This window comes from Martinezella calliandrae, from assembly GCF_030272695.1.
GTDB classification, from domain to species: Bacteria; Pseudomonadota; Alphaproteobacteria; order Rhizobiales; family Rhizobiaceae; genus Rhizobium; species Rhizobium calliandrae.
This window is the reverse complement of the sequence record NZ_JARFYN010000020.1, coordinates 56,402-100,278: the sequence shown is the minus strand read 5'-3', so window position 1 is coordinate 100,278 and position 43,877 is coordinate 56,402. Positions and strand designations below refer to the sequence as shown.

43 protein-coding genes, 1 tRNA gene and 3 pseudogenes (1 of these 47 cut by a window edge) are annotated in these 43,877 nt (G+C 58.9%); 23 read left to right on the top strand and 24 right to left on the bottom strand.

Annotated features, from left to right (window positions below; genetic code table 11):
• Positions 1–239 (top strand): hypothetical protein (locus PY650_RS17280; RefSeq protein ID WP_285880640.1); only part of this gene is annotated, 239 nt, incomplete at its 5' end.
• On the opposite strand, the gene PY650_RS17275 is transcribed toward PY650_RS17280, so the two are convergent.
• Genes PY650_RS17275 through metG form a run of 4 tightly spaced genes read right to left on the bottom strand, consistent with a single transcriptional unit; the run spans position 220 to position 3,890 of the window.
• A complete protein-coding gene (locus PY650_RS17275; protein WP_285880639.1) occupies positions 220–711 on the bottom strand; it encodes a YbaK/EbsC family protein in 492 nt (163 codons plus the stop codon). The two genes, PY650_RS17280 and PY650_RS17275, sit on opposite strands and share 20 nt — an antisense overlap.
• Positions 708–1,535 carry an MBL fold metallo-hydrolase gene (locus PY650_RS17270; RefSeq protein WP_285880638.1) on the bottom strand — a complete coding sequence of 276 codons (828 nt, stop codon included), beginning with the start codon at positions 1,533–1,535 and terminating at the stop codon, positions 708–710. Before PY650_RS17270 ends, PY650_RS17275 begins: the two co-directional genes overlap by 4 nt.
• A 4-nt stretch (positions 1,536–1,539) precedes the next feature.
• Complete coding sequence (locus PY650_RS17265) at positions 1,540–2,322, bottom strand: TatD family hydrolase (RefSeq protein ID WP_285880637.1); 783 nt, start codon at positions 2,320–2,322, stop codon at positions 1,540–1,542.
• A 14-nt stretch (positions 2,323–2,336) separates the two neighbouring features.
• Positions 2,337–3,890, bottom strand: coding sequence for a methionine--tRNA ligase (gene metG, locus PY650_RS17260; RefSeq protein WP_285880636.1), 1,554 nt, complete (start codon positions 3,888–3,890; stop codon positions 2,337–2,339).
• Between the two features lie 247 nt (positions 3,891–4,137).
• Between metG and PY650_RS17255 the strand changes: the two genes are divergently transcribed.
• Entirely contained in the window at positions 4,138–4,938 is an 801-nt protein-coding gene (locus tag PY650_RS17255; protein ID WP_285880650.1) for a sulfite exporter TauE/SafE family protein, read from the top strand.
• Here PY650_RS17255 and PY650_RS17250 read toward each other — a convergent pair.
• The 5 genes from PY650_RS17250 to PY650_RS17230 all read right to left on the bottom strand — a co-directional run bounded on the left by PY650_RS17250 (position 4,935) and on the right by PY650_RS17230 (position 10,091).
• Positions 4,935–5,972, bottom strand: a complete 1,038-nt coding sequence (locus PY650_RS17250) for a DNA polymerase III subunit delta' (RefSeq protein ID WP_285880635.1) — start codon at positions 5,970–5,972, stop codon at positions 4,935–4,937. The two genes, PY650_RS17255 and PY650_RS17250, sit on opposite strands and share 4 nt — an antisense overlap.
• Complete coding sequence (gene tmk, locus PY650_RS17245; protein ID WP_285880634.1) at positions 5,969–6,652, bottom strand: dTMP kinase; 684 nt, start codon at positions 6,650–6,652, stop codon at positions 5,969–5,971. The genes PY650_RS17250 and tmk overlap by 4 nt, the downstream gene beginning before the upstream one ends.
• Positions 6,653–6,804: 152 nt before the next feature.
• Positions 6,805–8,016: a D-alanyl-D-alanine carboxypeptidase family protein gene (locus tag PY650_RS17240; protein WP_285880633.1), complete on the bottom strand. Its 1,212-nt coding sequence runs from the start codon at positions 8,014–8,016 to the stop codon at positions 6,805–6,807.
• 71 nt (positions 8,017–8,087) lie between these two features.
• The gene (locus PY650_RS17235) at positions 8,088–9,266 is read right to left on the bottom strand and encodes a septal ring lytic transglycosylase RlpA family protein (RefSeq protein WP_285880631.1); all 1,179 of its coding nucleotides are present in this window, start codon (positions 9,264–9,266) and stop codon (positions 8,088–8,090) included.
• Positions 9,267–9,875: 609 nt separating this feature from the next.
• Entirely contained in the window at positions 9,876–10,091 is a 216-nt protein-coding gene (locus PY650_RS17230; protein WP_285880630.1) for a tautomerase family protein, read from the bottom strand.
• Between the two features lie 336 nt (positions 10,092–10,427).
• On the opposite strand from PY650_RS17230, the gene PY650_RS17225 reads away from it, so the two are divergent.
• Positions 10,428–10,667 carry a DUF982 domain-containing protein gene (locus tag PY650_RS17225; RefSeq protein WP_285880629.1) on the top strand — a complete coding sequence of 80 codons (240 nt, stop codon included), beginning with the start codon at positions 10,428–10,430 and terminating at the stop codon, positions 10,665–10,667.
• Between the two features lie 173 nt (positions 10,668–10,840).
• Here PY650_RS17225 and PY650_RS17220 read toward each other — a convergent pair whose 3' ends face one another.
• From PY650_RS17220 to PY650_RS17200, 5 genes and pseudogenes are all read right to left on the bottom strand, one after another.
• Positions 10,841–11,953, bottom strand: a complete 1,113-nt coding sequence (locus PY650_RS17220) for a calcium:cation antiporter (RefSeq protein WP_285880628.1) — start codon at positions 11,951–11,953, stop codon at positions 10,841–10,843.
• 117 nt (positions 11,954–12,070) lie between these two features.
• Complete coding sequence (locus PY650_RS17215; protein ID WP_285880627.1) at positions 12,071–12,487, bottom strand: HIT family protein; 417 nt, start codon at positions 12,485–12,487, stop codon at positions 12,071–12,073.
• A 61-nt stretch (positions 12,488–12,548) separates the two neighbouring features.
• A pseudogene (locus tag PY650_RS17210) lies at positions 12,549–12,785 on the bottom strand (kinase); the annotation flags it as partial.
• A 40-nt stretch (positions 12,786–12,825) separates the two neighbouring features.
• Positions 12,826–12,915, bottom strand: a tRNA-Ser gene (locus tag PY650_RS17205).
• Between the two features lie 73 nt (positions 12,916–12,988).
• Positions 12,989–13,264: a tyrosine-type recombinase/integrase gene (locus tag PY650_RS17200; protein WP_285880649.1), complete on the bottom strand. Its 276-nt coding sequence runs from the start codon at positions 13,262–13,264 to the stop codon at positions 12,989–12,991.
• Positions 13,265–13,573: 309 nt separating this feature from the next.
• On the opposite strand from PY650_RS17200, the gene PY650_RS17195 reads away from it, so the two are divergent.
• From PY650_RS17195 to PY650_RS17180, 4 genes are all read left to right on the top strand, one after another.
• Positions 13,574–13,801 (top strand): hypothetical protein, encoded by a 228-nt coding sequence (locus tag PY650_RS17195; protein ID WP_285880625.1) that lies wholly within the window; start codon positions 13,574–13,576, stop codon positions 13,799–13,801.
• Between the two features lie 22 nt (positions 13,802–13,823).
• Positions 13,824–14,090: a hypothetical protein gene (locus PY650_RS17190; RefSeq protein ID WP_285880624.1), complete on the top strand. Its 267-nt coding sequence runs from the start codon at positions 13,824–13,826 to the stop codon at positions 14,088–14,090.
• A 124-nt stretch (positions 14,091–14,214) separates the two neighbouring features.
• Positions 14,215–14,460, top strand: a complete 246-nt coding sequence (locus tag PY650_RS17185) for a BrnT family toxin (RefSeq protein ID WP_285880623.1) — start codon at positions 14,215–14,217, stop codon at positions 14,458–14,460.
• Positions 14,460–14,780 (top strand): BrnA antitoxin family protein, encoded by a 321-nt coding sequence (locus tag PY650_RS17180; RefSeq protein ID WP_285880648.1) that lies wholly within the window; start codon positions 14,460–14,462, stop codon positions 14,778–14,780. Before PY650_RS17185 ends, PY650_RS17180 begins: the two co-directional genes overlap by 1 nt.
• A 226-nt stretch (positions 14,781–15,006) precedes the next feature.
• Here PY650_RS17180 and PY650_RS17175 read toward each other — a convergent pair whose 3' ends face one another.
• Positions 15,007–15,261, bottom strand: coding sequence for a hypothetical protein (locus PY650_RS17175; RefSeq protein WP_285880622.1), 255 nt, complete (start codon positions 15,259–15,261; stop codon positions 15,007–15,009).
• A gap of 158 nt (positions 15,262–15,419) precedes the next feature.
• On the opposite strand from PY650_RS17175, the gene PY650_RS17170 reads away from it, so the two are divergent.
• Complete coding sequence (locus tag PY650_RS17170) at positions 15,420–16,016, top strand: DNA-3-methyladenine glycosylase (protein ID WP_285880621.1); 597 nt, start codon at positions 15,420–15,422, stop codon at positions 16,014–16,016.
• Between the two features lie 124 nt (positions 16,017–16,140).
• Here PY650_RS17170 and PY650_RS17165 read toward each other — a convergent pair whose 3' ends face one another.
• The 5 genes from PY650_RS17165 to PY650_RS17145 all read right to left on the bottom strand — a co-directional run bounded on the left by PY650_RS17165 (position 16,141) and on the right by PY650_RS17145 (position 22,645).
• On the bottom strand, positions 16,141–17,685 hold the full coding sequence (locus PY650_RS17165; RefSeq protein WP_285880620.1) for a DHA2 family efflux MFS transporter permease subunit: 1,545 nt from the start codon (positions 17,683–17,685) through the stop codon (positions 16,141–16,143).
• Positions 17,678–18,907 (bottom strand): HlyD family secretion protein, encoded by a 1,230-nt coding sequence (locus PY650_RS17160; protein ID WP_285880618.1) that lies wholly within the window; start codon positions 18,905–18,907, stop codon positions 17,678–17,680. Before PY650_RS17160 ends, PY650_RS17165 begins: the two co-directional genes overlap by 8 nt.
• Positions 18,900–19,364 carry a MarR family winged helix-turn-helix transcriptional regulator gene (locus PY650_RS17155; protein WP_285880617.1) on the bottom strand — a complete coding sequence of 155 codons (465 nt, stop codon included), beginning with the start codon at positions 19,362–19,364 and terminating at the stop codon, positions 18,900–18,902. Before PY650_RS17155 ends, PY650_RS17160 begins: the two co-directional genes overlap by 8 nt.
• Positions 19,365–19,628: 264 nt before the next feature.
• A complete protein-coding gene (locus PY650_RS17150) occupies positions 19,629–21,251 on the bottom strand; it encodes a glycosyltransferase (RefSeq protein WP_285880616.1) in 1,623 nt (540 codons plus the stop codon).
• A gap of 599 nt (positions 21,252–21,850) precedes the next feature.
• A complete protein-coding gene (locus PY650_RS17145) occupies positions 21,851–22,645 on the bottom strand; it encodes a helix-turn-helix transcriptional regulator (RefSeq protein WP_285880615.1) in 795 nt (264 codons plus the stop codon).
• Between the two features lie 1,052 nt (positions 22,646–23,697).
• Between PY650_RS17145 and PY650_RS17140 the strand changes: the two genes are divergently transcribed.
• The 5 genes from PY650_RS17140 (at position 23,698) to PY650_RS17120 (ending at position 31,068) form a co-directional block, all read left to right on the top strand.
• Positions 23,698–24,612: a fibrinogen-binding protein gene (locus PY650_RS17140; RefSeq protein WP_285880614.1), complete on the top strand. Its 915-nt coding sequence runs from the start codon at positions 23,698–23,700 to the stop codon at positions 24,610–24,612.
• Positions 24,613–24,764: 152 nt separating this feature from the next.
• Positions 24,765–26,798 carry an autotransporter outer membrane beta-barrel domain-containing protein gene (locus PY650_RS17135; protein ID WP_285880613.1) on the top strand — a complete coding sequence of 678 codons (2,034 nt, stop codon included), beginning with the start codon at positions 24,765–24,767 and terminating at the stop codon, positions 26,796–26,798.
• A 24-nt stretch (positions 26,799–26,822) separates the two neighbouring features.
• Entirely contained in the window at positions 26,823–29,168 is a 2,346-nt protein-coding gene (locus PY650_RS17130) for a type I secretion system permease/ATPase (protein ID WP_432761543.1), read from the top strand.
• Positions 29,169–29,173: 5 nt separating this feature from the next.
• Positions 29,174–30,535: an HlyD family type I secretion periplasmic adaptor subunit gene (locus PY650_RS17125; RefSeq protein WP_285880612.1), complete on the top strand. Its 1,362-nt coding sequence runs from the start codon at positions 29,174–29,176 to the stop codon at positions 30,533–30,535.
• Between the two features lie 41 nt (positions 30,536–30,576).
• Positions 30,577–31,068, top strand: coding sequence for a hypothetical protein (locus PY650_RS17120; RefSeq protein ID WP_285880611.1), 492 nt, complete (start codon positions 30,577–30,579; stop codon positions 31,066–31,068).
• Between the two features lie 16 nt (positions 31,069–31,084).
• On the opposite strand, the gene PY650_RS17115 is transcribed toward PY650_RS17120, so the two are convergent.
• Positions 31,085–31,366 (bottom strand): hypothetical protein, encoded by a 282-nt coding sequence (locus PY650_RS17115; RefSeq protein ID WP_285880610.1) that lies wholly within the window; start codon positions 31,364–31,366, stop codon positions 31,085–31,087.
• 180 nt (positions 31,367–31,546) lie between these two features.
• On the opposite strand from PY650_RS17115, the gene PY650_RS17110 reads away from it, so the two are divergent.
• From PY650_RS17110 to PY650_RS17090, 5 genes are read left to right on the top strand one after another with little or no spacing between them, the layout of a single operon-like run.
• Positions 31,547–33,439 (top strand): peptidylprolyl isomerase, encoded by a 1,893-nt coding sequence (locus tag PY650_RS17110; protein ID WP_285880609.1) that lies wholly within the window; start codon positions 31,547–31,549, stop codon positions 33,437–33,439.
• 25 nt (positions 33,440–33,464) lie between these two features.
• The gene (trpD, locus tag PY650_RS17105) at positions 33,465–34,481 is read left to right on the top strand and encodes an anthranilate phosphoribosyltransferase (protein ID WP_285880608.1); all 1,017 of its coding nucleotides are present in this window, start codon (positions 33,465–33,467) and stop codon (positions 34,479–34,481) included.
• Positions 34,482–34,493: 12 nt separating this feature from the next.
• A complete protein-coding gene (gene trpC, locus PY650_RS17100) occupies positions 34,494–35,309 on the top strand; it encodes an indole-3-glycerol phosphate synthase TrpC (RefSeq protein ID WP_285880607.1) in 816 nt (271 codons plus the stop codon).
• Between the two features lies 1 nt (position 35,310).
• The gene (gene moaC / locus PY650_RS17095; protein WP_285880606.1) at positions 35,311–35,805 is read left to right on the top strand and encodes a cyclic pyranopterin monophosphate synthase MoaC; all 495 of its coding nucleotides are present in this window, start codon (positions 35,311–35,313) and stop codon (positions 35,803–35,805) included.
• Positions 35,806–35,810: 5 nt separating this feature from the next.
• On the top strand, positions 35,811–37,037 hold the full coding sequence (locus PY650_RS17090) for a molybdopterin molybdotransferase MoeA (protein WP_285880605.1): 1,227 nt from the start codon (positions 35,811–35,813) through the stop codon (positions 37,035–37,037).
• A 71-nt stretch (positions 37,038–37,108) separates the two neighbouring features.
• Here PY650_RS17090 and gnd read toward each other — a convergent pair whose 3' ends face one another.
• Positions 37,109–38,134, bottom strand: coding sequence for a phosphogluconate dehydrogenase (NAD(+)-dependent, decarboxylating) (gnd, locus tag PY650_RS17085; RefSeq protein ID WP_285880604.1), 1,026 nt, complete (start codon positions 38,132–38,134; stop codon positions 37,109–37,111).
• A gap of 604 nt (positions 38,135–38,738) precedes the next feature.
• Between gnd and PY650_RS17080 the strand changes: the two genes are divergently transcribed.
• From PY650_RS17080 to PY650_RS17070, 3 genes and pseudogenes are all read left to right on the top strand, one after another.
• Complete coding sequence (locus tag PY650_RS17080) at positions 38,739–39,029, top strand: hypothetical protein (RefSeq protein WP_285880603.1); 291 nt, start codon at positions 38,739–38,741, stop codon at positions 39,027–39,029.
• Positions 39,030–39,053: 24 nt separating this feature from the next.
• A complete protein-coding gene (gene tehA / locus PY650_RS17075; RefSeq protein WP_285880602.1) occupies positions 39,054–40,049 on the top strand; it encodes a dicarboxylate transporter/tellurite-resistance protein TehA in 996 nt (331 codons plus the stop codon).
• A gap of 41 nt (positions 40,050–40,090) precedes the next feature.
• A pseudogene (locus PY650_RS17070) lies at positions 40,091–40,461 on the top strand (VOC family protein).
• A 42-nt stretch (positions 40,462–40,503) separates the two neighbouring features.
• On the opposite strand, the gene PY650_RS17065 reads toward PY650_RS17070, so the two are convergent.
• Positions 40,504–41,640: a citrate synthase gene (locus PY650_RS17065; protein WP_285880600.1), complete on the bottom strand. Its 1,137-nt coding sequence runs from the start codon at positions 41,638–41,640 to the stop codon at positions 40,504–40,506.
• A gap of 84 nt (positions 41,641–41,724) precedes the next feature.
• Here PY650_RS17065 and PY650_RS17060 point away from each other — a divergent pair, with 84 nt between their 5' ends.
• Entirely contained in the window at positions 41,725–42,813 is a 1,089-nt protein-coding gene (locus tag PY650_RS17060; protein ID WP_285880598.1) for a citrate synthase/methylcitrate synthase, read from the top strand.
• A gap of 27 nt (positions 42,814–42,840) precedes the next feature.
• Here the strand turns inward: PY650_RS17060 and PY650_RS17055 are convergent, their stop codons facing one another.
• Complete coding sequence (locus PY650_RS17055; protein WP_285880597.1) at positions 42,841–43,716, bottom strand: LysR family transcriptional regulator; 876 nt, start codon at positions 43,714–43,716, stop codon at positions 42,841–42,843.
• 99 nt (positions 43,717–43,815) lie between these two features.
• Here PY650_RS17055 and PY650_RS17050 point away from each other — a divergent pair.
• Positions 43,816–43,877, top strand: a pseudogene (locus tag PY650_RS17050) (LysE family translocator); it runs 539 nt beyond the window's last position.

Genomic DNA, 43,877 nt, shown 5'->3' with positions numbered 1-43,877 from the left:
GTTCGTCAAAACTCAAATGCGAAAAGGTACGGCTCAAACCATGGCTCCCGAAAAGCAGGCAGCTTAGCGCCTTTGTTGCAGTTCGAGATAGAATGTACCGCGGCTACACACATATGTCAGATAAGATAGATTATGGAACTATCGGCAATATGGAAGCTGCTGCGTTTAGCCTCGCAATGCCCTTGCCTTGCTTCGCCTTTTCCAACCGCTTCGGATACCTCAGCTCGGCTTTACGCTAATAATCTTTGCTCCGATCTTGTCCGCCAAGATCTTCGGATCGCAGGCGAAGATACTATCCGGCCGTCCCGCAGCACACCAGACCCGCTCGTAGCTCAATAGGCTTTCGTCGATGAAAACCGGCAAATTGACGCGATGGCCAATCGGGCCGACGCCGCCGATGGCGAAGCCGGTTTCGTCGCGGACCCGATCGATGTCGGCGCGCTTCAAGAGCAGTCCGTAAGTTGTTGCGATATATGCCGTATCGGCATTGTGGGCGCCGGAAACGAGCAGCAAGGTCAGGCTGTGTGTCTCCGGATTGACAAAGACCAGCGATTTGACGATCTGGCCGACGGCGCAGCCAGCGGCATTGGCGGCTTCCTCAGCCGTGCGGGTCGATTGCTCCATGCGCTTGATGGCGATGTCTAGGCCGAGATCGCGAGCGGCCTGTTCGACGCGCTCCAGGCTTGAAAGCTTCTTGCTGTCCTCGCTCATAGATCATCATCCTCCACATCGAGTTCGATCCGCATCTGATCGTAGGCGGGTTCGACATTGTCGGGCGTTTCTGCAAGCACGGTCGCATAATCGAGCGGAGTGTGCATATGCGTCAAGATCGCGTTCCGTGGCTGCAGCCGCTCGATCCAGGCGAGTGATTGTTCCAGCGAGAGATGGCTTGGATGCGGCCGGTATTGCAAGGCGTCGATGATCAGGACATCGAGGTTTTGAACTCGCTCGACAGATTCTGCCGGGAAGTCGCTGATATCGCTGCAATAAGCGAGCGCGCCTATGCGAAAGCCGAGAGAGTGGATGTCACCATGTTGCTGCTTGTGTGGCCAAAAGCTGATCGGACCGCCCGGCCCTTCGACCACGAAACTTTTATCCAGGTTTTCGATGATGATCGGCCGGACAATCGGCGGATAGTTGCTGCCCGGCGGCGTTTCCAGACAATAGCCGAAGCCCTCGCGGATGCGATCCATGGTTGGCTGGTCGGCATAGATCGGAATGCGCTCATGCGAATTGTGGAAGAAACCGCGCAGATCGTCGATGCCGTGAATATGGTCGGCATGCGCGTGCGTGTAGAGCACGGCGTCGATCGAGCCAACGCCGGCGGTAATCATCTGCTCGCGAAAATCCGGGCCGGTGTCGACGACAACTGTAGTAATGCCGCCATCCGGCGCGATCTGCTCGATCAGGAACGCCGAGCGCGTACGCCGGTTTTTCGGGTTCTTGGGATCGCAGGCACCCCAATCGCCGGTAATGCGCGGCACGCCCGGCGACGACGAGCAGCCCAAGATGGTGAAGCGCCGCCGGTGGGTCACGCCGTCAGACCCTTGTCATCCGGGAGAAGCAGCGGAACGCATTCTCGGTGGTGATCGCAGCGATCTCGTCCGTGCTGACGCCGATTGTATCCGCCAGCACCTCGGCGGTATTTACGACGTAGGACGGCTCGTTGCGCTTGCCGCGCCACCGCTTCGGCGCGAGATATGGCGCATCGGTCTCGACCAGCAGCCGGTCATGCGGGACAGTCTTGGCGATCTCGCGCAGCTCTTCGGATTTCGGGAAGGTCAGGATGCCAGAGAAGGAGACATAGCCGCCGAGCTCGACGCCGGTGCGGGCGAGGGCTGGGCCTGAGGAGAAGCAATGCAGGATGAAGGGAAAGGCCCCCTTCCCCGTTTCCTCGGTCAGGATCGCGGCCATATCCTCGTCAGCACTGCGGCTGTGGATGACCAGCGGCAGCTGCGTCTGGCGCGCGGCCGCAATGTGGCGCAGGAAGCCGGTCTTCTGATCTTCCGGCTTCACGGTATCGTAGAAATAATCCAGCCCCGCCTCACCGATCGCGACGATCTTCTCGTGCTGCTTGGCGAGCCGCACCAGATCTTCGGTCTGAATATCCAATTCCTCGTCGGCATTGTTCGGATGCGTGCCGACCGAACAGAAGACGGATGGATATTGCTCGGTGATCGCCAGCAGCCCGTCGAGCTTGCGCACGCGGGTCGAGATGGTGACCATCTGCTTGACGCCGACCTCGTGGGCGCGCGCAACGATCGCGTCCCGTTCTTCCGCGAAGTCGGCAAAATCCAGGTGGCAATGCGTGTCAATCAACATGGCAGCGAAGCCTCTTATTCGACTACCGGCGCCACATAGCGCGGGAAGACCGGCTTGGGCGCTTCCAAGGGCGTTCCGGGAACAAGCCGTCCGGCCTCGCCGAGTGCCGCGAAATCGCGCTTATCGGCGGGAATGGCGATCAGATCCAGCAGTTTGGCCGAAGAACCCGGCATGAAGGGTTGCAGGAGAATGCCGATCTGACGGACGACATCGGCGGTCACGTAGAGCACGGTTGCCATACGCGCCGGATCGGTTTTCTTCAGAGCCCAGGGCTCCTGGCTGGCGAAATAGCGGTCGCTTTCGGAGACGACGGCGATGATCGAAGCGAGCGCGCGGTGGATGAGCTGCTTGCCCATGTCCTCGCGCGTGGACGCAAGCAGAGCATCGGCTTGCGCCAAAAGCGCGTTATCCTCGTCGGTCAGCTCTCCGCGTTCCGGTATTTTGCCGTCGCAATTCTTGACGATCATCGATAGCGAACGGCTGGCGAGGTTACCGATGCCATTGGCAAGATCGGAGTTGATGCGCGTGCCGATCGCCTCTTCGCTATAGCTGCCGTCCTGGCCGAAGGAGACTTCGCGCAGGAAGAAATAGCGCACCTGATCGAGGCCGAAATGGTTCACCAGATTGACAGGATCGACGACATTGCCGAGCGATTTCGACATCTTCTCGCCCTTGTTGAGCAGGAAGCCATGGGCGTAGACGCGCTTCGGCAGCGGTAGCTTGGCCGACATCAGGAAGGCCGGCCAGTAGACGGCGTGGAAGCGGATAATGTCCTTGCCGATGATGTGCACGTCGGCCGGCCAGTATTTCGCCCGCGGATTGTTCCGGTCTTCGATGTAGCCGGTCGCGGTGATGTAGTTCGTCAGCGCATCGACCCAGACATACATGACATGCGCCGGATCGTTCGGCACCTTGATGCCCCAGTCGAACGTCGTACGCGAGATCGACAGATCCTTGAGGCCGGATTTGACGAAAGAGATCACCTCGTTGCGGCGCTCGGCGGGACCGATGAAATCGGGGTTCTCCTCATAGTGCTTCAGCAATCGGTCCTGGTATTGCGAGAGCTTGAAGAAATAGCTTTCTTCCTGCACCCATTCGACCGGCGTGCCCTGAGGCCCGTATCGGACGCCATCGGCGCGAAGCTCCGTTTCATTTTCCTGGTAGTAGGCCTCGTCGCGCACCGAATACCAGCCGGCGTAAGAATCCTTGTAGATGTCGCCGGCGTCAGCCATCAGGTTCCAGATGTTCTGCGAGGTCTCATGGTGACGGGCCTGCGTCGTACGGATGAAATCGTCGTTGGAGGCGTTGAGCAGCTTGCCCATGGCCTGGAACTCATCGGAATTGCGGTCGGCGAGCTGCTGTGCCGTCAGGCCTTCGGCGCGCGCCGTCTGCTGCATCTTCTGGCCATGTTCGTCCGTACCCGTCAGGAAGAAGACGTCGAGCCCGTCCAACCGCTGGAAACGCGCCATGGCGTCGGTGGCAATCAGCTCATAGGCATGGCCGATATGCGGCTTGCCGTTGGGATAGGCGATCGCGGTGGTGATGTAGAACGGGGTCTTATCGGTCATATCAGGCAATGGTCCGCTTTACGGTTTTCGTCATTGTTATTCTTGCACCAGCTCGCTTTAGCGCATGTTTGCTGGGAGCGAAACACCAATTCGCGCTCGCAGCATTGCGCGCTCCGTAGACGTCCTCGCTTGACTCGGTCCAACCTCAGCTTTACCCCTTCAGGAAACCAAAGCGCAGGACAGGGGCCGCCGTGAATACGATTTCCAATTTTCATAACCTGTCCAACGGCTTGAAGGGGCCGTGGCTTTGAGTTTTCCGGCTTCGTTCCAACCCCTATATTCCCTTTCCGGTTTCTTCGTCGGCATGCTGGTGGGTATTACCGGTGTCGGCGGCGGTTCGTTGATGACGCCCCTACTGGTCTTGCTGTTCGGCGTTCATCCGGCCACTGCCGTCGGCACCGATCTCCTCTATGCGGCGATCACCAAGACGGCCGGCACTGCGGTGCACGGCATGCACGGACGGGTAAACTGGAAAGTGGTGGGCCTGCTTGCCTCGGGCAGCGTACCGTCCGCCCTCCTCATGTTGTGGATCATGGCCGGCGTCAATCGTGAGAGCCCGGCCGTCGCCCAAGCGATCACTCTGACTCTCGGCTGCCTTCTATTTCTAACGTCGCTGATGTTGATTTTTCGCGGCCAGATTTTGGAAGCTATTCGGAAATGGCGAGGCGAGCGCGGGACGCTGAAGCCCCGCACCATCTCACTACTGACATTCCTCCTCGGCCTAACGCTCGGTACGCTCGTCACCCTAACGTCCGTCGGCGCCGGCGCACTTGGCGTCACCGTGCTGCTCGTGCTTTATCCGCGTCTCGATGTGCGGGAGATCGTCGGTTCGGATATCGTGCATGCGGTGCCGCTGACATTGATCGGCGGCATGGGCTACTGGTTTATCGGCGAGATCAACTGGGCGATGCTGTTTGCACTGCTGCTCGGCTCGATTCCCGGCATCGTCGCGGGCAGCCTTCTTGCGCCGCGCCTGCACGAGCGGTTGATCCGGATCATCTTGGCTGTCACGCTGATGATCGTTGCCTGGAAATTGCTCTTTCCTTAAACGGAAAGCTGCTGCTTCAGATCGCCGAGAATAGTGATGATCGTCTGCTTGCGGTCGAGATTGTAGGCCTGAGATATGCTGAGCCGCTCGGTGACATCACCGTAGAGGCGGGCGAGCCTTTCGGCCATGCTAAGGTGCCCCTCCAGCGCAGCCGCCCTCGCCCGGGCCATGATGTCGTCGCCGATATGGGACACGAAGAAGCCGAAGATCGTATCGCTTTCTTTGGCCGACAGCGCGTCGGCAAGCCGATGCATTGCCCGGCGCGCGGCAGGCCCTTGCGCTGTGATGACTTGCTCATAGGCCGCGACGATTTCGCCGCCGCCATAGTTCAGCAGTTTCAGTGCCTCACTGACGCTGCCCTTGGCCGACGCCAGCAACTCCGCGCCCTTCCCCGGTGTGAGGGCGATACCGAGATGTCCAAGCGCTTTCTCCAAAGCATCGTTGCTCAGCGGCGCCAATTTCAGCGGCAGACAGCGCGATCGAATGGTTGGCAGCAGCTTGCCCGGCGCGTGCGATAGCACAAGGAACAGCGCCCGCTTCGGCGGCTCCTCGAGGATCTTCAATATTGCGTTGGCGGCGCTGCGATTGAGATCGTCGGCAGGATCGATGATGACGATGCGCCAGTTGCCGGTGCCGGAGGTCTGCGAAAAGAACTTGCCGGCGCGACGCACCTCGTCGACGGTGATCGCCGATTTGACCTTGCCGGTCTTGTCGTCGACGGGACGGGCAAGATGCAGCAGGTTGTGCGAGGCGCCGCCGGAAATTTGCCGGCTGATGGCGGAAGCAGGGTCCGGATCGCCGATCGTCACAGGCGCAGAAGCCGGATCTGGATTGGACAGAACATGATTGGCGAAGCGGAAGGCAAGCGTCGCCTTGCCGATACCTTCCGGCCCCTCGATTAGGACGGCATGGTGGCCTTTGCCGGAACGATAGGATTGGGCCAGGAAGGCTTCCGCGTCTTCATGGCCGAAGAGTTTGATATTGTCCTGGGGCGGAATCGCGCCATCCAGAACGCCGGGCCGCTCGTCGCTCATTGCGCCACTTCCGGGCTGGAGGCCGGCATATCGTCCGCCAATGTCAGTCGCTCTTCGACGATGCCAGCAATCTCATCGGCAATGGCGTCTTCCGAACGCTGCGCGTCGACGACGTGGCAACGGCCGGGGTCGCGGGCGGCGATGTCGAGAAACGCTTCCCGACGCTTCTCATGGGTCTGCATCTCTTCTTTCTCGAAACGATCCGGCGCCGCTGCGGCCGAAGAGCGTCTGCGTGCGCGCTCAAGGCCGATCTCGGCGGGGATATCGAGGATCAGCGTGCAATCCGGCACGACGCCATTGACGGCGACACGTTGCAGAGCCTCGATGAAATCGGGTTCGAGATTGCCGGTCACGCCCTGATAGACACGCGAAGAATCCATGAAGCGGTCACAAAGTACGACGGTGCCGCGCGCAAGAGCCGGGCGAATGACCTCTTCGACATGATCGTTGCGCGCCGCGGCAAACAGGATCGCTTCCATCCGCGTGCCGAACATCTCGGCCGCGCCGGAGAGCAGCACGTGCCGCACGGCCTCTGCCCCTGGCGAGCCGCCCGGTTCGCGCGTCACCAGGACGTCATGGCCAAGCCCGCGCAACCGTTCCGCCAGGCGGCGAATCTGGGTCGATTTGCCGGCCCCTTCCCCGCCCTCGAAGCTCACGAACAATCCGGTTGCATCAGCCAATGATCATGTCCTGCCCTTGTTTTACGCATTTGTGCCGTAGCGTGACGTGTGCCTTGTTTAACCCAAGATGTGCGCTGGCGAAACCACGCAAGTATCCGCGCCTTACATTCTATATAGGCCGTAAACAGGGATTTCACGAGGCAGGAAAACAATCAAGTCGACGTCGGCGTGTCCCAGAGCCAGGAGAACAGCAAGGATTCCGTCAACTCCAGAAAGGCATCAAAAGCGCGGCTGCCAAGCGTACCCTGGGCGACCCCCTCCTTGGTATAGAGAGGCAATTCGCGCAGCAATCGCGCGCCTGAAAAGACGCGAAGCGTTCCCGCTTCGTAGCCGGCTGCGACGGGCGCCGTCAGCGGCCAGCGATAGACGATGCGTGCCGACAGCCGATCGGGATTGTTGAGTGGCACATAGACATCGACCGGTATCTTGGCGAGCACGCCGACCGTGGATTTCGCCCCGCCATAGACGCTGACATCGCCGATCACTTCGCCATCGGCAAAGATGCGCTGGCTCTTGAAGTTGCTGAGGCCCCATTCCAGCACACGGCGGGTTTCCTCGGTGCGTTCCTTGTCCGATTTCAAGCCGCTTAGCGCCAGGAACAGCCGCCGGCCGTCGCGCTGGATGGAGGCGACGATCGAATAGCCCTCACCTTCGGCAAAGCCCGTACCGAGGCCGTCGACGCCGATGTTCAACAGGAGCAGCGGATTGCGGTTGCGCTGGAAGATCTTGTTCCAGGTGAAATCCGCCTGGCCGAAATATTTGTAGAGATCGGCGTGCTTTTCCTGCAGGTCGGCTGCCAGCGTTACCAACTCGCGCACGGAAATCTTGCTGCCGCCGTTGGGATCGTCAGGGTCCGGGAGGCCGGTGGAGTTGGTGAAAACCGCTCTGGGCATGCCGATCTCGCGCGCATGCGCCGTCATCCGCCGGGCGAATTCGTTTTCATTGACGGACATGCCTTCGGCCAGGATCATGCAGCCGTCATTGGCCTGCTGCACGGCAACGCCCTGTAACAAGTCGCCGACGCGGACGCGCGATTTCAGCGCCGCGAACATGGTCGACGTGCGCGACGGTGCTCCGCCTTTGCGCCAGGCATTTTCGGAAACAGGGTATTCGGTGTCGAGCGAAATCTCGCCTCGCTCCACGGCGTCGAAGACGACGTCCAGGGTCATCAGCTTGGCGAGAGACGCCGGCGAAATCGGTTGGTTCTCATCCTTGGAAAGCAGGATCGTGCCGGTGGAGGCTTCAATCATGAAGGCCTGTGCGGCCTTGGTGTCGAAAGCGGGAGGGGGTGCCTGTTGCGCCGCGGCCGGCAGGCATTCAACCCCGATAAGGAAGGAAAACGCGAGAAAAAGGCCTCTTAACATGCCGGCTCCGCAATCCCAACGACCCTCATAATCACTTTAGTCAGAGGTGAAGATTCAGGCAATGACGCGGTTCAATCGACCAGCGCCTGACTCTGATGCTGACGGTGATAGGCCGACAGGATCGACTCCTGCGTCAGGCCGTCATTGCGCACCATGACCGCATCGAAAGCCAGATTGACATAGACCGTCTTAACCGGCGCCTCCTGATAGGCGGCGACGGTAGAGGCCAGCGATGGCGCATCGAGGCTCGCCATGCCGGGTGCGAAATCAGGACGCTCATAGGGAATGGGGCCAATGGCAGGCAACACGACCAGTGCCGGTTCAACGGGGTCGACCGATGGCATGGCACCGCCGTTCCAGGTCATTGGCGGCGGATTGTTGCGCTTAGTGCCATTATAGGACGCCGTCGGGGTCGAACCGGCAAAGGCGGTGGCCGAATAAGGCGACGGCTTCGGGATCGGCGCGAACGCCGGCGCGGCATTTAGGGTATTGAAGCTGCGCTGCTGGCGGCTCGGCCGGCCGACATTATCCGGTTCAGGCAGTTGATCGGCGGTAATGCCGCCATTCGAAGCGACCATCACGCCGGTTGCGATCTGGCCGCCAGGATTGATGCTCGGAAGCCGCGAGCCCTTCGGAATGTAGGAGGCCATCAGATAGGGGTCGTCGTGACCATCCATGCGGGCGCGGCCGACATACTGCACGCGCACCTCGCCGGTGCCGCTGTTTTGAAGATCGAGCATTCGCGCCGTCTTATTGGACAGGTCGATGATGCGTCCGGGATGGTAAGGTCCGCGGTCGTTGACGCGCACTATGATGGAGGAACCGTTTTCGACATTGGTGACGCGCGCATAGCTCGGCAGCGGAAAGGTCGGATGCGCGGCAGTGAGCGCCTGCTGGTCATAGACCTCGCCATTTGCGGTCAGGCGCCCGTGAAAGGCCGAACCGTACCAGGAGGCGATGCCGACCTTGTTATAGGAGTAATCTTCCTTGGGATAATACCACTTGCCCTTGACCTCATAGGGATTGCCGACCATGAATCGGCCGCCGCCCTTCGGGATCGGTCCGTTGAAAGCAACCCGCGGGCTCGCCTTAACGCCGTATTCCTTTTCGGAGAAATATTCCTTGCCGTGCTGACGCTTCGTTGCAACCTGTTGCGAGGTTCCGCAGGCGGTAACAGTGGCGCACATCAAAGAGAGAGCAAACCAACGCATACCCGTTGCGTATGTCACCGCACGATTATCAGATTTCATCTGTCCCACGCCGTTAATCAAATTACTATGGCAGAGGCATGCACCGGCATATCCCTCACCCGGTACTCTGCTACGCTTTAATCACCTAACGGTACTTTAATCATGATTGCATGTTGTCGAATTTGCGATTGGATTTGAGCTGAAACGGATATTTCCGAAGATTATGGTTAATGAATGTTTAAAATCGGGCTGCTTTCGCAATCGAGTTTTTACTCGTTGCGTTGCCGTGCCGACAGGCAAGCGCCCGCCATGAGTGGGGGATGGCGACGATGTAGATAAAGGACTCAGATATTGGCGGACCGCTGGGAATTCCCTGTCCGCTCATCGTCGATGATGATACCGTCGCCGTAGTTGCAGCCGCCTTAAGAAAATCGATGATTGATATCCCTCCCACTCTGCCGAGTGCGGGCGCAGGCTCCATCCCGCAAGGTCGACGAGGTTATCTCGACACTACGGACGTCCAAAAGCTCGATCATTCGGTTCAGCTCAGGAAACGCTATGGTCGAGACAGCAAGCAAAGCAGCTGGAGATTGGCTCCGATCGGAACGTTTACCTGCTCGGTGGCACGAATTTCGTGCGCCTACTTCGATACCAGTGAGTCGGCCTTTTCTAGGGTTTATCCGCCTTGTCCTGTTGCCACAGATCGGTAAGCGAGAGTCCTTTTCTTCCCCAGTTGTCGGTGTCTATCTCATCGATCACGACGAAAACATACTCGGGATTGCGCCCCAACTCCTCAACAAGAACCTCGGTCATCCTTCGAATGACAGCGCGCTTTTGATCAACGCTAGCGATGCCTTTCGCGATCTCAACCTTGACGTATGGCAATGGTTAGCCTCCATGCTTTTCGAACTTTTTACCGCATGGAAGGCCCTCCTTGCAATGACCGCCTGTGCCGCGAGTAACCGAGGGGACACTTTTCGGCTTTGTACCGATATCGTCGAAAACTCGATGGAGTAGCCGCTGATCCGGTGACTTCCCGCCTATGCCGGTATCCCGGCAAGTGACGGGCCTTTAACCTGTGTGGAGATTCGCAACGTCCTTCGCCGGCATTCTGCCGGTCGGCAAAATTTGTTGATCCCATCGGCATGAGGTATTGTCGGCAGTGGCTGCCTGAAATCCAGTATGCGGCAGAAACTATGCGAAACCGTGAGGCGACTTGCCATGAATTCGCGCAGGACATTCAAACCGGTGAAAATTACCATCGCCGGCAAGACGAAAACGCTCAGGACAGTCCTTCAGGCTGGAAACGCGTTGCTGGATGACTGGCCCGCTCAAACTCCAGCGGCTAAGAAGGCTGAACGCCTTGTTCTCGATGTCATGAACGAAGTCGCCGAGCCCGAAGATGTACGACGTGCACTCATAGCCGCAGCTAAGGAAAGCGGCATCGAAACTAGCGAATGAAATCATGCTGCCACGGGCAAGCCGTTGATCCTCGCGAGGATGTCCGACTCTCGCGTGCCGCTTACACTTGGGCGGGATGATGATTCCGGTACCTGATATCAATGCCACCAACCGTGGAGAGCCGTGGCAACTATGCGCCCTGTGTGGACATTGGTTCATGCCATTGGCCATCCTTAGGGAGCAGCCGACATGAGCAGGAAGACAACGAATATCACCAGATGGATATGTCCTTGAAGCACCGTAGTGCGCCCCGTACCGAGCGTTAAGGTTCCGACGAACAAGGTCAGCGCAAGCAGCGTCATATTGCCTGTCGAGATGCCAAGGGCAAGATGGTGGCCGAGGAGCAGCGAGACGACCGCCACTGCCGGAATAGTGAGCCCGATGCAGGCGATGGCAGAGCCAAGCGCCAGGTTGATGCTGTTCTGCAATTGATTCTTGAGCGCCGATTTCGCGGCCGCGATTCCTTCGGGCAACAGAACAACGGCGGCGACCACGACACCAACGAAGGCATAGGGCAATCCAGCGGCCGCGACAGCTTGCTCCAGTGTCGGCGAGAGAAGTTTCGCCAGCAACACGACGGCGATGAGCGAAACGAGTAACAACGCTAGGCTCACCATCGCAACGCCATCTGTCGGCTTCTCGAACTCGATCTCGGCGACATCGGACGATGGATCGTCGGCCAGTGGCAGATCGAGAAAATAGTCGCGATGCTTAACAGTTTGAACAAAAATGAAGGCGGTCCACAGGCAAAACGATGCGGCACCGATGACGATGAGCTGTGTGTTCGAGTACGAGGGACCTGCGACCAAGGTGTAATTTGGCAAGATCAGCGTAAGTACTGCCAGAGTGCCCAGCACTGCCAACGCCGACGAGGCTCCCTTCAATTGAAACGTCTGCTCGAAATGCCGCCGTCCGCCCAAGACCAGACAGAGGCCGACAATTCCGTTGAGCACGATCATCAATGCCGCGAACACGGTATCGCGCGCGACCACGTCACCACCCTCGACATCCGAGAGCATGATCGACACGATCAGAGCCACCTCAATGATGGTGACCGCGACCGCAAGCAAGATTGAGCCGAATGGCTCGCCGAGTTTGACCGCCAACAGTTCGGCATGATGGACGGCCGCAAAAACCGTTCCAAAGAGCAGCACTGCGGCGAGCGCGACTAACGCCACAGCGTCAGGCTGAACGACGCCGACGAGCTTCACTACCAGTAGGCCAGCACCGAACACGGGTATCGCCCAACTCCAGGGAGGGTTAGAAACGTGATGCTGATTGGCCACGGGCGGTTCTCCGGTTCGAGTGGACTTTGGAAACGGCAGAATTCGATCGTCGGATTGTTTTGTCCAAGCCTTTGGAGATAGCCGTGACCGTAGCGACTGCTACCCTGTTCTCAAGTCTCAACGTGGTTCCTCCTCAACGTAGTTTTTTACCCGTTGCCCTCGTGTCGGTCTCAAGGACGGTCGCGGCCAGAGCAGCACCGCAGCCTGGCGACTGCCAAGTGAAAGAATATATATGCGCTGCGCGTTGAACATGTTTTTCAACACGCGGGATAGGATGTACACCAGTTCCTGCAAGTGAAGGTATTCAGTTTTTGAAAGGTCGTGAGAGAGGTCCTCGCGATGTTCACAAGGGCATACGAGGCAATACCCCTGTAGCGTTGGATATTTGCTCAGGAAGATGATCGTTTCAGCATCTTCGTAGACACGATGATGAAAGAAGGCTGGGGCATTGGCGACACAACGGCAGATGAAGCAGGGCCTTGTCCCAATTCCATCCAAGCAAGCATCGAGGTCGAATGGCTGGCGTTCTGTCACCGTTGCCCTCCCCTTATTAGACGCGACAAGCATCCGCTCCCGGTTCAACTGAACGCTGAACTCAGAAGAGGCGATCGACAAATTGCTCGCTTTCCCACGCTCTGAGAAAGTTCGCTTCCCCCGCAATCCAACCGACAGCGCCACTTCTTCATTCTTTTGCCCGGCTTGCGTACTCGCCCATCAGCCAAAAGTGGCGGACGATGACAAACCGAACGGCGGCCTCGAAGTCCTCGGGGGTTATCGGACGGGCCGCGCCCTATCCATCGATGAATGCGTCCCAAATGGCAGTTAACTTTCGATCCCCGTGCGTTCCAGGAGTTCGCAGATATGAACGCAGATGGCGGAAGAGGTGGGATTCGAACCCACGGTACGGTTTCCCGCACGCCGGTTTTCAAGACCGGTTCCTTAAACCACTCGGACACTCTTCCATGTCATTGATATTAAAGCGGTTTCTTCTTCAACATCATAAACCGAAAATGCAGTTTTCTACGCGGTTTGCAACTATTTCGGTTTTCGACTTGCGCTTATAGCGGCTTGCAACGCGGCGTCAACCTGTTCTGCGGTATCGGCCTGCATTCCCGGCATCACGTGAGAATACAGATCAAGGGTGATCCCGATCGTAGAATGCCCCAAACGCTCGCTGGCAACCTTCGGATGGACGCCTGCGGCAAGCATTTGCGATGCATGTGTGTGCCGGAGATCATGGAAGCGGATACGCGGCAATGACGTCTTGGCGAGGAGTCTCGTCCACTCATGGGTGAGAGATACCGGCTTCAGCGGGCGCCCGTCGACCTGGGCGACGACGAAGGAATCATCGTCGGGCCTGAATGCCGATTTTCAGTTGCTCCTCCGCCTGTCGCGCCCGATGCGCCTTCAGCTCTTTCAGCATCATCGACGACAATGCCACCGTGCGACCTGCCGGCCTTCGGTTCTTTGTATCGGACCTTGTCCTTCGTCTGCTCTGCACTCTCTCTGATCGACAGCATACGCCTATTGTCGCCTAATACGGCGTCTCGCTGAGGCCGACTTTTTAGGCTTCCCAAAATGGCGTGAATCTGAATCTCTGGTGCAAACCGGAGGTCTGCGATGCGATCAGGGATTTCGTTACGTGAGGATTTTGATGGAGAGGGTCTGCGGCGGCTGGCGCGGCAGACGAAGAACGCAGCCCAGGCGCGGCGGTTGTTGGCGCTTGCATCGATCTATGATGGAGCCTCGCGTCCCGATGCCTCCCGGCTTGGCAATGTCACACTCCAGATCGTTCGGGACTGGGTCATGCGCTTCAACGCGCGGTCCCGAAGGCCTGATCAATGGTAAGCCTCCCGGTCAGCAGTCTCGGTTGAACGATCAGCACCGTGCGGCCCTGGCCCAGGCCATGGAGCGCGGGCCTACACCCTATCTCGACGGCGTTGTTCGCTGGCGTCTGTGCGTTCTGGCGCAATGGCTTTGGGAAGAGTTTCGCGTGTCGGCATCCTCCTCGTTGTTCATAATACAATTCGCGCCAGAGGTTGGAAGAAGGGGAGCTCCACTACGCAGCCTCGCAATTAGCCTCGTGATGCTTGTCGGCTCTTTCGTCCTGCTCTACTACTTCAGCACGCACGCCTAAGTGTGTGGCGCCCGACCAGCGGTTACGCCGATCGGGCTCCGAAAGTTGCCGTACGTACGAAAATAATTACCGTACATACAATTACTTTATTGCGGGTCGCAGGCAGTTATCGTACATACAATATATGAAGATCATCTGGGACGAAACGAAGCGCGAAACGAACCTGACCAAGCACCGTCTGGACTTCGCTGATCTGTCCCTCGAGTTCTTCCGTGATGCCAAGATTGGCCCGGCAAAGGCCGACCGTTTCGTAGCCGTTGGCGAATTGGACGGCCAGATGGTTATCGCTGTCGTCTTCAAGCCGCTCGGTTCGGAAGCGATCTCCGTAATTTCCATGCGTCCAGCAAGCTCCAAGGAAAGGAGAGCATGATGGCTATCAAGTTTTCCTCAAAGCGCCCACTCACCGATGAGGAGGAGGCCGAAATTCAGAAGATGATTGCATCCGATCCAGATAACCCGGAACTCACCGATGAGCAGATCGCCAGTTTGAAGCCGCTCCGGGAGGTTCTCCCCGATCTGGCTGCAAGCATCGATAAAGAGATTGCCAGGCGTGGGCGGCCGAAGGCGGATGTCACCAAAACGCCTGTCACCATTCGCCTGGATCAGGATATCGTCGATCGATACAAGGCCACCGGAAAAGGATGGCAGAGCCGAATGAATGATGATCTCCGGAAGGCAATCGGCGGGTAACTCAAAACCGGGTTGCCCGTACGGCAAGTGCGCAAGATTTGCCTCGACCTTCATCCTGCGGATGTCGGCTACCGTTACCTTCTGGCCGTCGACGAGGAGTTCTTCGACGGCGTTACGAATTTGTTGGGGGGGTGAGGGCTTGGCTAGTTCGTATAGAGCTTTCGCGCCCAAATCGGGAACCGTTCCCGATTTGCCATAAGCCTCGTCGGGTGGAATTGCCAGATGGCTATGCTCTCGGCTCGCCGCCGGGCGCATAGTGAGATCTCTGCTTGAACGGGAAGACGCTGCCGCACTGGCAGCGGATCATATATTTCGCCGGATCGTTCGATTTGCGCTCGTCGAAAAAGCCCGCCGGCATTTCGTCCACGAGAAAGCCAGGGTTCTGACGGCGAGGATTGTCATCCTCCGAGACCTCGGCAAAACCGCTATTGCCACAACGAGAGCATTCGAGCTTTCTTGAATATCGATCCCGCGCAGCCATTTTCTTCCAATCCGAGTCTCACATGGTCCCTTCCCTATCAGAGAACATTTCATTTCTGAACCCGCATAAAGGAGTGATAGGAAATCAAGAGGGTGAAATCCCAGGCCACCACGTCAACCAAACGGCATCGAATTTTAAAAAGGACACAGCCCTCGCCTATGACGCCTAACGACCAGCCCTTATCCATCGGCTCGCCACCCCTTACCGGCCCTGCCCTCGCCGCATTCTTCTCCCGTGATGCAGTTGTCGTTGCGTCCGATCTTATCGGCTCACGCCTCACAATTGCGGGCGCCGGCGGTCGCATCGTCGAGACGGAGGCCTATCGGCCTGACGATGAGGCATCCCATAGCTTTCGCGGACCGACAGCGCGCAACGCGGCAATGTTCGGACCGGCGGGGCGTGTCTACATCTACCGGTCCTATGGCATTCACTGGTGCCTGAATTTCGTCTGCAAGGCCGCCAGCGCCGTGCTCATCCGGGCGTTGGAGCCGGAGAGCGGCATCGAGGACATGATCCGGCGGCGAGGCGTTGCCAACTTCATCGATCTTTGCAACGGACCGGGAAAGCTGACGCAGGCCTTGGGCGTGGATATTAGCCTGAACGGGCTGGCGCTGGACGCGGCCCCCTTCGAGATTGGCATGGCCGAGCCGGTGCCCGTGGTCGCGGGCAAGCGGATCGGGATAACGAAGAACGTCGAGCCGCTATGGCGTTTCGGCGCGGTCGGCTCGCGCTTCGTCAGCCGCAGGTTTCCCTAGAGCGTTACGCAATTCCAGACGGAAAACCGCGGTGCAAATTTCCAGCAATTGCTCTAAAAAAAGACCGCCGGGGTGGTGCCCGGCGGTCATGCTACCGCGTAGTGAAACTGGAAAGGCTACGCGGTTACTCCATCGCGATGCTGTGGTCGACCGCCGGTGGGGCCTTCGGTTTGCGCAGCAGCACAAGCAGCGGCATCGCGCAGATCGACATCAGCATCAATAATTTGAAATCGTCCATGTAGGCGATAATGGTCGCCTGCGTGGTGATCATGCCGTCGAGCGCGGCGCGACCTGCCATCGTGAGCGGGCTGACGGCCTGGGCGACCGTCGCATCGAAAGCGTGGTTGAACGGCGTCACATAGGCGGCAATCGTGGAGTGGTTGACCTGAGTGTTTTCGGTGATCAGCGCCGAGACGACGGAGATCCCGACGCTCGAGCCGATGTTACGCGAAAGATTGTAGAGGCCAGTTCCCTCACCGCGCATATGTGCCGGCAGCGTCGCAAAGGCGATCGTCGTCAGCGGCACGAACAGGAAGCCGAGGCCTGCTCCCTGGACGAAACCGACCGAAATCAGCGTCCATTGCGAGACGTCGGGCGTCCAGCCGGTCATCTCGTACATTGCCCAGGCGGTCAAGGCGAGGCCGATGAATAGCAGCCAGCGCGTATCAATTTTGCCGATCAGCCGCCCGACAGTGAACATGCACACCATCGTGCCGACACCGCGCGGACCCATGACGATGCCGGCGGTAACGACCGGGTAGCCCATCAAAGTCTGCAGGTAGGGCGTCATCAGCGCAAGCGAAGCCAGGTAGGTGACGCCGACGATGAAGATGAACAGCATGCTGACGGTGAAATTCTGGTCCAGAAACAGTCTCGGGTTCACGAAGGATCGTTCCGCCGTAAATGTGTGCACCAGGAAGAGATAGAAGGCGCAGGCACAAACCAGGGCCTCGATGATGATCTCTCCGGAGTGGAACCAGTCCAGCTGTTCGCCGCGGTCGAGGAAGAGCTGCAGGGCGGCAATGGCGATCGACAGCATGCCGAACCCGAAGAGATCGAGCTTGGCGAGCGCGTCGCGCTTGGTTTCCATCACGTAGACAACGATGCCGGCAAAGGCGAGCGCGCCGATCGGAACGTTGATGTAGAACACCCATCGCCAGGTCATATTATCCGTCAGCCAGCCGCCGATGACCGGCCCGAGCACGGGACCGACCATGACCGAGACGCCGAACAGCGCCATGGCCTTGCCGCGCTCCTCGACATTGTAGATGTCAAGAAGAATGCCTTGCGACAGCGGCACGAGAGCTGCTCCGAACAGGCCTTGCAGCAGGCGGAAACCGACGATCTGGTTCAACGACTGTGCAAGACCACAGAGCACGGAGGCGACGACGAAGCCTGCGATCGCGACCAGCAGTACGCGCTTACGGCCGAACTTGGCCGCGAGGAAACCCGACGGCGGCGTCATGATCGCAGCGGCGACGATATAGGATGTCAGAACCCAGTTGATCTGGTCGGCACTGGCCGCGACGTCGCCCTGGATATGGGGTAGAGCGACGTTGGCGATGGTCGTGTCCAGCGCCTGCATGATGACGGCCAAGATGACGCAGGCGGTGATAGCGCCGCGATTGGCGATCGGGCCGGAGGGTGAAGCTGCGCCAGCGTTACTCATTGTCCTGACCGTGGGATTTGCCCAGAAGACTTGCGACCGCATCCGGCAGACCGCGGGCGTGACCGGTATCGACATCGGCGACGACGCTCATGCCCATGCGCAGCGGCGGCTTACCATTCATGTCGTCGATGCTGATCTTCATCGGAATGCGCTGCACGACCTTCACCCAGTTGCCCGTGGTGTTCTGTGCCGGCAGCAGCGAGAAGCTGGCGCCTGAGGCCGGTGCTATGCTCGAGACGGTTCCCTTCCAGGTAACTCCCGGATAGGCGTCGACGGAGATCGAAACCTTCTGGCCAGGGCGGACATAGGTCAGCTCGGTTTCTTTCGGGCTGGCATTGATCCACATATTGGTGGTGGAAACCAGCGAGAAGCCCTGTTGCGAGGCGTTCAGATAGGCACCGACCTGCAGCGAAGGCACGTTTGCGGTGATGCCGTCGAACGGCGCGCGCACAATTGTATCGTCAAGCTCGCGCTGAGCGTTGTCGACGGCTGCCTTGGCCTGCAAATAAAGCGGATTCTGCTCTACCGGCTGGTCGGCATCGCCGCCAAGCTGGGCGAGTGTCGTTGCTGCCTGCGCCTGGGCGACGGAGACCTTCTGCTGAGCAGCATCGAGATTGTGCTTGGCCTGATCATAGGCAGCCTTAGAGGCGACCGAGCTGTTGATCAGGTTTTGCTGACGGTCGAATTCGGTCTGGAAATAGGGAATATCTGCCTGCGCCTGCGCGATTTCGGCGACCGCCTGCTTGTAGCTTGCCTGCAGGTTCAGGATCTGGTTGCGGGCGGCGCCAAGCTGTGCCTTCGTGCCTTCCAGCGTAATGCGGAATGAGTCTGGCTTCAGGCGGAAGAGCACCTGCCCTTTCTTCACCACCTCGTTGTCATGCACGTCGACCGAAATCACCGTGCCGGAAACATCGGTCGAAACACCGACCATATCGGCCTGGATATAGGCATTGTCCGTGGACATGATCTGACCGCCGGTGACGTAGGAGTAGCCACCTATGACGAGGACGACCGGCAGCAGCGCGAAGAGGACCGGCCGGGTCGGACTGCGGCGCTTGCGCGGTTTCTGGGGTGTGGCAACAGGAGCGGCTGCAGCCGGCGCCGGCGCAGGATTGGAAGACGGTGCCTCTGCGACAGCGCCCTGGCTCTGTTCGATTGCGGTCTGTTCGTTGGCGGAATTTGCGTTTGCGGGTACGCGAAGCGAATTGGATGCGTCAGCCATGGTTTGTCTCTTTGTCGGCCACCGTCGCGCGGCAGGCCTGGACCAGGTTCGTTTTCATAAGGGTAAGCACTTGATAAAGGCGATCGTGATCTTCGGAGGAGACCCCGTTTAGTGCCTCCTTGCGGGTTTGTTCACCGATGCTGCGCATGGTGTCGAGCAAAGGCCGAGCTTCCTCGCGCATATAAAGTAGCCAGCTTCGCCGATCGCTTGGATGCTGACGACGCTCGACCAGGCCGCGTTCGGCCAGCTTGTCGAGGATTCGCACCAGCGTGATCGGCTCGATTTCCAATATTTCGGCAAGGCCCGCCTGATGGATCCCCTCATTGTTCGAGAGGTAGGCGAGCGTTTGCCACTGCGAACGCGTCAATCCCATATCCTTAGCGCGCTGCTCGAACCGCTTGCGAAGAAGCCGGGCAACGTCATGCAGGAGAAAGCCGAGAGTTGGTGTCGCGTTCATGATATGAGAAGCCTGCTATTCATAAGCAACCTTATAATGGCGTCACATATAGTAAGGGGGCACGTGATACAAGGGGCTAAAGGACGATCTTGTGCGGATCGTCGAAAATGTCGCAGGGGTGTCGCAAAGATGTCGCAGTGGCGTGGTGGATGCCCGTTGGGTGCGGCTGCACGCAAGCTTGCAGGTGGAAATCATCCCGCAACAGGACAAGCTCCGGGCTTAAAAACCAGCGCCCTTGGTGCGTTCGGATGAACACGCGGCGCGCTAACGGGAAACTCTGTCTTCCATTGCATGCCGGATGGTGATCAGCGTGATCAGCGCCGCGTAGATCAATGTGGTGATTGCGGCGAAGATAAAGAGGCCTTTGGCGGCTTCGCGATCAACAGCGAAGGCCATTGCCAGCGCAGAGGCGAAACTGAGCACGAAATAGGGCGCAACGACGCGAAGCGGCAGCACCCGTCCTGCCGTCGTCAGGTGCATCGCGCGTAAATCACTTGGAGAATCCGTAAGGTGATCGCGAACCGCGGCTGCAGAGCCCATCAGCGACCAGGGCCAGACGAGGAGCAGAAACGCCATGCTCTCCCAGCTCACGATCTTGGCGTTTTCGGGCCGGAATGTGCCGGTGGCGCGCCAGACAAAGGCAAATGCGATCAACACGCCGACGATCGGCAGGAAATGCAGCAGGAAGGCGGGATAGGTGACATCGACAAAACTATGGCCTGTCAAAAGCGCTATGACCGGCAGCGTGAAGATGACAGCCAAGCTTAAGGACAATAGCGGATACCAAAGCTGAGAGAATAGAAACTGGAATTTCAACCATCCGCGCAGTTTCGGCATATAGGTCCATGAATATTGCAGCACGGTCGCCACCCGGCTGCGTGACCGGTCGAATTCCTGTGCCATGAGATCGGCGAAGGTTGCTGGACCGACGCCATGAGCGATCGCGTCCAGCACGTGCACACCGCGCCAACCGCCGGCATTCATTGCCAGTGTCGTCGAATGCCCGCCCTCGGGCTCCGGCTCGAGCCCGCCAATCTCTTTCAAAGCCGTCGTGCGAATAGCGCAATGCGGGCCGGCGCAAAGCGCTGCCCAGCCATTGTTATAGCCAGCCTGCAACAAGCCTCGAATGCCGGCTTCGGCAAAGAGCCTGCCCCTTGCCGCCCAGCTCGACGCTGCATTCGTGTCAGGGATGCCCGTCGCCGAGACGTAGCCGATACCGGGATCGCGGAACGGTCGGATCATTTCGCGCAGATAGTTTTCGTCCGGCACGTGGTCGGCATCCAGTTGCACGACGAAATCGTAACGTTCGTAGCCGAAGCGATCGTAGAAGGACGTGAGCATGGCATTCCTGCCAGGCGATGGAGCCTCGACGCCTTTGGGCGCCGTGGAGGTGAAGACGCCGTGCTCCATGCACCATTTCATCATATCCAGGTCGGGATTTGCCTCGCTCAACCAGACATCGAAATCGCAGCCGACCTGATCGAGCGCAGCCCGCAATGTCGCCTGCACAACGGGGCGAGGTTCATGGGACGCTCTGGTGACGACCACGGCGATGCGCCCTGCTGGCAACGGCCCGCCACCCTGCGGCATCCGCCGCGCATCGTGGATGATGAAGATGAAATAGGCCGGCAGGCCGGTGATCCAGGCGAGGACCAGCGTGACGAGCAGATAGGATGGCCAACCGATGACGTGATCGCTGCGTAGCCACCAAAGCCAGAAGAAGGTCATTGTCGCCGTCCAGAGGGCGATGGCGATCAGATTGGCAAAGCGCACCCTGCCCTCGAATACCTGCTGCGTTGCCGGACCGATATCGACCGATTTGACCGACGGCTGACGCATGGCGTTGATGGCGATTGCAGTGGCTTTGGCAGCGCGGTTTTTGCTCATGGCGTCACCTCCAGACCAAAAGAGAGTGTGGTGGTGCCCCACCGCTGACAAAAGCCACTTCAATGATGCGCAGGGGCGGATGGCAACCCTTTCGAGGAGTGGGGATCGCCATCCACGGGAACAAATTTACGCACAACACCTCCCTTGCCCTTACTCAACTAACGGTTCTTATGGAGCCGCATGCTGTACTGAAAATACTTTGATTGAGAAGAGTAACGCAAATTTATTGGCAGTAATAATTCGTGTAGATCTCCAATTTTCCTGAGTATCGAATCGCGTCTTAACTTAGTTTATGCAGTGATGATAAAACGACTTTACGCTACGTCAACGGAAATTTGATGAATGATTAGGCAAAATATACTAAATAGCTATTTCGCAGGTGAGGTATTGGCGATCTAGTTCATGGAACGTAGTCCGCTTTCATCAGCGGCCTGCGTGGCGGGGTGGGTGCATTTGCGAGGGGATGGCGCGACCTAAGCGCTTTCGGTCACACCTCCGGCTAATTGGCGCGGCGAGATGTCCGGCCCGAACGGGACAGACAGAAAACGGCCGCCCGCGATATCGCGAACGGCCGTCCCCTCTCAATTCAAAGATGTGGATCAGTTTCGCCAACGACGTGACGGATCGCGATCCAGCCCATTGTCCGAGTTGAAGAAGCGTGAGGCCGCTTCCGTTCGATTGCGGACGTTCATTTTTTTGTAGATGTTGCGGACGTGAACTTTGACCGTGTTCTCGGACAGGCTGAGCTGGTCCGCGATGATCTTGTTCTGTGTCCCCTTGCAAATGAGATCCAATATTTGGACCTCGCGCGTGGTCAGCGCTTGCAGGCTGCCGCTGCGCATGGCGATAGTGTCCTCATAGGGTCTATGGCCGTTGGCAAAACGGGTCTGTGCCTGATAGAGCGGCTGGCTGGCATGTGGCCCGTCCCCAGTGAGCCGGCGCAGCAGCGCCGAGGGGAAGTGTTCGCCACCCTTCATCAGCAGGTCGATCGCTGCCATGAACACGTCGAGACGCAGATTGAGCGGCAGAACGCCGTGTATGTTTCGCCCCTCGACAAGTCTGGCGACGTATGGATCGTGCAGATCGATGGTTTCGACGACCAGCCCGATCGATATTCCGGGTGAGTTTGCCCTTATTGCATGCAAGGTGTCCTGCATTTCCTCGGATTGAAGATGGTATAGCAGGATCAGTTTAACGCCCTCCAGAACATTGCCCTGAAGTGCCTTCGAGTCAGTAATGCTAACGATGTCATATGCCTCAAACCTGGCACCCAAAGTCTGCACCAGGCATTCGGAAAAGAGATCGGCATCCGCCAGTACGACGATAGTCTGTCTCAGGTTTATGATATTATGATTGTCTTCGGCATCCCCTGTTCTTACGCTTGCGATGTACATTTGTGCATCCCCCAAAGCTCGCAGCCATGTCTTGTTAACCCGCTTTTTTGCCGGAATGTTTTTTTATGAGCATCGTGCCCTGATAGGACTGTTTATGCAGTCTTCTTAATTAATGTAAGACTATATTAATCCATGCGATCGTAATTGGAAATTGCCCAAAGGGGTTAGTTTTGCGGCAAAAGCGTTAAAAATTGTCACGAATGTGGGAATTTGGGTAAATTGGGTACCGCTTTAGTGCTTAGTTTTGCACATTTTCGGACATTTCCGTTTAGTTGGCCAACCTCAGGTAGCTGTACTCTACAACCAGGTCGCGGTCCAATCCGTCCGATCGCGGCTACTTTATCAATAGACGACTCTATGCACTGAAGAGTGGCTCAAAGCATAGTAAGCGTCGATATACTTTTTATTACATTTTGAAATTTCATGGACATGATCCATTTTTGCAACGGTTTTAGACTTAGTTAGATTTCTAAAATATATTACTTGGGTGCATCGCGACATTTCGGCGCGTGTAAGTCGGATGGGTTAAGACTGCACGAGTGGGCGATACGCTGCGTGAGGCGGACAGGGCGGCAGGTGGTTCGTGAAATCCCGAAAAATCGAGTGACAACAGCACTTTAAATCCTGTGCGCTCATCCGACGAGATCCGATTTATGAAACCGAAACAGGGCGGTAGCCCGAATTGGTATCTATGAGCTTGTGGCATTTTCGGTCAAAATCCCACTGTTCCGCACCAACCGCGGAATTTTGGGGCAACGGCAATCCGGTTTCTTGTTTCGCGTTCCCGGTCAACCTCCTCCCCCCAAATTTCTAGAGACAGTCGAGAGCAGAATGCGTTGACGCCCACACGGGGCGCCAAGGCGGATTTGCGCCTTTGTTTTGCGTAGCCGCAGATCCCAATGGGCCAGGTCTGAACCAACAGGCCGGTTTGACGGTAGACATGTAGTGCGTAAACCTGCCGCAACGTTAACAGAGTTGGGGCCGTCGCGAGCAGATCCCGTTTAGATGAGAGGGACTTCCGGGACGGCCTCCTCATTCGGAGGAAATGGAAGATGTCTCCTAATTATGATATCGCGAACGTCAGCGCGGAGGACGACCTGAAGGCCGGCGCGCTGGCGGATGGTCTCGCGACCAGTGCCGTCAATTCGACGCAGGTGGATGATGGTTCGACCGGTCTTGTCGGCGTCGCCAATACCAATAACAGCAACAATACCAGTACCAATACCACCGATACGAGTGTCGACGTGAAAAACAACGGCGACAATCGCGACAACACCAACAATGGCGACAATCGTGGCAACAGCTCCGATCAAAACCACGACAATCAGGTAACGACCAATATCAAGGACAATGGCGATAATCGCGACAACAGCTACAATTATGATTACAAAGCGATTACCAAGACCGATACCAATGTCCACACCGAGGCCAACAATAACGGCGACAACCGCGACAACTACTCCTATAGCGACTCCAGCACGCATTCCAACTATAACTTTGGAACGATCAGCGATGTCCATGATGTCGGCAATCTAGGCGTCGCCGGCCATGATCTGACCTTCAATCTCGGGGATGATTACTCCTTCAATCTCAATATTGATGGCGTGCTCAACAACGCGCTCGGTGGCGGCAATGATACCGGATTCAGTCTGGTTCAAGCCAACAATCTCGCCGATCAGGATCAGGCCTATAATGTGGGGATGCAGAACCAAGGTGCCAGCATCAACCTGACAGCCGAGGGTGGCCATTCCCATGCGGACGGTCTCGCTCTCGACCCGACCTTCAATTGGATCGGGGTCCCAAGCGTCGGTCACGACATGACGGGCACGGCAACATCGGATTCTACCGCCATCATCAGCAATTCCGGTTTCCACCAGGAAGTGGTCCAAGGCGCCAATCTGCTCACCAACACAGCGGATATAGCCGTCGGCGGCGATCATCACGTGACCACCTCTGGCCATTCCTGATTTCGAAGCGAGAGCCGCGCATTTTGTGCACCGGCCGGAGGACAGGCCGGTGCACATGCTGTGGCTGAACCTGGATTTCCATGAAATGCAAGCCGTCGGCGGCGGCATCGACCCGGATAAGCCAGGTGTTTGCGAAAGTTGGGGGGCATGTCATGCACGTGGAAAAAATATCGGAGATCATCGCCCACTTCATCGGGCTCTTCGACACGCCGATCGAGGATTTGCGTCTGCGCCTCAGCTATACGGATGCGACATTGCCGGAGGACAAACCGGAAGAACAGACGGACCCGACTGTAGCAAAAGACGACTTCTCTTCCGATCTGACGACAGTCGAGTATGCGCCCGAGGTGAAATATATCTCTGCGCCCTATGTGTTCCGTTACAGCTACTCACCTCTGCACCACGAACCTTATCACGCACGCCTAGGCGATCCCGAAAGCCGCGCCCCGGTGGAGGGCCCCGTCATTAATCGCCCCGCCGCCATCGAGCTCCAGCCTGTGGGCCTGCCGGGGAAGCTTGACATCCACATGGGGCCAGGTTCGGAGACCGACCATTTGGTGCAGGCCAACGTCTTGCGCGACGACGACGTGCTCGACATGACGAATTCTTCCCATCACATCGTTCGCGATGTCTCCGACGTCTACAACTGGCTCGGGCAAGCGACCGCAAAAGGCGAGGAGCTCTCACCGTTTTCCGCCATCCGGCAGCCGGAGAGCACTGACGGCGTGATAAAGATCAACGACGATCTGCACAGCTTTGCCAAAACCATCGAGGCAAACGGCGGCGCCGATATTCAAGCCCCCGACGGAAGCCATTACTTCGCGATTGCCGGCAATCAGCTCGACGGCATATTTATCAACGGTGTACAGGTCACCAGCGTCCCAAATCTCGAAGACTCCATGCCCGCTCGCGGCCTTGCCGCGCCAAAATCGGAGGTCGAAGCGACAGATGGAGCTGTTCATCAGACGGGATCGGGTCCGAACTCTCTCAACATCGTGGCCGGCGGCAATGTCGTTGCAAACCTCGTCAACATCATCGACACGAATGTCATTGCGCACGTCATGGCCGTCATGGGCGATTATCATTCCGTCAACGCGATCTCACAGAGCTATGTTTACAGCGACAACGATAAAGTCGATGGCGTCTTGGGCAATAGTGACCAGTCCTCGCAGAGCGCGTTGACGATCGGCAGGAACATTGCCGGTTTCGAACACAGCCAGTATCAGGAGACCTCAACACCCGACCACACCGATCAAAGCAATTCGGTTTTCCCGAGCTTCTGGCACGTCAGCGTCGTCGAGGGCGACGTCTCGTTCCTGCACTGGACGGAGCAATATAATTTCCTCTCTGACAACGACACGATGCGGGTGACGACCACCGGGGCCGAGACAACGCTGGTGACCGGCGCCAATACCTTGGTCAACATGGCCTCCTATTTTGGTCTCGGCACGCAGTACGACCTGATGATCGTGGGCGGCCATGCGTTCAACATCAACTCGATCAGCCAGATATCGGTGCTCTATAACAACGACGTGGTGTCGGGCACTGAAGCCGGCGACCATGTTCAAACCGGCGGCAACCTGCTCTGGAATCTGGCTTCGATCAACAATGTCGGGCTGTCCGATCGTTTTGCTTCGATGCCCGATTTCGTCAATGACACGGTCAAGAGCATCCAGAATCACGACAATGAGATACCGGACGGGCTTGCCCACAACTCAAGCTTTGCCGGTCAAGCGGCGCTGAATGTTCTTTACGTCACCGGTAACTTCTTCGACCTCAACGTCATCAAGCAGATCAACGTCGTCGGTGATTCCAACATCGTGCACAAGGTCGCAAGTGACGTGGTGGCGAACAATCAGAACGCCACGGTATCGATCGACACCGGCAACGATGCCCTAGTCAATATTGCAAACATTACCGACTATACCGGTGCCGCCCATACGACCTATCTCGCCGGCAATCTCTACACCGATACCGTCCTCATCCAGGGCGGGCTGGTCGACCATGGCCACACGGATGCGAACCAGCAAAGTCACCCGCTGGCCAACGAAGCCATCGCCTTTCTGGACAATCACGATGCGCAAACGACGCAGGCGCAAACAACGCAGGATGGAACCATCGATCTCGGACACGACATGTCTTGGCACAACGGCGCCGTTGGCGACGTCATGCAAACTGTAACGTAATCGGAGACAGTGAGAGGTGCTTCGATGAACCAGATTTCAAAGCTGAGCATGGCGGAAAGCCGGGCAATGCACCTGAAATCGTTGGCTGCTGGGGAGGATGAACAGGTGGTCGAGCGCGACACAGCGTCCTATATGGCGGCCATCGAGAATGCCGTGGAGAGCCTGAAGCGGCTGCGGCGCGGGCCTAAGATCGCGGCAGCACCAGCGCCAGCCTTTCCCGCCCAACCGGCGAAATTGGACGCACCATCCGTAAGCATGGTGGACACGCCAGCCGCCCTCGCCTCCGTGGAGCTTTCTGTGGTGACGGAGGCTGATGGGGCCCCCGCTGCATCTGCGACCGACCTCGAGATGCGGCGGGTGCCGCCTGCTTCGGACATCGATCCGGTCTCTGTGATCGATATAGCACCCGAGGGCGCTCCGGCAGGCGAGCCGCGGCAAGCAGAAATGCCCAAGCCCGAGACACCCAAGTTTGAAATAAAGGTGAGCCACGCTCAGCCGCTACCTCGCACGATCGACAACGATCCCGGTCCAGTTCGTGAGAACGAGCGCCGGGCGCCTGCCAGCGACGGTCATGGTGATGATGGTGACAAGACCAAAGGCAGCGGCGGAGGAGGCAATGGCGGCAGCGTCTTCCACAAGCGCAGCACCCAGCCGATCAATTTCGCCGCTAGCCTGAATAAGGGCATTTCCGTCGTCCAGCACAACATACTGATCGTGATGATCTTCACTTTGGCCATCAATGTCCTGGTGCTGGCAATCCCAATCTATCTCTTCCAGATTTCGGACCGGGTGCTGACCAGCCGCTCGATCGATACACTGGTCATGCTGACCATCGCCGTCATCGGCGCCATCCTCCTGCAGGTCATCTTAGACGCCGTGCGCCGCTTTATCCTGATGCGCACAGCCGTCGAACTAGAAGTTCAGCTCGGCGCGCCGATCCTGAGCGCGGCCGCGCGTGCGTCATTGAACGGCAATGGTCGGGACTACCAGACGCTTGCCGATCTGCAGCAGCTCCGCTCCTTTTTGACCTCGGGCACGCTGCTTGCTTTCCTCGATGCGCCGTTGATGCCGCTTTTTGTCGTCGTCGTCTATCTCGTGCATCCACATCTCGGCATAATCGTCATGACGTGCTGCGCCGTCCTGTTCGGCATCGCCTATCTCAATCAGAAAATGACGGCGAAACAATTCGCCGAAGCCAACGCCTTCGTCAGCCGCGCCAATTTCCATCTCGATTCGATGGCGCGCAACTCGCAGATCATCAATGCGCTGGCGATGATCCCCGAAGCCGTCAAGATGTGGGGCCGAGAGACTGCGGGCTCGCTAAAGTCGCAGGTGGCCGCCCAGGACCGCAACATCATCTTTTCCGGTCTCACCAAGGCTTGCCGCCTGATCACCCAGGTCACCCTGCTCGGCTGGGGCGCGCATCTGTCGCTCTCCGGCGAGTTGACGGGCGGCATGGTGATTGCCGCCTCGATCATCTCCGGCCGAGCACTAGCGCCGGTCGAAGGGGCGATAGAGGGATGGAATCAGTTCAATCACTCCCGCGCCGCCTATGGTCGCATCAAGCAGTTACTGTTGAATTCGCCGCTGAATTTCCCGCGACTGCGCCTACCCAATCCGGAGGGACGGCTGGACGTGGAGCGTATTCTGTTTGTCCCGCCGCCGCAAAAGCGCGTCATTTTGAACGGCATTTCCTTTTCGTTGAAGAAGGGGGAATCGCTTGCCGTCATCGGCAATTCCGGTTCCGGCAAGACGACGCTCGGCAAAATGCTGGTGGGCTCGATCCTGCCAACCTCCGGTAATGTTCGGCTTGATCTTATGGACCTTCGCAATTGGGACCAGCGCCAGTTCGGCGAGAGCATCGGTTACCTGCCTCAGGACGTGCAGCTCTTTCCAGGCACGATCAAGGCCAATATCGGTCGCATGCGCGATGACGTCGAAGATCGGCTGATCTACGAAGCGGCCGTCCTTGCCGATGTGCACGAACTGATCGCCACTTTTCCGCAGGGTTATGAGACGGTGGTCGCCGCCGACGGTGCGCCGCTTTCCGGTGGCCAGAAGCAGCGCATTGCGCTTGCCCGCGCCTTCTTTGGCAATCCGAAGTTTGTCGTCCTCGATGAACCGAATTCCAATCTCGATACCGCCGGCGAGGCGGCCCTTGCCCGCGCGCTCCTCCACGCCAAGAAACAGGGTATCACGACGGTGACGATCACCCAACGCCCTGCCCTGCTGCAGTGCGTCGACAAGATTCTGGTTCTGAAGGACGGATCGGTCGCCATGTTCGGTGAGCGCAGCCAAGTACTGAATACGCTGAGTGGCAAGCCGAAACACGAGATTGGAAACCGGCCGCCATCGGGGATCGAGGGGTGAGCGCCATGTTCACGCGCGACAAAGGCAAAAAGAACAAAATCGACGAACAAGGGCAACTCGAATGGTACAGCGAGGTGCCGCGATCCATCAGGCTCTACAGCATCTCCGGTCTGGCCATTCTGTTCGCCTCCTTCGGGGGGTTCGGCTATTGGGCCGCCACCGCGCCGATCGCCTCTGCCGTCATTGCCCAGGGCAGTTTCGTCGCCACCGGCAACAACAAGATCATCCAGCATCTCGAGGGCGGCATCATTAAGGACCTGATGGTGAGCGAAGGTCAGGTGGTGCAAGAAGGAGATATCCTGCTCACTCTCGATCCGACGGCAGCCCTTGCCAACGATCGGGCGCTGAAGCTGAGACGGCTGAGGCTGGAAACCGTGGTTGCAAGGTTGAGAGCCGAAGCCGAGGGCAGTCAGGAATTCAAGGTCCCCGATATCGTGACGGCGGAGGCTGACGACCCGGATGTGACCTCCCTGATCCAGAGCCAGGTTGTCGTCTTTCACAGCAAACAATCCAAACTGCAGGAACAATTAAACCTTATCGAAAAGAACATCCGTTCGCTCGAATATCGCACACAGGGATATCAGGGTCAGCGGCAGGCCTTCGTGACGCAGCTCGGCCTTTTGACCGACGAACAGGATTCGAAAGAGAAGCTTGCGAAGGAGGGCGTCGTCAGACGTACCGACCTTCTGGCCGTACAGCGCGCGGTGGCGGACGCGATGGGCGAGCTTGCCCGCATCGATGCAGAGCTGAACGAGAACGAAGCTCAGGTGGCCAAATACCGCCAGGAATCGATCATTGCCATCAACACCAACAAGCAGGCGGCGCTCGACGCTTTGGAAACGGCTGAATCCGATCTGGACAGCGTGCGTGAACAGGTGCGTGAGGCGGCGGGCGTTCTCGACCGCACCGTCATTCGCTCGCCGGTCAGCGGTACGGTCATCCGCTCCTACTATCATACCGCCGGCGGTGTCATCACCACGGGCAAGCCGATTATGGAAATATTGCCGAACAATGTCCCGCTGATCATCGAGGCGCAGGTGCTGCGCACCTCGATCGACCAATTGCGTGAAGGAGAAGCTGCGACCATCCGTCTGTCGTCTCTCAACCGGCGCACCACGCCGGTCCTGAACGGCAAGGTCTTTTATGTCTCGGCCGACTCGATCGAGGACAATTCCGGTTCGACGCAGCGCGATGTCTATGTTGTTCGCGTCCAGATCCCGAGCGCGGAGATCAAACGCATTCCCGGCTTCAAGCCTGTACCTGGCATGCCGGCGGATATATTGATCCAGACGTCCGAACGCACCTTTTTCGAATATCTCTCCAAGCCCGTGGTCGACAGTATGTCGCGCGCCTTCAGGGAGCGGTGAGTGTGTTTTTGCCTTTGACCAGTTCAGCGTAGGACCGCGCCATGCCTGCAATGTCCGATATCTTGCTTCGCGTCGGCCGCCTGAACTATGTCTGGACCAATACCGAAAGCCTGTTGATCTACATCATCGCGCATCTATTGAAGGTGGAGAAGGACGCGGCCATCATCGTCTTTCTGACACTGAACACCACGCGCGCGCGTATCGATTTGGTCGAGCGTCTGGCGAAACTGTCGTCAACACCGGTTGAAGACAGCCGTGCTGTGCTCGAGTTGATGGGCCGGCTGAAGCGGGAATCGAAGATGCGCAACAAATACAATCACTGCATCTATTCCTTCGACGAAAACGGCGAAATCTCCAGCACACAGCTCATGCGCCTGGTGGAGGACGACCGGCACGTCAAATACGGCAAGGTGGAGCAACTGGACTTACGCGAAATCGAGAGGCTGGAGAACTCGATCAAGGAGATTGTCGAGATCAGCAAGGCGCTTTGGATCTTCATTCGCGCGAGCCCGACGTTTCATGACGAGCTTTAGGTCGCTTCCGGCGCGCCTAGCGGCGGCTGAGAAGGCCGACCAGATAACCGATGCCGGCTGCGGCCGCGATCATGAAGATCGGCTCCTGGCGAACCCTGTCGCGCAATTGATCGGTCAGTTCCTGCGCTTCCTCGGTGACGACGGACTTTGCGCCCTGCCCGACCGCGGCCATGCTGCGGGAGAGTTTCGTCAGATCCTCACGAAGAGCGACGATCTGGGCGGTCAGATCTTCGACGGCGGTTTCAGCGTGCGCCTGTGCTGAGGCGGATTGGGCGGAAGCGGATTTCGTTTCGGCCATCGTCGGCTCCTTCATTTACCTCAGCTTTCAACGTCAATCCTGGGTAAAGGTTCCGGAGCAATTACTCCCTTCCACGTGATTTCCTCGGTAGCACTTCAATTCCGGTTCGGATTGTTCTAAGGAACTCCGATTGCTTTGCCTGTGGGCGAAGATGGTGTTGATGACGAGGTTTGCCTACCGATGTTCGATGTGTTGAGAAAAATCGCCCAGACCTGGGTTGCCAAGGGCTTGATGCTTATTCTGGCGGCGGCCTTCGGCATATGGGGGGTCGAACGATCGCTCATCAGCGGCAGCGGTAGCAGCACTGTCGTGACGGTCGGCGACCAGCAGATCGGTACCAACGAATTCCGGCTCGCCTATCGTCGTCAGATCCAGGCCATCAGCCAGCAACTGCGAACGCAGATCACGCCGGAGCAGGCGCGTGCCTTTGGCGTCGGACAGCAGACGGTCGCCCAGCTTGTTGCCGGCGCCTCGCTCGACCAGCTTGCCAGCGATATGAATCTCGGCTTGTCGCAGGATCGCCTCGCCCAACTTATCGGCGACGATCCGGCATTCAAGGCGCTGAATGGCGGCTTCGACCGGCAGAAGTTCGAGAGCTTGCTGCGCAACAGCGGCATCAATCCTGACGACTACATCAAGGAACGCAGCAAGGTTGCCGTCCGCAGCCAGATCGTCGAGGCGGTTTCCAATGGCTTTACCGCACCGAAGGTTCTGGTCGACGCCGTCAAGCAATATCATGACGAAGACCGCAGCATCGACTACCTGCTGTTGACCAATGCCAATATCGACCCCATCAAGGCGCCGGCCGAGGACGTGCTCTCGAAGTGGTTCGATGGCGTCAAGTCGAAGTACCGTGCGCCTGAATACCGCAAGATCGCCTATGTGAAACTGCAGCCCGAGGATGTTGCGGATCCCTCAAGCGTGACTGACGACGCGGTTCGTGCCGAGTTCGAGAAGCGCAAGGATAGCTTCACAACGCCGGCAACGCGCACGATCGAACAGCTCAACTTCGCCAATAAGGACCTCGCCAACGCCGCCGCCGACGCGCTGAAGACCGGAACCACCTTTGATCAATTGGTCACCGATCAGGGCAAGAAGCCGGCCGATGTGCTGCTCGGCACCTTCACCAAGGATCAGGTTCCGGATAAGAACATTGCCGAGGCTGCTTTTGCCGTTGCCAAGGAAGGCGGCACGACCCCCGTCGTCGACGGTTCGTTTGGCCCGGTCATTCTGCGCGTTACCAACGTGAAGGCCGAAACGGCGAAGAACTTCGACGATGTCAAGGAAGACATCCGCAAGCAGATCGCGCTCAACAACGCCGCCAATGAGATCAACGATGTTCACGACAAGTTCGAAGACCTGCGCGGCTCCGGTGCCTCCCTGCAGGAAGCTGCTCAGCAAATGAAGCTGAAGATGGTGACCATCGATGCGATCGATGCAACCGGCCTCGACAAGAGTGGCAACGAGATCAAGGACCTGCCCGCCAAGCAGCGATTGCTGGCGGAGGTCTTCAAGGCCGATCAGGGCAGCAATACCGCACCCGTGACCATCGGCAACGACGGCTACGTCTGGTACGACGTGCTGAACATCACGCCCGATCACGATCGCCCGCTCTCCGAGGTGCATGAGAAGGCGGTTGCCGACTGGACCGCCGAGCAGCAGAAGGTCGCGCTCGCCGCCAAGGCCGCCGAACTGAAGCAGGAGGCGCAGAAGGGTAAATCGCTTGCTGACATCGCGGCACCCCTTGGCATCGCTGTCGAAAGCAAGACGAAGGTCACCCGCACCACGGACGACCCGGTTCTCGGCCGTGGCGGCGTCGCTGGCGCATTCTCCGGCCCTGTCGACACGGTCGCCAATGCCGTCGGCGCTGACGATACGACGCAAATCCTGCTGAAGGTCACCGACGTCAATGACAATCCGACGACCGACGCGCTGAACAATGCGGATCAGCAGGCGGCCCAGATTGCCAACGCCGCCGGCGACGACATTCTCGACCAGATCGTCAGCGACCTGCAGTCCAAATATAGCGTCACGGTCAACCAGAGCCTCGCCGAGCAGGCGATGTCTCGCTAGGCCCGGTTGGGAGGATCGATTGCCGATGGCTGAATTGAAACCTTTCCTCGCCAAGGTCGCCAACCGCGAGGCGCTAACACGTGATGAAGCGCGCCAGGCATTCGATATCCTGATGTCGGGCGAGGCGACGCCGTCACAGATCGGCGCCTTCCTGATGGCATTGCGGGTGCGTGGCGAGACGGTCGATGAGATCGTCGGCGCGGTCACCACGATGCGCGCTAAGATGTTGCCCGTGGAAGCGCCGGCAGATGCGATCGATATCGTCGGTACTGGCGGTGATGGCGTCGGCACTTACAATATTTCGACACTCGCCTCCTTCATTGTGGCTGGCGCAGGCGTGCCGGTCGCCAAGCACGGCAACCGCGCCCAAAGCTCCAAGGCTGGCACGGCCGACACGCAATCCGTGCTCGGCATCAAGCTCGATATCGGGCCTGAGGTGATTGCTCGTTGCATCCGCGAGGCCGGCATCGGCTTCATGTTCGCGCAGTTGCACCATTCCTCCATGCGCCATGTCGGCCCGTCGCGCGTCGAGCTTGGCACGCGCACGATCTTCAACCTGCTGGGGCCGTTGTCGAACCCGGCCGGCGTGCGTCGGCAACTGCTCGGCGTCTTTGCGCCACAATGGGTCGTGCCGCTCGCCGAGGTGCTGAGGGATCTGAATGCCGAAAGCGTCTGGGTCGTGCACGGCAATGGTCTGGACGAAATCACCACGACTGGCACCACCTCGGTGGCGGCCCTCGAAAACGGCAGGATCCGCACGTTCGAGCTGACACCTGCCGATTTCGGCCTCCCACACGCCGAACTCGCTGACCTCAAGGGCGGCGATGGTGTCGCCAACGCGGCCGCGCTCAGAAACGTGCTGAGTGGCGCGAAGAACGGCTACCGGGACATCGCGCTGGCCAATGCTGCGGCATCCCTGGTGATTGCCGGCAAGGCGGAAACGCTTCATGATGGCATGAAGCTGGCCACTCAGTCGCTCGACAGCGGCGCGACCGCCGTTGCGCTGGAAAAGCTGATCGCCGTCTCCAATGACGAAGGATAGGATCAGGACATCATGACCGATATCCTCCAGAAGATCGAAGCATATAAGCGTGAAGAGATCGCAGCCGCCAAGGCCAAGATATCGCTTGCCGATCTCAAGGCAATGCAGGCCGGGCAGTCGGCGCCACGCGGCTTCCATAAGGCGCTCGTCGCCAAGAAGAATGCCGGTGCTTTCGGCCTGATCGCCGAGATTAAGAAGGCGAGCCCTTCCAAGGGGCTCATTCGCCCTGATTTCGATCCGCCCGCCCTTGCGAAGGCCTACGAATTGGGCGGCGCAGCCTGCCTCTCGGTGCTGACGGATCGTCCGAGTTTTCAGGGAGCGCCGGAATTCCTGACCGCTGCCCGCGCCGCCTGCTCCCTGCCGGCATTGCGCAAGGATTTCATGTTCGAAACCTACCAGGTCCACGAGGCGCGTGCTTGGGGTGCTGATTGCATTCTCCTGATCATGGCTTCGCTTTCCGACAGTGATGCAGAGCGTCTGCAGGATGAAGCCTTCGGCCTCGGCATGGATGTGCTTATCGAAGTGCACGACGCCGAAGAGATGGAGCGGGCGTTGAAGCTGTCTTCGCCCCTCGTCGGCATCAACAATCGCAATCTGCGCACCTTCGAAGTCAACCTGGCGGTGAGTGAAACCCTGTCGACCATGGTTCCCGAAGGCCGGCTGCTGGTCGGCGAAAGCGGCGTCTTCACCCATGCCGACTGCAAGCGTCTCGAGGCTGCCGGCATCACCACCTTCCTCGTCGGCGAGAGCCTGATGCGCAGGGACGATGTGACGGCTGCGACGCGGCTGCTGCTCACCGGCGAAACCGACGTTCTGGCGGCCGAGTGAAATGAGCGCGCAGAAAGCCGGCCTTACCCATATCGGCACGTCCGGCGAGGCGCGCATGGTCGATGTCGGCGACAAGGCCGAGACGATCCGCATTGCCACCGCCGAAGGCCATGTGAAGATGAAGCCGGAAACACTGGCGCTGATCAGTGAACGCAATGCCAAAAAAGGCGATGTCATCGGCACCGCCAGGCTCGCCGGTATCATGGCCGCCAAGCAAACCGCCAATCTCATCCCGCTCTGCCACCCGCTGATGCTGACGAAGGTGACGGTCGATATCGCCGAAGACGCTGCCCTGCCCGGCTTGCGCGTGACTGCTACCGCTAAACTCACCGGCCGTACCGGCGTCGAGATGGAGGCGCTGACGGCCGTCTCCGTCGCATGCCTGACGATCTACGACATGGCCAAGGCTGCCGACCGGATGATGGAGATCGGCGGTATCAGGCTTTTGCAGAAATCCGGCGGCAAATCCGGCGATTTCCGTCACCCGGAGGTCTGACACCTATGAGCCTTTTACCCGTTGCCGATGCCCAGGCGCGTCTGTTGAATAGCACAACGCCGCTCCATCGCGTCGAGAGCATTCCACTCGACATGGCTGAAGGCCGGGTTCTGGCCAAGGATCTGACCGCACGCTTGACGCAACCACCCTTCGATGCGTCGGCGATGGATGGCTATGCACTGCGTTTCGAAGACGCCGCCGAGCCCGGCGCGCTGCTGACAGTGATCGGTGTTTCCGCCGCGGGCCGCGCTTTCGAAGGTAGCGTCGGCAAAGACCAAGCAGTGCGCATCTTCACGGGCGCGCCAGTTCCCGCCGGCGCCGATTGTGTGCTGTTGCAGGAAGACACCGTAGGGCTGGAGGACGGCCGCATCCGCACCACCTATCCCCTGCGCAAAAAACAGCATGTCCGTCCGCGCGGACAGGACTTCGCCGAAGGTGAAGCGGTGCTCAGCGCAGGCACGGTGATGGATTTTTCGCGGCTGACGGTAGCCGCCGCTATGAATCATCCGATGCTCGATGTCTATCGCCGCCCATTGGTGGCGATCCTCGCGACGGGCGACGAGTTGGTAACACCGGGCAGCAAGCCCGGCCCATCGCAGATCATTGCCTCGAATACATTCGGCATCGCCGCGCTTGCCCGCAGTGCCGGTGCTCATGTGCTCGATCTCGGCATTGTGCCTGACGACAGGGCGGAAATTACCGCCGCCATCGGCCGAGCGCAGGTGGCGAAGGCCGATGTCATCGTTACACTCGGCGGCGCCTCGGTCGGCGATCATGATCTCGTGCAGTCGACCATGATCGCAGGCGGTATGCAGCTCGATTTCTGGCGTATCGCCATGCGTCCCGGCAAGCCGCTGATGGTCGGCAGCCTCGGCGAAACCCATGTCCTCGGACTTCCCGGCAACCCGGTCTCGAGCCTCGTCTGCGGCCTGTTGTTCTTGGAGCCGCTGATCCGCAAACTCGCCTCACTGCCGCCGGTGAAGCGGGAAAGCATGGCGCGGACGGCCGTTAGGCTCACCGCCAACGATCAGCGCCAGGACTATGTGCGCGCGACACTGACGAAATCCGCAGATGGCGTATGGATCGCCGAGCCTTTTTTCAAGCAGGATTCGTCTATGATGAAGGTCTTTTCCCGCTCCGATTGCCTCATCATCCGCCCGGTGCAGGCGCCCGAGCTTGCTGCCGGTTCCGAATGCCCGGTTCTATTGTTGCGCCCGGAGTTGCTGAGCTAATCTAAGCCGGATATGAAAAAACCGGGCAGTTTGACCCGCCCGGCATCAAATTCGTCAAATTCGAAGAGAAATTACTTCGCCGGCTTCTCGTGATGGCCGCCGAAGCCGGCGCGCATGGCCGAGAGGACTTTGTTGGCATAGTCGTCATTGCCGCGCGAGGCGAAGCGGCCGTAAAGGGCGGCGCTGAGGACAGGCGTCGGGACGCCTTCGTCGATTGCAGCCGAAATGGTCCAGCGGCCCTCGCCCGAATCCGAAACTCGGCCGGCATATTGCGACAGGGCTGCGTCGCCGTGTAGCGCGTCGGCGGTAAGGTCGAGCAGCCACGAGGTGATGACGCTGCCGCGGCGCCAGACTTCGCTGATTTCGGCGATGTCGAGGTTGTATTGATAATATTGCGGATGCGACAGCGGCGCGGTTTCGGCGTCGGCTTCGGTCGTCTGCAGCCCGATATTGGCGTGACGCAGCACGTTGAAGCCTTCGGCGTAGGCGGCCATCAGGCCATACTCGATGCCATTATGGACCATCTTGACGAAATGGCCGGCGCCGGACGGGCCGCAATGCAGATAGCCTTGCTCGGCGGTGCTGACACTTGCGGCCGCTTCGGAGCGCATCTTGGAGGGAGCGACATCGCCGACGCCCGGCGCGAGCGTTGCGAAGATCGGCGACAGATGCTGAACCGTGGCCTTTTCACCGCCGATCATCAGGCAATATCCGCGCTGCAGGCCGAAAACGCCGCCGCTGGTGCCGACGTCGACATAATGAATGCCCTTCGGCTTCAACTCTTCGGAGCGGCGGATATCGTCATGATAATAGGAGTTGCCGCCGTCGATGACGATATCGCCCTCTTCGAGCAGCGGAACGATCTTGGCCAGCTCCTTGTCGACGATCGCAGCCGGCAGCATCAGCCAGACGGCGCGGGGACGAGAGAGCTTCGATACGAAATCTTCGAGCGACGTGCTGCCGGTGGCGCCGAGCTGTTCAAGCGCCGAGATGCTTTCCGGACGCGCATCGAAAACGACGGCGCTGTGGCCGCCCTTCAGCAGGCGCTGCACCATGTTGCTGCCCATGCGGCCGAGGCCAATCATTCCGATTTGCATATGTCAGTCTCCTAGGAGGGGTTTAATCGTTTTGAAAAGTCCATAAAGACATTTCGCAGCATTTGCCAATGAACAAATGACGGGCGAGCTATGCAGGTGCGCGGGACCGGACAGAAAATACCGAGCTCACGCATCTGTGATATTTCGCCGTCACTATTCCTGCTTTGTCTCGCAACCGCGTCTGCGCAATTGCCGATAAGCCGGGCATCTAAACCGCCTTGATAGCACAAATCGTGCTTCTTAGGCTTGAACAGAAACGGCTATTTCAACAAAGCCATCAAAATTCAAGAATCCACCGTGGCCAGTCGCGTGCATAGTTTCGCCCGCGCGTTCAAAGTGGCATTTCCGGCGAGCGCGTGTTTGCCTTCTCTACCGCCAAGGCTCTTTCTCCTGAGCCGCCAATCCGATCCTTCGATCATGGACGTTTCAGATCACTTGAACTTCGGAAAGGACTTTATCATGCCGACCATTAGGACCAAAGACCGAACCATCGACCTGATGAACAACGAGCGCACGGTCAAGCTGAATGATGAAACGATCGCGCTGAAGCACTACGAGGGGGCCCATACGGACGGCGACATCTCCGTTTATTTCCAGGAATCTGATGTCCTTCATAATCGACGGCATGATCAAGGCGGCCGATGCCAATGTGGCCGCGACGACGAACAAGACCATCGTCATCCCGGGGCATGGACCGATTGGTGATAAGAAGCAGCTGATTGCCTATCGTGACATGCTGAAGGCGGTGCGCGACGATGTCGCCAAGCTGAAGAAGAAGGGCCATTCGCTTGACGAGGTCGTCGCGGTAAAACGGTCGGCGAAATTCGATGCGAAATGGGGTAAGTTCGTCATCGATCTGAGTTTCTTCACACAGCACGTCCATGAAGGCGTCTAACGTTATTTGCTCAAAGGAGGCACCATGACTGCTCGCCTGAAACTGCCGCTCGTTCCGGCAGCATTCTTTGGGATGGTGCTCGGTCTCTCCGGTCTCGGCAATACCTGGCGCGCAGCGACGCGTGTTTGGCACTTACCTGCGGCGATCGGTGAGGCGATTACCTTCGTCTCTGTCGCCGTCTGGGCGGTACTGATCGTGCTCTATGCCTTGAAATGGGCGGCGGCTCGCGAAGAGGCGCTGAAGGAATTGTTCCATCCCGTGCAGTGTTGCTTCGTCGGCCTCGTCGGCGTCGCCACCATGCTGGTGGCCGGCGGTTTGCTGCCTTACTCGCGCGTCGGCGCTGAAACTTTGTTCATTCTTGGGGCAATCTACACGCTCGCCTTCGCAGTCTGGAGAACCGGCGGTCTATGGCAGGGTGAGCGCGATGTCGCCGCCACGACGGCAGTGCTTTATCTGCCTGGTGTCGCCGGAAGTTTCGTAACGGCCACCGTTGCGGCGGCGCTCGGCTTTCCAGATTGGGGCGAGCTTTTCTTCGGTGCTGCCTTCTTTGCCTGGTTGGCGCTTGAATCCGCTTTGTTGCACCGCCTTCTGACGGCGCCAGCATTGGCTGGGCCGCTGCGCCCAACGCTGGGTATCCAACTTGCACCGCCGGCCGTTGGGGCGGTCGCCTATATCAGCGTCACGCAGGGGCCGCCCGACCTCATCGTGCATGCCATGATCGGCTACGGCATCCTGCAGGCCTTGATTATGCTGCGCCTGCTGCCGTGGATCGCCAAGGATGGCTTTAGCCCCGCCTACTGGGCCTTCACCTTCGGCGTGACTGCGCTGGCGACAGCGCCTTTGCGTCTGATCGAGCGCAGCGACGTCGGCCCGGTTGCGCAATTGGCGCCGATCCTGTTCATCGCCGCCAATATCACCGTCGGGCTGATCGCGATCGCCACGATCTGGCTCATTGCCAATCGCAAACTGACCATCGGCTGGGCGGATTTGTCGCGCGCAAATACCGCCGCCGTGCGATAGCGCCGATTTTGCGCGCTGCGCCGGAGAGTTCGGGAGCAGACATGCTGGATCACGTTACAATCGGGGTGAGCGATGTGGAACGGTCGAAGGCCTTTTACGACGCGACCTTGCTCCTGCTCGGTATCGAGCGTTGATATGCGCAGGGCGTGGTTATTGCGGGATATGGGATCAGGCCGAGGGCCTGCTTCTGGATAGGAAATCGGGACGCAGCACAAACGCGTGTTCACGTCGCTTTCACTGCTCAAGGCAGAGCCGTCGTTGATCAGTTCTATGAAGCGGCGCTGGCGGCAGGTGGATTGGACAATGGAGCGCCAGGCATCCGGTCTCCCTATCACCCCGACTACCAAGGCGCTTTTGTTCTTGACTCGACGGACATAACATCGAGGCTGTCTGTCGCTTGGCGGTGGGTTAGGTCTGCGCATAAGTCGCATGCCCCTTCGAGGTAGGGCGCTGATTATTCGACCGGCGGACCGACGTAGCGTGCGCGTGGCCGGATAAGGCGGCCGCTCGTGGATTGCTCCATGGCGTGCGCCAGCCACCCGACTGTGCGAGCAAGTGCGAACATGATCAATGGCGCATCCTGTGGCAGATGGTAGGCCGAAGTCATAGCTGTCAGCGCAAAATCAACGTTGACGCGTTCTCCAACCAGCTCTTCGGCCACGCCCCTGACCTCTGCGAACAAAGGCGGCAGCGTAAAGCAGGCAAGCAGAGCCCGGGCGCGCGCATCGCCGTCGGGATAGAGCGGGTGACCGACTGCCGGTATCGGCCGCCCTTCGGCAAGGTAACTGCGTACCGCCTCCTCTGCGCCGATCGCGGCGGCGCGGGCAATCAACGAACGCACGCCTTGCCACGCGCCGCCATGCAGCGGCCCGGTCAGCGTCGACAGGCCGGAGAGCGCTGCGGCTGATAGTGTCGCACCGGCAGACGCGGTGATTCGCGCGGTGAAGGTCGAGGCATTGAGCTCGTGGTCGGCGAAGAGCACGAGGGAGCGACGGATGAGTTCGTCGGCGTCCGGCCGGTTCCAGGCTGCCGCGAGGCGCTGATGCAGCGGCAAATGAGGTAGCCCCGGTGCCAACGCATTGGCGACGGTACCTAATACGCTTTCGGCTTCGGTCTGCAGCGCCGGTAGCGATCGTCCAAGTGATGGCAGGTCGGTGCTGGCGCGCTCGGCCAAAGCGCAAAAGGCCGCCGTTAGGGCGGGTGGCCTGCCATTGCCGCCCTGCCCTTCCGGCCGCCGCAAGGGTCGCCTCATGTCCCATAGGAGTAGTGCGATTTCCTCGAGCGTCGCATGGTCGGCAAGCTTGGCCGCATCCTGCCCGCGATAAAACAGCCGTCCTTGCGCGACGGTCGACAACGCCGAAGGCAGCACCGGATCACCCCATTGGATGGCATCGGCCGCCACGGCTTCAGTTCTTCGGCGTCCGGCGTTCCTGGCCGCCAGGCGCTTGACGTCATCGGTGAAATAAAGGCTCCGCCGCGTATCACTCGGATCGGGCTTCGCGCGAATGCGGCCACGGCTGACATTGGCGTACAACGTCTGCGATTTGGTGCCCAGCAGGTTCAATGCCTGCTCCGCCGTCAGCCAGCTCATAGTCCCTCATATTGATCAATTGCATCAAGATTGACGTCAATAAAAATAGGACTCATCTAAGTGCATAGTCAAAGGAGAATGACAATGAACAGTGGTCTCGAAGATATTGTTGCCGCCGAAACCAAGCTGTCCGATGTGGATGGCGCCGCCGGCCGGCTGATCATTCGCGGTGTGTCGCTGGACGATCTGGTCGCTACCAGCCGCTTTGAGGATGTTGCCGCGCTGCTGCTCGATGGCCTGTTCGAGGAACATGCCGATGCCGCAAGCATCAGGTCAAAATTGGGTGCTGCACGCGTGAACCTGTTCGCCCATGTCAATGCGGCGGATGCGGTTTTGCTGGCCCTGCCGCCAGTTGAAGCCATGAGGGCGCTTTTGGCTCGTATCGAAGACGGCGAAAATTTTGGCACCGCTATCGGCTTGATGGCTGCGCCAGCCGTGTTCCTGCCTGCGCTGCTGCGCCTTCAAAATGGTGAAAAGCCGATCAAACCGGATGCGTCCCTGTCGCAATCTGCAGACATCCTGCGCATGCTGACAGGCAAGGCTCCAACGCCGCAGCAGACGGCGGGCCTCGACGCCTATCTGGTGACGATCTCGGATCACGGGCTGAATGCGTCCACCTTCGCCGCTCGCGTCATCGCGTCGACCCATGCCGGCCTGACCTCGTCGGTATTGGCGGCGATCAGCGCCTTGAAGGGACCGCTGCATGGTGGCGCGCCCGGACCGGTGCTCGATATGCTCGATGCGGTCGGAGAGCCGGCCAATGCCCGCGCGTGGCTGTCTAAGGCACTCGATCACGGTGAGCGGCTGATGGGTTTCGGCCACCGTGTCTATCGCGTCCGCGATCCGCGTGCCGATGCACTCAAGACGGCACTGCGGCCGATTTTTGCGAGTGGTCAGGCAGACGCCGGCCGCATCGCGCTTGCCGAGGCGATCGAGGCGGCGGCGCTAGCGCTTTTGAGGGAACGCAAGCCGGACCGTCCGCTCGAAACCAATGTCGAATATTATACCGCCCTATTGCTCGATGCCCTCGGTTTTCCGCGCAATGCCTTCACCGGTGTATTCGCCATCGGCCGCACGGTGGGCTGGATTGCCCATGCGCGCGAACAGATGCTCGACGGCCGCCTGATCCGTCCGCAGTCGCGTTATGTCGGACCGTTGCCGAAGGCTGCATAGTAACAGCTGGCCAGGTGCATCGACCTTTTAAGCGGCCGCGACCTGTCGCGGCCGCATCAGCGCCTCGCGGATATGGCGGGCCAGTTCGGTTGCCGCTGGCGCCGCTTCGCTTTTCGACAAGTAGAGATTGACGGAAAAGACGGGCAGGTCCGGCAAACCGTCGCCCGCGCCGAGTATATCGAGGTCGGCGGGTACGGTCGACGTAAGCCAGGCGGTGACCGCGAGGTCGGTGCGAACCGTGGCTGTCGTCGCCTCGATATTGCCGTTCTCGAATACAGTGCGCCAGCGCCTACCATCGTCGCGCAATGCTGCGAAGACCGAGGGCCGGAACGCACAGGTATCGGCCACCATCGAAATCGGCAATGGATTCTTGCGGTAGGCGCTGCCCGCTTTGGCACCCACCCAAACAAGCCGGTCGATCGCCAGGCATTCGCCCTTGGACGTTCCGAGCGGCTCCTCGATGATGCCGAGATCGATCGCACCATTGTCGAGCGCCTGCATCAACTCGGGCGATGAGCCGCAGACCAGCGAAATCTCTACCTGCGGATGTCGTTCGGCATAGGATCTGAGAACCGGCGCCAGAACCGTTCCGACAAGATCATGGGGCACACCGAGCCGCACGCTGCCTTCTATGGTGGTTTGCGTCATGTCGGCCCAAATATCGTCATTGAGGATCAGTAGGCGGCGGGCATTGCCGAGCAGTCGTTCGCCGGCATCGGTCAGCCGCAATCCGCGCTTTTCCCGTTCGAACAGAGCACAGCCGAGCATCTCCTCCAATCGTTTGATCTGCTGGCTGACGGCACCCTGCGTCATGTGCAGCATATTGCCGGCAACCGTCATGCTGCCGTGATCGGCAACGGCAGCGAAGGTCCTGATCAGCGCTATATCGAAGTTTCTAGCCATAACGCCATTATAAACGCTAATGCACCGATCCTTCAACATTCGTTTTTCTGATGGCCGTCACTCGCCTATGTCTTCGTTAAAAAATGGAGATCGGCCCGCATGACCATCGCAGCTTTTTTGCCCCTGATCGTTTATGCACTCGTCTCGACAATCACGCCGGG

What these genes read in the sequence shown, in the direction of transcription:
- PY650_RS17145 (WP_285880615.1), bottom strand. Translation starts at nt 22,645, where the DNA reads ATGTACATCGCAAGCGTAAGAACAGGGGATGCCGAAGACAATCATAAT.
- PY650_RS17115 (WP_285880610.1), bottom strand. Translation starts at nt 31,366, where the DNA reads ATGGCCGAAACGAAATCCGCTTCCGCCCAATCCGCCTCAGCACAGGCG.
- PY650_RS17065 (WP_285880600.1), bottom strand. Translation starts at nt 41,640, where the DNA reads ATGAGCTGGCTGACGGCGGAGCAGGCATTGAACCTGCTGGGCACCAAA.
- PY650_RS17055 (WP_285880597.1), bottom strand. Translation starts at nt 43,716, where the DNA reads ATGGCTAGAAACTTCGATATAGCGCTGATCAGGACCTTCGCTGCCGTT.
- trpD (WP_285880608.1), top strand. Translation starts at nt 33,465, where the DNA reads ATGGCTGAATTGAAACCTTTCCTCGCCAAGGTCGCCAACCGCGAGGCG.
- PY650_RS17110 (WP_285880609.1), top strand. Translation starts at nt 31,547, where the DNA reads ATGTTCGATGTGTTGAGAAAAATCGCCCAGACCTGGGTTGCCAAGGGC.
- tehA (WP_285880602.1), top strand. Translation starts at nt 39,054, where the DNA reads ATGACTGCTCGCCTGAAACTGCCGCTCGTTCCGGCAGCATTCTTTGGG.
- moaC (WP_285880606.1), top strand. Translation starts at nt 35,311, where the DNA reads ATGAGCGCGCAGAAAGCCGGCCTTACCCATATCGGCACGTCCGGCGAG.
- PY650_RS17160 (WP_285880618.1), bottom strand. Translation starts at nt 18,907, where the DNA reads ATGGCTGACGCATCCAATTCGCTTCGCGTACCCGCAAACGCAAATTCC.
- PY650_RS17150 (WP_285880616.1), bottom strand. Translation starts at nt 21,251, where the DNA reads ATGAGCAAAAACCGCGCTGCCAAAGCCACTGCAATCGCCATCAACGCC.
- metG (WP_285880636.1), bottom strand. Translation starts at nt 3,890, where the DNA reads ATGACCGATAAGACCCCGTTCTACATCACCACCGCGATCGCCTATCCC.
- PY650_RS17195 (WP_285880625.1), top strand. Translation starts at nt 13,574, where the DNA reads ATGCGATCAGGGATTTCGTTACGTGAGGATTTTGATGGAGAGGGTCTG.
- PY650_RS17080 (WP_285880603.1), top strand. Translation starts at nt 38,739, where the DNA reads ATGTCCTTCATAATCGACGGCATGATCAAGGCGGCCGATGCCAATGTG.
- PY650_RS17125 (WP_285880612.1), top strand. Translation starts at nt 29,174, where the DNA reads ATGTTCACGCGCGACAAAGGCAAAAAGAACAAAATCGACGAACAAGGG.
- PY650_RS17130 (WP_432761543.1), top strand. Translation starts at nt 26,823, where the DNA reads ATGAACCAGATTTCAAAGCTGAGCATGGCGGAAAGCCGGGCAATGCAC.
- PY650_RS17180 (WP_285880648.1), top strand. Translation starts at nt 14,460, where the DNA reads ATGGCTATCAAGTTTTCCTCAAAGCGCCCACTCACCGATGAGGAGGAG.
- PY650_RS17250 (WP_285880635.1), bottom strand. Translation starts at nt 5,972, where the DNA reads ATGAGCGACGAGCGGCCCGGCGTTCTGGATGGCGCGATTCCGCCCCAG.
- PY650_RS17155 (WP_285880617.1), bottom strand. Translation starts at nt 19,364, where the DNA reads ATGAACGCGACACCAACTCTCGGCTTTCTCCTGCATGACGTTGCCCGG.
- PY650_RS17165 (WP_285880620.1), bottom strand. Translation starts at nt 17,685, where the DNA reads ATGAGTAACGCTGGCGCAGCTTCACCCTCCGGCCCGATCGCCAATCGC.
- PY650_RS17135 (WP_285880613.1), top strand. Translation starts at nt 24,765, where the DNA reads ATGCACGTGGAAAAAATATCGGAGATCATCGCCCACTTCATCGGGCTC.
- PY650_RS17225 (WP_285880629.1), top strand. Translation starts at nt 10,428, where the DNA reads ATGAATTCGCGCAGGACATTCAAACCGGTGAAAATTACCATCGCCGGC.
- PY650_RS17120 (WP_285880611.1), top strand. Translation starts at nt 30,577, where the DNA reads ATGCCTGCAATGTCCGATATCTTGCTTCGCGTCGGCCGCCTGAACTAT.
- PY650_RS17170 (WP_285880621.1), top strand. Translation starts at nt 15,420, where the DNA reads ATGACGCCTAACGACCAGCCCTTATCCATCGGCTCGCCACCCCTTACC.
- PY650_RS17140 (WP_285880614.1), top strand. Translation starts at nt 23,698, where the DNA reads ATGTCTCCTAATTATGATATCGCGAACGTCAGCGCGGAGGACGACCTG.
- PY650_RS17240 (WP_285880633.1), bottom strand. Translation starts at nt 8,016, where the DNA reads ATGTTAAGAGGCCTTTTTCTCGCGTTTTCCTTCCTTATCGGGGTTGAA.
- gnd (WP_285880604.1), bottom strand. Translation starts at nt 38,134, where the DNA reads ATGCAAATCGGAATGATTGGCCTCGGCCGCATGGGCAGCAACATGGTG.
- trpC (WP_285880607.1), top strand. Translation starts at nt 34,494, where the DNA reads ATGACCGATATCCTCCAGAAGATCGAAGCATATAAGCGTGAAGAGATC.
- PY650_RS17275 (WP_285880639.1), bottom strand. Translation starts at nt 711, where the DNA reads ATGAGCGAGGACAGCAAGAAGCTTTCAAGCCTGGAGCGCGTCGAACAG.
- PY650_RS17185 (WP_285880623.1), top strand. Translation starts at nt 14,215, where the DNA reads ATGAAGATCATCTGGGACGAAACGAAGCGCGAAACGAACCTGACCAAG.
- PY650_RS17175 (WP_285880622.1), bottom strand. Translation starts at nt 15,261, where the DNA reads ATGGCTGCGCGGGATCGATATTCAAGAAAGCTCGAATGCTCTCGTTGT.
- PY650_RS17235 (WP_285880631.1), bottom strand. Translation starts at nt 9,266, where the DNA reads ATGAAATCTGATAATCGTGCGGTGACATACGCAACGGGTATGCGTTGG.
- PY650_RS17090 (WP_285880605.1), top strand. Translation starts at nt 35,811, where the DNA reads ATGAGCCTTTTACCCGTTGCCGATGCCCAGGCGCGTCTGTTGAATAGC.
- PY650_RS17060 (WP_285880598.1), top strand. Translation starts at nt 41,725, where the DNA reads ATGAACAGTGGTCTCGAAGATATTGTTGCCGCCGAAACCAAGCTGTCC.
- PY650_RS17265 (WP_285880637.1), bottom strand. Translation starts at nt 2,322, where the DNA reads ATGTTGATTGACACGCATTGCCACCTGGATTTTGCCGACTTCGCGGAA.